Source organism: Citrobacter freundii complex sp. CFNIH9 (assembly GCF_002903305.1).
In the GTDB taxonomy this organism is placed as follows: domain Bacteria; phylum Pseudomonadota; class Gammaproteobacteria; order Enterobacterales; family Enterobacteriaceae; genus Citrobacter; species Citrobacter portucalensis.
The window spans coordinates 4474926-4532596 of record NZ_CP026238.1; the positions used below are offsets into that span (position 1 = coordinate 4474926).

57 protein-coding genes and 1 tRNA gene (2 of these 58 cut by a window edge) are annotated in these 57671 nt (G+C 50.8%); 26 read left to right on the forward strand and 32 right to left on the reverse strand.

Annotation, left to right across the window (positions count from 1 at the left end):
• The 3 genes from C2U43_RS22620 to C2U43_RS22630 form a co-directional block, all read right to left on the reverse strand.
• Positions 1–607 carry the 5' portion of a hypothetical protein gene (locus C2U43_RS22620; RefSeq protein WP_023326609.1) on the reverse strand. 71 nt of this gene lie to the left of the window's left edge, so 607 of the gene's 678 nt are visible here — the first part of the coding sequence; it begins with the start codon at positions 605–607; its stop codon lies off the left edge, out of view.
• Between the two features lie 284 nt (positions 608–891).
• Positions 892–1785 (reverse strand): GTPase family protein, encoded by an 894-nt coding sequence (locus C2U43_RS22625; protein WP_023326608.1) that lies wholly within the window; start codon positions 1783–1785, stop codon positions 892–894.
• A 98-nt stretch (positions 1786–1883) separates the two neighbouring features.
• Positions 1884–2981, reverse strand: coding sequence for a hypothetical protein (locus C2U43_RS22630; RefSeq protein WP_023326607.1), 1098 nt, complete (start codon positions 2979–2981; stop codon positions 1884–1886).
• A 452-nt stretch (positions 2982–3433) separates the two neighbouring features.
• On the opposite strand from C2U43_RS22630, the gene C2U43_RS22635 reads away from it, so the two are divergent.
• The 5 genes from C2U43_RS22635 (at position 3434) to C2U43_RS22655 (ending at position 5939) form a co-directional block, all read left to right on the forward strand.
• Positions 3434–3673 (forward strand): helix-turn-helix transcriptional regulator, encoded by a 240-nt coding sequence (locus C2U43_RS22635; protein WP_013878127.1) that lies wholly within the window; start codon positions 3434–3436, stop codon positions 3671–3673.
• A 278-nt stretch (positions 3674–3951) separates the two neighbouring features.
• Positions 3952–4530 carry a rolling circle replication-associated protein gene (locus tag C2U43_RS22640; protein WP_023326606.1) on the forward strand — a complete coding sequence of 193 codons (579 nt, stop codon included), beginning with the start codon at positions 3952–3954 and terminating at the stop codon, positions 4528–4530.
• A 203-nt stretch (positions 4531–4733) separates the two neighbouring features.
• Entirely contained in the window at positions 4734–5051 is a 318-nt protein-coding gene (locus tag C2U43_RS22645) for a hypothetical protein (protein WP_103285828.1), read from the forward strand.
• The gene (locus C2U43_RS30245; protein WP_437702775.1) at positions 5048–5269 is read left to right on the forward strand and encodes a DUF7828 domain-containing protein; all 222 of its coding nucleotides are present in this window, start codon (positions 5048–5050) and stop codon (positions 5267–5269) included. The genes C2U43_RS22645 and C2U43_RS30245 overlap by 4 nt, the downstream gene beginning before the upstream one ends.
• A gap of 97 nt (positions 5270–5366) precedes the next feature.
• Positions 5367–5939 carry an inovirus-type Gp2 protein gene (locus C2U43_RS22655; protein WP_023326605.1) on the forward strand — a complete coding sequence of 191 codons (573 nt, stop codon included), beginning with the start codon at positions 5367–5369 and terminating at the stop codon, positions 5937–5939.
• A gap of 593 nt (positions 5940–6532) precedes the next feature.
• Here the strand turns inward: C2U43_RS22655 and C2U43_RS22665 are convergent.
• The 3 genes from C2U43_RS22665 to C2U43_RS22675 form a co-directional block, all read right to left on the reverse strand.
• Positions 6533–7654 carry a helix-turn-helix domain-containing protein gene (locus C2U43_RS22665; RefSeq protein WP_032635512.1) on the reverse strand — a complete coding sequence of 374 codons (1122 nt, stop codon included), beginning with the start codon at positions 7652–7654 and terminating at the stop codon, positions 6533–6535.
• Positions 7641–8105 (reverse strand): hypothetical protein, encoded by a 465-nt coding sequence (locus tag C2U43_RS22670; RefSeq protein ID WP_158654564.1) that lies wholly within the window; start codon positions 8103–8105, stop codon positions 7641–7643. The genes C2U43_RS22665 and C2U43_RS22670 overlap by 14 nt, the downstream gene beginning before the upstream one ends.
• A gap of 20 nt (positions 8106–8125) precedes the next feature.
• Positions 8126–9333 (reverse strand): IS3 family transposase gene (locus C2U43_RS22675; protein ID WP_089617520.1). Its coding sequence is split into 2 segments (ribosomal slippage): positions 8126–9012 and positions 9012–9333, totalling 1209 coding nucleotides; the frame shifts between segments, so codons are not numbered across the junction.
• 1266 nt (positions 9334–10599) lie between these two features.
• On the opposite strand from C2U43_RS22675, the gene C2U43_RS22685 reads away from it, so the two are divergent.
• The 3 genes from C2U43_RS22685 (at position 10600) to C2U43_RS22695 (ending at position 15917) form a co-directional block, all read left to right on the forward strand.
• On the forward strand, positions 10600–12036 hold the full coding sequence (locus C2U43_RS22685) for a DNA cytosine methyltransferase (protein WP_032635511.1): 1437 nt from the start codon (positions 10600–10602) through the stop codon (positions 12034–12036).
• Positions 12037–12130: 94 nt separating this feature from the next.
• Complete coding sequence (locus C2U43_RS22690) at positions 12131–13366, forward strand: type II restriction endonuclease (protein WP_023326601.1); 1236 nt, start codon at positions 12131–12133, stop codon at positions 13364–13366.
• Positions 13367–13424: 58 nt separating this feature from the next.
• A complete protein-coding gene (locus C2U43_RS22695; protein WP_023326600.1) occupies positions 13425–15917 on the forward strand; it encodes a DEAD/DEAH box helicase in 2493 nt (830 codons plus the stop codon).
• A 172-nt stretch (positions 15918–16089) separates the two neighbouring features.
• Here C2U43_RS22695 and C2U43_RS22700 read toward each other — a convergent pair whose 3' ends face one another.
• Both C2U43_RS22700 and C2U43_RS22705 read right to left on the reverse strand, forming a co-directional pair.
• Positions 16090–17337, reverse strand: a complete 1248-nt coding sequence (locus C2U43_RS22700) for a tyrosine-type recombinase/integrase (protein WP_023326599.1) — start codon at positions 17335–17337, stop codon at positions 16090–16092.
• Between the two features lie 199 nt (positions 17338–17536).
• Positions 17537–17621, reverse strand: a tRNA-Leu gene (locus C2U43_RS22705).
• Between the two features lie 220 nt (positions 17622–17841).
• Between C2U43_RS22705 and ahr the strand changes: the two genes are divergently transcribed.
• Together ahr and C2U43_RS22715 are read left to right on the forward strand one after the other, a co-directional pair.
• Positions 17842–18861 carry an NADPH-dependent aldehyde reductase Ahr gene (gene ahr, locus C2U43_RS22710; protein ID WP_103285832.1) on the forward strand — a complete coding sequence of 340 codons (1020 nt, stop codon included), beginning with the start codon at positions 17842–17844 and terminating at the stop codon, positions 18859–18861.
• A gap of 147 nt (positions 18862–19008) precedes the next feature.
• A complete protein-coding gene (locus tag C2U43_RS22715) occupies positions 19009–20511 on the forward strand; it encodes a helicase HerA-like C-terminal domain-containing protein (RefSeq protein ID WP_103286020.1) in 1503 nt (500 codons plus the stop codon).
• A 103-nt stretch (positions 20512–20614) separates the two neighbouring features.
• Here C2U43_RS22715 and lptG read toward each other — a convergent pair whose 3' ends face one another.
• From lptG to C2U43_RS29855, 3 genes are all read right to left on the reverse strand, one after another.
• Positions 20615–21697 carry an LPS export ABC transporter permease LptG gene (gene lptG, locus C2U43_RS22720; RefSeq protein WP_008786067.1) on the reverse strand — a complete coding sequence of 361 codons (1083 nt, stop codon included), beginning with the start codon at positions 21695–21697 and terminating at the stop codon, positions 20615–20617.
• The gene (lptF, locus tag C2U43_RS22725) at positions 21697–22797 is read right to left on the reverse strand and encodes an LPS export ABC transporter permease LptF (protein WP_103285833.1); all 1101 of its coding nucleotides are present in this window, start codon (positions 22795–22797) and stop codon (positions 21697–21699) included. Before lptF ends, lptG begins: the two co-directional genes overlap by 1 nt.
• Positions 22798–22859: 62 nt before the next feature.
• Positions 22860–22910, reverse strand: coding sequence for a hypothetical protein (locus C2U43_RS29855; protein WP_212723231.1), 51 nt, complete (start codon positions 22908–22910; stop codon positions 22860–22862).
• Positions 22911–23063: 153 nt separating this feature from the next.
• On the opposite strand from C2U43_RS29855, the gene pepA reads away from it, so the two are divergent.
• From pepA to C2U43_RS22750, 4 genes are all read left to right on the forward strand, one after another.
• Positions 23064–24575: a leucyl aminopeptidase gene (pepA, locus tag C2U43_RS22735; RefSeq protein ID WP_003025870.1), complete on the forward strand. Its 1512-nt coding sequence runs from the start codon at positions 23064–23066 to the stop codon at positions 24573–24575.
• A gap of 119 nt (positions 24576–24694) precedes the next feature.
• Positions 24695–25138, forward strand: a complete 444-nt coding sequence (gene holC, locus C2U43_RS22740) for a DNA polymerase III subunit chi (RefSeq protein WP_003830256.1) — start codon at positions 24695–24697, stop codon at positions 25136–25138.
• Positions 25138–27993, forward strand: coding sequence for a valine--tRNA ligase (locus tag C2U43_RS22745; protein ID WP_008786064.1), 2856 nt, complete (start codon positions 25138–25140; stop codon positions 27991–27993). The genes holC and C2U43_RS22745 overlap by 1 nt, the downstream gene beginning before the upstream one ends.
• 206 nt (positions 27994–28199) lie before the next feature.
• Positions 28200–28703 carry a GNAT family N-acetyltransferase gene (locus C2U43_RS22750; RefSeq protein WP_003830259.1) on the forward strand — a complete coding sequence of 168 codons (504 nt, stop codon included), beginning with the start codon at positions 28200–28202 and terminating at the stop codon, positions 28701–28703.
• Between the two features lie 26 nt (positions 28704–28729).
• On the opposite strand, the gene C2U43_RS22755 is transcribed toward C2U43_RS22750, so the two are convergent.
• The 3 genes from C2U43_RS22755 to rraB form a co-directional block, all read right to left on the reverse strand.
• Positions 28730–29560 carry a topoisomerase II gene (locus tag C2U43_RS22755; RefSeq protein ID WP_103285834.1) on the reverse strand — a complete coding sequence of 277 codons (831 nt, stop codon included), beginning with the start codon at positions 29558–29560 and terminating at the stop codon, positions 28730–28732.
• 165 nt (positions 29561–29725) lie between these two features.
• Complete coding sequence (gene miaE / locus C2U43_RS22760; protein WP_008786061.1) at positions 29726–30484, reverse strand: tRNA isopentenyl-2-thiomethyl-A-37 hydroxylase MiaE; 759 nt, start codon at positions 30482–30484, stop codon at positions 29726–29728.
• A 51-nt stretch (positions 30485–30535) separates the two neighbouring features.
• Positions 30536–30961, reverse strand: coding sequence for a ribonuclease E inhibitor RraB (gene rraB, locus C2U43_RS22765; protein WP_003025845.1), 426 nt, complete (start codon positions 30959–30961; stop codon positions 30536–30538).
• Positions 30962–31059: 98 nt separating this feature from the next.
• Here rraB and argL point away from each other — a divergent pair, with 98 nt between their 5' ends.
• A complete protein-coding gene (gene argL / locus C2U43_RS30250) occupies positions 31060–31155 on the forward strand; it encodes a putative translational regulatory protein ArgL (RefSeq protein WP_370867251.1) in 96 nt (31 codons plus the stop codon).
• Positions 31125–32129: an ornithine carbamoyltransferase gene (gene argF / locus C2U43_RS22770; protein WP_048236254.1), complete on the forward strand. Its 1005-nt coding sequence runs from the start codon at positions 31125–31127 to the stop codon at positions 32127–32129. Before argL ends, argF begins: the two co-directional genes overlap by 31 nt.
• 106 nt (positions 32130–32235) lie before the next feature.
• On the opposite strand, the gene C2U43_RS22775 is transcribed toward argF, so the two are convergent.
• A complete protein-coding gene (locus C2U43_RS22775) occupies positions 32236–32688 on the reverse strand; it encodes a YhcH/YjgK/YiaL family protein (protein WP_048215052.1) in 453 nt (150 codons plus the stop codon).
• A gap of 238 nt (positions 32689–32926) precedes the next feature.
• Between C2U43_RS22775 and pyrL the strand changes: the two genes are divergently transcribed.
• The 5 genes from pyrL to C2U43_RS22800 all read left to right on the forward strand — a co-directional run bounded on the left by pyrL (position 32927) and on the right by C2U43_RS22800 (position 35463).
• On the forward strand, positions 32927–33028 hold the full coding sequence (gene pyrL / locus C2U43_RS22780; protein WP_003025819.1) for a pyr operon leader peptide: 102 nt from the start codon (positions 32927–32929) through the stop codon (positions 33026–33028).
• Positions 33029–33064: 36 nt separating this feature from the next.
• Positions 33065–34000: an aspartate carbamoyltransferase gene (gene pyrB / locus C2U43_RS22785; protein WP_003025818.1), complete on the forward strand. Its 936-nt coding sequence runs from the start codon at positions 33065–33067 to the stop codon at positions 33998–34000.
• A gap of 13 nt (positions 34001–34013) precedes the next feature.
• Entirely contained in the window at positions 34014–34475 is a 462-nt protein-coding gene (gene pyrI, locus C2U43_RS22790) for an aspartate carbamoyltransferase regulatory subunit (RefSeq protein WP_103285835.1), read from the forward strand.
• Between the two features lie 76 nt (positions 34476–34551).
• A complete protein-coding gene (gene ridA, locus C2U43_RS22795; protein ID WP_000047544.1) occupies positions 34552–34938 on the forward strand; it encodes a 2-iminobutanoate/2-iminopropanoate deaminase in 387 nt (128 codons plus the stop codon).
• Positions 34939–35010: 72 nt separating this feature from the next.
• On the forward strand, positions 35011–35463 hold the full coding sequence (locus C2U43_RS22800) for a transposase (RefSeq protein ID WP_008786057.1): 453 nt from the start codon (positions 35011–35013) through the stop codon (positions 35461–35463).
• A gap of 65 nt (positions 35464–35528) precedes the next feature.
• Here the strand turns inward: C2U43_RS22800 and C2U43_RS22805 are convergent, their stop codons facing one another.
• The 5 genes from C2U43_RS22805 to mgtL form a co-directional block, all read right to left on the reverse strand.
• Positions 35529–36815 (reverse strand): TRAP transporter large permease, encoded by a 1287-nt coding sequence (locus C2U43_RS22805; RefSeq protein WP_057066551.1) that lies wholly within the window; start codon positions 36813–36815, stop codon positions 35529–35531.
• A gap of 30 nt (positions 36816–36845) precedes the next feature.
• Positions 36846–37355: a TRAP transporter small permease gene (locus C2U43_RS22810; protein ID WP_020996255.1), complete on the reverse strand. Its 510-nt coding sequence runs from the start codon at positions 37353–37355 to the stop codon at positions 36846–36848.
• Positions 37356–37417: 62 nt separating this feature from the next.
• Positions 37418–38395 carry a TRAP transporter substrate-binding protein gene (locus C2U43_RS22815; RefSeq protein WP_048215053.1) on the reverse strand — a complete coding sequence of 326 codons (978 nt, stop codon included), beginning with the start codon at positions 38393–38395 and terminating at the stop codon, positions 37418–37420.
• Between the two features lie 375 nt (positions 38396–38770).
• On the reverse strand, positions 38771–41479 hold the full coding sequence (gene mgtA, locus C2U43_RS22820) for a magnesium-translocating P-type ATPase (RefSeq protein WP_032942195.1): 2709 nt from the start codon (positions 41477–41479) through the stop codon (positions 38771–38773).
• Between the two features lie 144 nt (positions 41480–41623).
• Positions 41624–41677, reverse strand: coding sequence for a mgtA regulatory leader peptide MgtL (gene mgtL, locus C2U43_RS30255; RefSeq protein ID WP_223240846.1), 54 nt, complete (start codon positions 41675–41677; stop codon positions 41624–41626).
• A 191-nt stretch (positions 41678–41868) separates the two neighbouring features.
• Here mgtL and treR point away from each other — a divergent pair, with 191 nt between their 5' ends.
• From treR to nrdG, 5 genes are all read left to right on the forward strand, one after another.
• The gene (gene treR / locus C2U43_RS22830) at positions 41869–42816 is read left to right on the forward strand and encodes a trehalose operon repressor TreR (RefSeq protein WP_032942194.1); all 948 of its coding nucleotides are present in this window, start codon (positions 41869–41871) and stop codon (positions 42814–42816) included.
• Positions 42817–42973: 157 nt separating this feature from the next.
• On the forward strand, positions 42974–44392 hold the full coding sequence (gene treB, locus C2U43_RS22835) for a PTS trehalose transporter subunit IIBC (protein WP_008786051.1): 1419 nt from the start codon (positions 42974–42976) through the stop codon (positions 44390–44392).
• A gap of 49 nt (positions 44393–44441) precedes the next feature.
• The gene (gene treC, locus C2U43_RS22840) at positions 44442–46094 is read left to right on the forward strand and encodes an alpha,alpha-phosphotrehalase (RefSeq protein WP_103285836.1); all 1653 of its coding nucleotides are present in this window, start codon (positions 44442–44444) and stop codon (positions 46092–46094) included.
• 409 nt (positions 46095–46503) lie between these two features.
• A complete protein-coding gene (nrdD, locus tag C2U43_RS22845; protein ID WP_003830363.1) occupies positions 46504–48642 on the forward strand; it encodes an anaerobic ribonucleoside-triphosphate reductase in 2139 nt (712 codons plus the stop codon).
• Positions 48643–48801: 159 nt separating this feature from the next.
• Positions 48802–49266 carry an anaerobic ribonucleoside-triphosphate reductase-activating protein gene (nrdG, locus tag C2U43_RS22850; protein WP_032942191.1) on the forward strand — a complete coding sequence of 155 codons (465 nt, stop codon included), beginning with the start codon at positions 48802–48804 and terminating at the stop codon, positions 49264–49266.
• A 3-nt stretch (positions 49267–49269) separates the two neighbouring features.
• Here the strand turns inward: nrdG and C2U43_RS22855 are convergent, their stop codons facing one another.
• The 12 genes from C2U43_RS22855 to cybC form a co-directional block, all read right to left on the reverse strand.
• A complete protein-coding gene (locus C2U43_RS22855; protein WP_048227188.1) occupies positions 49270–49554 on the reverse strand; it encodes a type II toxin-antitoxin system RelE family toxin in 285 nt (94 codons plus the stop codon).
• Positions 49544–49786 (reverse strand): type II toxin-antitoxin system RelB/DinJ family antitoxin, encoded by a 243-nt coding sequence (locus C2U43_RS22860; RefSeq protein ID WP_003830370.1) that lies wholly within the window; start codon positions 49784–49786, stop codon positions 49544–49546. Before C2U43_RS22860 ends, C2U43_RS22855 begins: the two co-directional genes overlap by 11 nt.
• 77 nt (positions 49787–49863) lie before the next feature.
• A complete protein-coding gene (locus C2U43_RS22865) occupies positions 49864–51777 on the reverse strand; it encodes a BglG family transcription antiterminator (protein ID WP_103285837.1) in 1914 nt (637 codons plus the stop codon).
• A gap of 21 nt (positions 51778–51798) precedes the next feature.
• Entirely contained in the window at positions 51799–52539 is a 741-nt protein-coding gene (gene dagF / locus C2U43_RS22870; RefSeq protein ID WP_103285838.1) for a 2-dehydro-3-deoxy-phosphogluconate aldolase, read from the reverse strand.
• A complete protein-coding gene (locus C2U43_RS22875) occupies positions 52536–53654 on the reverse strand; it encodes a DgaE family pyridoxal phosphate-dependent ammonia lyase (RefSeq protein ID WP_032942188.1) in 1119 nt (372 codons plus the stop codon). Before C2U43_RS22875 ends, dagF begins: the two co-directional genes overlap by 4 nt.
• Positions 53638–54771 carry an amidohydrolase/deacetylase family metallohydrolase gene (locus C2U43_RS22880; protein ID WP_103285839.1) on the reverse strand — a complete coding sequence of 378 codons (1134 nt, stop codon included), beginning with the start codon at positions 54769–54771 and terminating at the stop codon, positions 53638–53640. Before C2U43_RS22880 ends, C2U43_RS22875 begins: the two co-directional genes overlap by 17 nt.
• A 113-nt stretch (positions 54772–54884) precedes the next feature.
• Positions 54885–55529: a DUF4310 family protein gene (locus C2U43_RS22885; protein ID WP_003830379.1), complete on the reverse strand. Its 645-nt coding sequence runs from the start codon at positions 55527–55529 to the stop codon at positions 54885–54887.
• Between the two features lie 11 nt (positions 55530–55540).
• Positions 55541–56317, reverse strand: coding sequence for a DUF4311 domain-containing protein (locus C2U43_RS22890; protein WP_003025764.1), 777 nt, complete (start codon positions 56315–56317; stop codon positions 55541–55543).
• A gap of 23 nt (positions 56318–56340) precedes the next feature.
• A complete protein-coding gene (locus tag C2U43_RS22895; RefSeq protein WP_103285840.1) occupies positions 56341–56640 on the reverse strand; it encodes a DUF4312 family protein in 300 nt (99 codons plus the stop codon).
• Between the two features lie 2 nt (positions 56641–56642).
• A complete protein-coding gene (locus C2U43_RS22900; RefSeq protein WP_003830384.1) occupies positions 56643–57005 on the reverse strand; it encodes an SFCGS family glycine-rich protein in 363 nt (120 codons plus the stop codon).
• Positions 57006–57015: 10 nt separating this feature from the next.
• Complete coding sequence (locus C2U43_RS22905) at positions 57016–57324, reverse strand: glycine dehydrogenase (RefSeq protein ID WP_003025758.1); 309 nt, start codon at positions 57322–57324, stop codon at positions 57016–57018.
• 332 nt (positions 57325–57656) lie between these two features.
• A protein-coding gene (gene cybC / locus C2U43_RS22910) for a cytochrome b562 (RefSeq protein ID WP_003025756.1) crosses the window boundary here: on the reverse strand, positions 57657–57671 show its 3' end. 372 nt of this gene lie beyond the right edge of the window; 15 of the gene's 387 nt are visible here — the last part of the coding sequence; its start codon lies off the right edge, out of view; its stop codon occupies positions 57657–57659.

A 57671-nucleotide genomic window follows, 5' to 3' on the forward strand; every position in this document is an offset into this window, starting at 1 on the left:
CGTAGGTACGATATCCGGCATTGTAGACCTCATAAACCACAGTATTTCCCTCCACTTTGTAGCTGCCAAAATCAGCGGCCTCAGCCGTGTCACGGTCATACTCTTTCGTGTACGCTTCTTTGGCCGCTTTCATGACTGAGCCTTTGTTAATCTCCGGCGCTTGACTCCCGGCACTGGCTGCAAGGCCAGATACGTATTTCGGGCAGACCGTCATCATGTCCCCACGGGTGAATGTCAGTTGCGCACCAAAGACCTGAAGGGTCGATGTTTCCTGACCTGCAATCGAAGCAATTGCCTTTCTGGCGGCTGCAGGTGCCTGCCCACCTTCAACCTCAACAGCCTTAAATCCTGTTTGCTGGTTGCACAACTGAGATGTGGGTACCAGATTGCCGTTTACACTGATGCGACTCCCCATCAGCTCCTGCGGGCCATTGGGGCAGCCCTGCAACTGACCAAAAATGCCAATGGTGTTGTTTTTCAGCATCACCAGTGCCTGACCATTATCGGTCAGCGTCTGGCACCAGCCGTTTTTCACAGCCCAGTTACCCGCCTGAGCAGAAACCGAAATGGCTGACAAAACAAGTGCAATCACGGTCTGAATTTTCATATGTCACCTTATTAATGAATCAGAAGCGGCAACGGAGGACGCGGTACACAGAACCTGATGCATCTTTGTATCCGGACCATCACGTCAACGTCCCTGTTCGTCGTGCTCATGAACACTTTTGAGAAAGAAATATCCCTTTGCTTTGATAGGTAAAAGCGATCAATAGGGGGCTTATACATCGATATTTTAATAGACAAAAACGATCGATATTCTATTATCGATCGTTTTTACAGATCAATATACTGTTTTTTGAATGTGGTAATTGAGGGGTAAAGCGGTGGATTTCATCCAAATATTCGGTCCCATAATGCCGTGGCAAGTTGCACTAACTTTTGTCGGATACTCCTTAACAGAGCAGTCCAGACAGAAGGCAGGTGGTCAGGATTAATCACCGTGTCAAAAGCCTTACCCGCTGCCTCACCAAACTGCTGCCGTACAGCGGCGTCAGTGTCCGGGGTCTGATGCTCTGGTTTCAGCTGGCAATACACGGCACTGCTGGCCTGTACGGGCAAGGCATGCACAATCAACTCCACCAGGGCGGGCAGGTTATAGCCGGTATGTGCAGAGACAGCCATGACCGGGAAAGAGGACGGCAACTGACCGGCAACCTGCGCACTGACTGAAGCCAGTGAAAGGCATTGCTCAGAAGAAGGTGATGCCTGCCAGGGTTCACCATCCCTGAGGGGGGGAATGCGGTCGGCCTGAGTCAGTACAAACAGGAAACGTGAAGGGTCGGCACCGGCTTCCATCAGTGCCCTGTATGCCGTGATATCCGTTGCCCGGGCACGGTCATCGGCACGCAGTACCCAGATAATCAAATCCAGCTCTACCAGCAACGCCTTATAGAGCGCCAGATATTCCTCGTCGTATTCCGGTGTCTCGCCCACCCCAGGCAAATCCACCAGTGTCATGCTGCACTCACCAACGGTGAGTAACAGACGCTGGGGTTCCCGGGTGCAGCCTAGCAAATCACTGGTCAGACAGACGGGTTGCTGAAAAAGCGCGTTGCATAATGAACTCTTGCCCGCACCACTTTTGCCCATGATGCCTATCACGGGTTCATAGTTAATCGCCTCCTTGAGGCGGGACAGAATACGTTCAGTAGCTTGCCGGGGTAAGAGATTGAGACAGGTACGCACCGCATCACTGGTATCCTGCGGATCGGGGATTTGAGGCATGATTTACTCCTGTGAAAAAACTATGCCGGGAAATTTTTCTCCCGGCGACTCACATGAGTAATGTAGGCGTTATATTTTTTGGAGTTATCGTTGCCTGTCTAGGATGGATTTTTGTAATCAAAAAGCTTGCTTTTATATCTTAGATACTCATCATGAATAAGTTTTTCAATAACTTTAATCTCTTTTTTATTAAGTACCACTGCTAACTCAGATAATTCCTTGCTGGCTTTGGCAGAGATTGTCAAATCATGTTTTCCAGACCTTCTTTTTCGTTGTTTAAAAGAATCACTCATTTTTTTCAGAAGTGCGCTTTTATCATCCAGAAATTTTCTGTAATTTTCCACATCCAGTTTACTCGGGATGGCCCAGCAATCAATCGCGCCCATTACACCAATGTATCGCTCATTAAGGTCTGCGGGTTTAAACCAGGACAGAACATTTCTTTTTATCTCCTTTTTCTTTGATAAATACGACCATGCCCACTCAATGCCTTCATTATCATTTTTCTTTAACCATCTGGGGCTTTGAACCTGACTATTAAAAACAAGCCAGATACTACGAATATAATCGAATGTTTTCTTACTTTGATATGGACTGAGGGAATAAGAAAGTTTATTCATGAAGGAAATAATTACCCGACTTCTTTCAGCTGAACTCGTTGGATTACCAGGTAGTCTGAAAAAAGAGTATAAGCCTTCCTCTTTTCGATCCCATTCCGGAATTAACCCCGCAGTATTTTCAGGTAAACAAAGCTCCCGCGCAGAGGCTTTTCGTATATACGCCCAAAACCAAAAAATAGCACGTGAATTAACCGCCCCCTTCAACCACTTTAAATCGACGTCTTGTAGACATGAAGAATCTTCACCATGAAGACTTTTAGTTTTAACATTGCGTTTTTCCCCGGCCTGTATATTTTGCATCAAACGCTTAAAAGCTTCATCAGCCCCAGTGGCGTTTTTGCTGCTTTCAGATACCGGATTGCCTGAGGCCGCTTCTCCCGTCCTGTCTTCAATATCACAATCCTCGGCTGCCTGCGCAGACTCGTCTTCTGGCAAAGAGTCGATACTAAATTCGCTCTCAGGACTGGTAAAGCGGCTCCCTCCCTCATGGAGAGGTTCGTCTGGCCTTGCTAATTCTTCAGCGCCCAGTTTACCAATCCCTTTCAGATAATAATTCTCATTATCGCTATCACTCACCGTTACCTCCTGTAGTAAAATCCACCATAAACAGTATGTATAATGAATCGATTATGAAGTAAACAAGTTTTCATTTTGAATGAAAATAGCTCTAAAATTGTAAGTTTTTTGTAAGAGTAAAATCGACGCCAACCTCTAAAATAAAGGGGGTTCCGGCAATTTACCAGGTAAAAATGAACATTCATAAACTTGTACAGCATACATAAATTTGTGGCAGGCATTCACTATGTTTTACATTGTCACGCGCACCGCGAATGTAGCTCACGTCAGTTCTGTTCTTATTATCAGGGTACAGGGCTGGACACGTTGTGTCCTGACAGCACTACTAGCTGGTGAGAACTAGCTGATGTAATTTTCTACTTATCAGCTGATGGTATGAGAAGGATGCCCGTTACTCTATTGATGGCAACTGGCCCTCTCCCGAACTCACACTAAATCGCGGGAGCATTACCATGACAAACAAAACTCATCCGATATCATCCAGTACCCAAACAACCACATCTTTACTGAATGATCAGCTCGTTGATATGACATTCATCACTGGCTATACAAACATGACCGATAAATGGTTTTACCGATTAATTTCAGAAAATGCGTTCCCTGCACCAATTAAACTGGGGCGTAGCTCACGCTGGCTAAAAAGCGAAGTGGAAAAATGGATGCTGGAAAGAATACAAGCATCTCGAGGTTAGAACCTTTAGTGTTGGTGTTTTACACAGGAAGGTTACGTAATTTAATATAGGTTTTTTAATATAATTATACTCACTCTCATTTGTTCTTATATTCACCGCTTACTGTCAATGTCTCTTTTAAACACCCTCGCAAATACTATTGGAACAACCAGTCTCGTCTTTAAAGCAATAATTAATTTAAGTATCAGCTCAGCATTACCTTAAAGAAAAGTCTTGCATGAAACATCATTAACTTAGTGCTTGCACTGGCCTCTCTCATCATCAGCCGTGGAATAATTATGCTCAAAAATTCAGATAGAAATTTTAATGAAGACTGGTTCCTGGCTTCAGTTCTTAATGCACACATCGATGAAATGATAAACAGATACTCATGCCTTTTGGCATTACGTATGGATTTTTTCTACCAAAAGGAAAGTGCCAGGTATTCACACTTAAATCACCAAACACTTGAACATGACTTGCGTGAACTAATGGAGAAAATGACAAAAGAGAAAGGTGTGGTGGGCTATTTCTGGGTTGTCGAATGGACTGAACGACATAGATACCATGCACATGTCGTATTCTGGCTGGACAGACAAAAAACACAGCACTCTTATCCCTTTGCCCTTACAGCAAATACACTTTGGGAGGAAATAACGCACCGGGACGGCGTATCGCACCGATGTGAATATCGGCCGCAGTATTCTGGAAATATCAATATACCTGTTCGGTATAACGATCCGGAAAGCATTAACAATATCCGTCATGTTCTGAGCTATCTGGCTAAGGAAGAACAAAAAGAAGGTTTGTGTGCATACGGCTGTAATGACGTTCCTCCACGCTCAGCGGCAGGGCGTCCACGTAAGCCAGGCCCCTGATGCTACGGCTACGCAACTGGCTCTGCATCCTGTACAAACCCCGTTATTACGGCGACAAATAATGTCCTCGCAGTCGTGACTGAACCTGCCCCTGGAAGCCTGACGTTCCGACCTTTACTGAATCAACAATTCACAACTCCATTTATACCCGGCAGCTTACCTGTCGGGTATTTCTCATACCTGTCAAACAAGGGAAATCAAAAATGAAACAACCAGAGAACAAGATCGCGGTCAAGGTGGCGGAATACCGTTTATATATCACCCGGCTGCGGGTCTGCCGGGATAGCTTGTTTGGGTGTTGCAGTGATGCCGAGCGGCGTGGCTGGCGTTTTAGAGCCCTTGGGCAGTTAAGTAAAGCCTCACTGCTCTACTGCCGACGGGCAAGTTCTGCCGATACCTGCAAGTTTCAACAGGCCTGTGAAGGTCTCCAGCAACACATCAGCAGAGTTTTACCAGAAGGCCAGTGGTGCGGTGATTTGCCTGCATCCTCTGTCCAGACAAAATGTGAGGTATCGGTATAAAACAACAACCGGCTAAATGGGCTGTCGATGAATGGGGGAACCTGGTCAACGCGGAAGATTTTCGCTCTCCCTCATTCTGGAAACTGTACTGCTTCCACTGCAGCAGTCCGGTAGTGCTGGTTCTTGCCCCGGACGGGCAGGAATCTCATTTTATGCATGATAAAACCATTATGGCATCAGATGATTTCATGGCATGCCCGAACGTGGAATGTTCCTAACCGTAATAACCCGCATCAAAAGCAGAAAAAACCTATTTGGCCACAACTTCCCCGTTTAAACGCGCCCCCCTAATTTCCATTACTGAAAGAGAAACCGATGAACAATTGCAATGAAAATGAAGCGTTAAAGACGAACTCTGATGGTAACAATGTCATGCTTATTCGTAGAGTTTTGCAGCAGGCGACTGATCATTACCCACGACTGTCTGCGCTGGGGTTTACTTTACAGTATGCGAATTGCCACTCCTGCGACAACGAAAAACAAGGTAATGCCCAGTTGCTACGTTTTTACGCTGAAGCCTATTGCAGAATTGGCGAATATTCAAAGATACGTATTGAAGCGGGTAAACCGTCGCAGCCTACTCTTCTTCGCTGGTTGTGGGAGGCAGAAAGTACCTCGACATGTCGGATGATGATGCTATTCAATTTGGGTGTTTGTAGTCATCCCCGACATGACTCTTCAGCAATGGATGGAATTCAGGAGGTCATGTCGTTGCTGGTGGCTGCATGGTGTGAAGTAGAACCGAACGGGGAGTTAACGGAAATAAAGGTACATCGGGTAGAGAGAACGAATCCAGCAGCTTTCGATAAACGTTATGCAGAGTTACGAGATGCAGCATTGCAAATAGCCTCACCTGTTGCTTTTGCCCGGAGCTGTTTGACTATGTAATTAATATGCGTTCTTCGTTTCATGGCAACGTTCTCCTTCGATTAAGGCTAGCGTTGCATCGACCCGTTGAACTCACAATGCGTGGTGGACAGTGGCAGGAGCGGATGATAACGTTACCAGCATGTCATCTTTCATCATCAGCCGTTCAGATAAGAACGCTTTTACAGTGCCATTTAGCCGGTTGAAAGCCAGAATTGATAAAATGTTACCTCCCGTTACTACGGCCAGAACGAGTGTGATTTTCCCGCGAGCGTACTGGTTACCGTGATAATGTTGCATCTGCCCCCACGACCGCTTTTTGGTCTTTTCGGTAAAGCCATACTCCAAAATCAGCGAGCCAGCTAAAGACCTCCAAAATCAGTAGATGAATATTTCGACATACTACTGAAGCTGGGTTTTCCGATGACCGCATGACTACAACTTACTATAAATCAATTCTTTATGATATTCCCCATAAGGGCAATGGGAGGGGGATTCCGAATATCTAAATAAAACCCCGCATATTGGCGGGGCTTATATATTAAGTAGCTACGGAGGTGTTTAACTAGTTATTAGTCAAATCACAGCAGTGTTTGTTTGTATGATGACGAATATTAACCAAAATTTTTATACTTATAAATTGAAACCAAGTTGCCGCCCTGAGGAACTATCGGCCTGTTAATATCGAAGTTGTCACGTACAAATTCGGGCTTAATCATTGCATCTTCCAATACAGCTTCCCAAGAATAATCATCAAGCATACTGATAGCTTGTTGTATCATCCCTGGAGAGTCCCCAGTGATGCGATCGTCCCCTTTCTCTGTAGATACAAAACCTTTAGAGTTGAGATGAATAAACCCCGTCCTCATTTTTTCTGGTGTTATTAACCCTAACAAACAGGCGCGATACAGGGACATACGCAAGCTTATTTTCCAACGAACTTTGAAATCCTCCAGAGCGTTCCAATCCAAATGAGACCCTCGCATTTTGGGAAACTCATTGATAAATGAAACCCTTGGAATCATGAAAGCACTTGAAAAATGGTCAGCTTGGTTCTCGGTTACTTTATCGCCAGTAATTATCCCCTCATGCAGAACTAGGTGGCCTAACTCATGCCCAATATCTGACCGGTAACGACAAATGCTCTTTTTTGCGTTGTTACGAATTATGATTGGACGAACGTTGTTAACGGTAAAAGCATCAATTCTGTCATCAACATCTGAAACATGAGCAATTACAATACCTATGCTTTCGACGAAATTAGACATTGAGTTAATTGGGCCTAAGCCCAACCCCCAATAACGTCGACACTCCTCAGCGATACGTTCAATATCAGAAGGTGACTGCAACGGCAATTCTGAGACATCTGGTAAATCTAGAACCGGAAACTCAACTTCAATCTCTAACCTGCGAATAAATTCATCCAGTATCTCCGCCCTAGCCATGACAGTATTCGCCAATGTCTGAGTTCTTGAGCGTTTACTGCGAAAATGACAATGCTCCCCATCCAGAGGATGGGGGCGAGGCGTAAAGAAAAATGAATCATATACGCCCAAAACATTAGCAAGTTGCGACAACATGGCATCCGCAGGCGGATAGCCTCTTTCAAGTTTCGAAATAAATTGCTTGGTAACACCGAGGGCGTTAGCCACATCCTCTCCGGACATGCCCTTAGCTAACCTAGCTAATTTCACGCGGTCACCCCGGTACTGAGTTAGAGAGTCAAAGAGTCCCATTTTTACCACTTTGGTCTTTGTCGTCTTTTATGCTTCTACGTTTGAGTTTAGTAGGAGGTATTTCATTAGGCGCTGGAAGCTGATTAATTTGATCTGAATTTATATCTTCAGATGCAGAAGATATAGGCGTAATTACTTTAGATATATGCTCATAAAGACTGACCTTGCGGCCCGTTTCATCTAAGCCAACCATAGTAATTATCCATGTAGGAGGTGCATCTTTGTCCGTAACATCATCGATAAACCTTTCAGCATAAACGCGCCAAATTAAACTATTGCTGGTATCTTCCTCATCGAAAATGGATATCTGGCGCTGTTCTTTTTCATTGCGAAGAAGGCGGTGGAGCTTTCTAGGACGATCCAGTCTATCAGTGACAAACTGCAATGGAACCTCATTAAGCGAAAAGACAAAATCCATAGAAGTACTGACAACCTGATCTTGACCCTCCATCTCCGAACAGCTTTTGTATCTTAAGTTAACGATGTCCGCTGCCGCCGGTATTCCCTCGGGGAGTGATATCCCAGCGCGCTGTGCGGGTGGTTTTCATTGTAATGCGTGAACGCTACTGCAAGGTTTCGCAGTGCTGTTCTCACATCCGGTTTTGGCATGAACGCGATATAGTCTTCTTTCATCGTTTTCACGAACCGTTCGGCCATGCCATTACTCTGCGGGCTGCTCACCGCTGTTGTGCAGGGCTCCAGATTCAGCTCTCTCGCGAACCTCCGCGTTTCATACGCGGTATACGCTGAACCGTTATCCGTCAGCCACTGCACCGCTGTGTCGGGCAACCTGTCGCCGAAGCGCTTTTCCACCGACCTCAGCATCACATCCTGCACGGTCGAACTGTCATAGCCTCCCGTGCTTGCTGCCCAGTCTATGGCCTCACGGTCGCAGCAGTCCAGCGCGAACGTTACCCGCAGTTTTTCGCCGTTGTCGCAGCCGAACTCGAAGCCATCTGAACACCAGCGCATATCGCTTTCTGCCACCGCTATCTTGCCCTTATGTTCACGCTTCGGTCGCTCTGGTTTGTGATGCAACAACAACAGGTTATGCTCGCTCATTATCCTGTAAAGCCGTTTGGCATTCACAGGTGGCTGTCCCTCTGTGCGACGTTGCTTGCGCAGGATGCCCCACACGCGTCGATAACCATAACTCGGCATATCGCTGATAATGTTGAGGATAGCCGACAGTATTTCTGCGTCTGCTTCTTCATTACGCCGGTTACAGCGCCTGTCCTGCCAGTCGGCAGAACGGTTAATCCGCAGTGACAGTTGCGCACGCGACACGCCCATGGTCCGGCTGACCATGGCTATTCCCCGTCCTTTGGCAACAAGGGCGCGTGCGCTATCCATTTTCGCGACTGACCGTACTCCACGGCTTCTTTCAGGATCTCAACTTCCATCGTTTTCTTGCCCAGAAGGCGCTGAAGCTCCCGGACCTGCTTCAGAGCAGCAGTAAGCTCAGAAGCAGGAACGACTTCCTCTCCAGCCGCAACGGCGGTGAGGCTGCCTTCCTGATATTGCTTCTTCCACTTAAACAGCAGGCTGGGCTGGATACCATGCAGGCGGGCGACATGGGAGACATTCATACCCGGCTCCATCGTCTGCTGGATAATGGCGATCTTCTCCTGAGGAGTTTTACGTTTACGGACTTCTTGCCCTAACAGGATCCCGGTCATCTCAAAATTGGCGTTAGTGTTAGACATATATTCAAGCCTATCTCTTATCTGGAGATACAGCTACTGTCCGGTGTTTCAGGGGGCTACATCAGAAGTACTGACAACCTTAACCCCAGGTAAATTAAGGTGATTTTGTTCGATATACTCTTTTACCCAACCATACGCGCGGCAGCCTGTAATCCAATTCGAATCGAGCTTGTGCTTGTTGGCCCAAAGTTGCCCAAGTACATCAGCGATGTTCGACAGTAAGATATCAACAGATATTTGGTCTAAATTAGAGTTGATAGCAAAACAAGGCTTCAAATTTTTCGAATACGCTGACATAATCTTTTCGCCATATCGTGAATTAGTAAACCATATCTTTTCGTTTTTTTCTTGGTTTGTCAACTAGTCATTTTTGACTTGTCTACCGCGTAGAATCTTTCAGGATTAGCCTTAAAAGCTTTTCTCACAGGGAGATACAGCATCGAATATCAGCTGGTCGCCTCGTCAGATTGCCTCATACAAAACCTGCTCTCCTGCGACCGAAAGGTTTAAGTGCTCATAGCTATCTGAAATCTAACAGCAACGCCGACAGGCCTGAATGGATACTAACCAACGATTCAGCAAGCGCGCCCCCAAGACCAAATAGCCATTGCAGTCGGATATTTTTGTAGGTAACCCTAGACGGACTAAGCACTTCGCTGGTACCGGAATGGCTAACGGCAGCCAAACTGCCCGAGAGAAAACTTTAACGGGCTCTTCTAAACTGGAAGGGAAATCAGAAAGGTGGAGCCTACATCATTGTGCCACCGGGCAGGCCGATTCCGACGAAAACGCGCATTTTTTAGAGCATATTACCAGCCATATGCGGAGACAATACATATCTAACATCCTGAAAAAGAATGCTTATCAATACGCACCCACTAACCTATAAAAAATATTTTCCGACAGTTTACCTTAGATCGGTAAGTGCCGTGTCCTTGCTCAGATGACGGCCTCTTACTCTCTCGGTTAATATCCGCTTTTCGCCGTGAGTTCAATTGATAGATGCATCACACTTATTAAGCTGTTCTGTGGGAGCTGGTCAGCGCAATAAGGCAACATACAGTGCCGTCGTGACAATAGCGTGTAAAGTAGTATGAGTTCTTCTTCTGGTACACTTTTGATGCAATCTACTTTTTATAGAACGCACCAACAATAGTTATTTACAATAGATCATGTATGCATGTACAGGGTTTGTTTTTGTGATATCATGTCACTAATTTAACCCAGAAGATGAATAAAATGAAAGAATTGCAGCCAATCGTCAAACAGTTGATGGAAGAATCTCAGCAAGCCTCCCAGGCACGTATGGCAGAAGATTTCGCGCTTCTCAAGCAAGTTCTTGAAATCTATGATCAAAAAACTGTCGCAGAATGCTTACGCTCTGTCAGCGGTAATGATTGGACAAGGGAATCCATTAATCGATGGATAAATGGGAAAGTGGCTCCTAAGCAGCTCATTGAAGTTGAAATAAAAATGCTACGTAACCTGCTACCTCAGCCGCCCTCTTGTCATCCTAATTACCAATTTCGCTTTATTGATCTATTCGCTGGAATTGGAGGTATTCGTAGCGGATTTGAATCTATAGGAGGACAGTGTGTGTTCACCAGTGAATGGAATGAGCAAGCGGTCAGGACATACAAAGCGAACTGGTATAGTGACCCTCAGGAGCATACTTTCAACTCCGATATCCGCGAAATTACGCTGAGTGACAAGAGTGACATTCCAGAACAAGAAGCTTATGAGAATATTGATAAAAATATTCCTCAGCATGATGTGCTGCTTGCGGGGTTTCCTTGCCAACCATTTAGTCTCGCAGGCGTTAGTAAAAAAAATTCTTTAGGAAGGGCTCATGGATTCGAATGTGAGACTCAAGGTACGCTATTCTTCGATGTAGCTCGAATAATAGCAGTTAAAAAACCATCAATATTCGTCCTTGAAAATGTAAAAAATCTAAAAAGCCATGATAAAGGTAAGACCTTTAAAGTGATTCAAGAAACATTAGATGAACTGGGCTACGATATAGCCGATGTAGATTGTACCGGTTCTGCAGACCCTAAAATAATTGATGGTAAACATTTCCTTCCTCAACATCGTGAGCGAATTGTTCTAGTTGGTTTTCGAAGAGACCTTGAATTAGCTGAGAATTTCACTTTACAAAATATAAAAAGCTTCTATCCTCAAAATAGGCCAATGTTTAAGGAACTGCTTGATGATGATGTTGATAATAAGTACGTCCTGACAGTTAAACTCTGGGAATACCTTTATAATTACGCTAAAAAACATCAAGCGAAAGGAAATGGCTTTGGTTTCGGTTTAGTATCTCCAGAAGATGAACAGGCCGTAGCTAGAACGCTTTCTGCCCGATACCATAAAGATGGCTCAGAAATCCTCATTGATAGAGGATGGAATAAAGCTACAGGTGAACAAAACTTTCATGATAAAGATAACCTTGTTAAGAGACCACGCCGTTTAACACCACGCGAATGTGCTCGGTTAATGGGATTTGAAAAACCAGGTGAGTGCAAATTTCGTATCCCAGTATCTGATACACAAGCCTATCGCCAGTTTGGTAATTCAGTCGTAGTTCCTGTCTTTGAGGCTGTAGCTAAGTTACTGGAACCCTACATTCTAAAAGCGGTCAACAAAACCGATAAAGGTCTAAAAAAAGCTGGATAACATGCAATGTGCCTGCAAAATGCAGGCACATTGCATTTCATTTTTTTTTCTAAAAGGTTAGATTAGTATTTCTTCTGTTAGAGGATAAATCCTTATGGATCACAGGCTAAGAGATATTTTTCGAGTCGCTGCAGGCAAGCATTTAAGTGCTGTTGATGCTGATCTTTCTCGATCTCATCAACATGAGATAGGAGGGCTTGTAAAAGTCGGTTTTGGTGATGTGCTCGGCAGGCCAGGGAAAGAAGAAGCATTTAGATTTGCCTGTAAGATGGTTTACATCACTGATGAAATGGAAGAACCACTGATAGAAGACGATCATGTCACTTGGTATGATTCTCGACGTAAATCCCCCCACCGTTCTCCTGAATACAGGCTTTACTATCATGATAATTCTGTCACTGAACTAATACAAGAAGGAGACTTTTTCCTAATCGCTCAGCAAACAAATGGTAATTTCTTGATGTGTTTTGCCCCTGCTGACACAAGCATTGAAGCTCAGCTAAGAAATCTATTCGGACTTACTAAGCAGCTTAAAGAGAAATTTCAATCTTCTAAAATTAGCGACAAGCAACTTCTTCTTCCAGTACAGCTTTTACTGGAGCAGGTAGGTATAAACTTTGAACTAGAACATGAAGAAAATGAAGTTTTACTTGGAACTTTACTTGAGCTCTTTCCACAAGGTTTACCTAAATCACATGAATTTTCAGAACTGGCAAGGAGTCGTCGACCAGCAAGTCCATTAGCCCACCCCGATGAAGCATTAATGACCTGGTTAGCAGAAGAAGAACTTCTATTTAGGACTTATGAGCGGTATCTTGTTCGCAATCGATTACTCCAGGGATTTGGGCATGATGGGGGTGATGTTGATGCGTTCGTCGATTTCTCTTTAAGCGTTCAAAATCGAAGAAAATCACGAGTTGGTTTTGCCTTCGAAAATCATTTAAGCCATTTATTCAAATTACACGGCTTAACGTTTGAAAAAGGTTCATCAAAAAATACAACTGAAAACAAGTCAAAACCTGATTTCCTTTTTCCATCATTTAAGGCATACCATGATATATCTTATCCTCCTGAGAAACTTATTTTACTTGGTGCAAAAACAACATGTAAAGATAGATGGAGGCAAGTTTTAGCTGAAGGCGATCGAGTGCCCAATAAGCATCTTGTAACAATACAGCCAGGCATAAGTTACTCACAATTATCAGAAATGAAGAGTAAATCTCTTCAACTCGTTGTTCCATATCAATTATGGGAGTCCTACCCTGAAAGCGTAAGGGATGAACTAATTAGTTTAAAGCAATTCATAGCTTTAGTTTTAGCCAAAAATTAAGTACAGAATTGACTTAACAAAGCAAAGACTATTACAAACAAACTGCACTGGAGGCATAATGTTAAACTTTGATAAAATAGGTGTTGGCAATGTAGTAAACACATCATATTCACCACGTGAGATATTTCAAGCATTACCTAAAAAGGATAATGCAAATTTTCAATACCCAAGAGATGTTCAATCGGAAGTATGGACTAAATGGCAGGGCAGCAGGGATTCAACGAATACTATTATAAAAATGAATACAGGAGGTGGGAAAACAGTTGTAGGCCTAATAATCCTAAAAAGTTGCTTAAATGAAAAAAAAGGGCCTGCTGTCTATTTAGTTCCAGACAATTATCTAGTTCAACAAGTTATTAATGAAGCAAACAAGCTAGGAATATCAGTTACAACCGATGAGACATCTGTAGGCTTTTTAGCCGGAAATGATATTTTAGTAGCGAACATTTATAAGTTAGTAAATGGAAAAAGCAGGTTCGGAGTTGGTAGCGAAGGAATTAAGATCCCAATTGGTAGTATTATTATTGATGATGCGCATGCATGCCTCAACACTGTTGAATCTCAATTTACAGCCCGCATAATTAAAAGAGAGAAAGGTGATTTATATCACCAACTACTATCTATTTTCTCACATGACATGGCAAATCAAAATTATGTAAAATATAGGGAGATACTAAATGATGATTATGCTGCACTGCAGGAAATTTCATTTTGGGCTTGGCAACAAAAAATAGAGGAAGTCACCCAGTTATTAGTCCAGCATAATAAATGCGAAGACCTTTTATTTTCATTACCACTCATAAAAGAAAAACTTAGCCTTTGCAAATGTGTAATTAGTGCTAAAAGTATAGAAATCACTCCTCATATTGTACCTATTGATATTTTTCCTTCTCTAGAGAATGCCTACCGAAAAATATATATGACAGCAACACTCGCAGACGATAGTATCTTATCAACGCATTTCGGAGTGGAGCCTAATGAGGTAAAGAATTGTATAACTCCAGAAAGAGCAGGTGATATTGGTGAACGCCTCATCATCTTACCTCAAGTCCTCAACCCTAAAATATATGATAAAGATATTAAAGAAATATGTCAGAAAATTTCATCAAGGCATAATGTTGTCGTTATTTGCCCTTCTGAATATAGAGCAAAAGAGTGGGCTGATATTTCACACCAAATACTGAAAGGAGAAAATTTAAATGATGGAATCCATAAACTAAAAACTAGTCATGTTGGTTTAACCGTTTTAATAAATCGCTATGATGGGATTGATTTACCTAAAGATGCTTGCCGTTTACTTGTCGTCGATGGGTTACCTAATGATGGAAACAACATTGAAAAAATTAAAAATGGTATATTGTTAGGAAGCAAAGAAGGAAGTATTAGAACCATTCAGCGGATTGAGCAGGGTATGGGGAGAGGGGTTAGATCTAATGATGACTATTGTGTTGTGATGTTGTTAGGACCACAACTAGCTAATTTATTATATGTTAATGATGCTAAAAATTATTTTTCTCCTGCCACTAAATCTCAAATTGAATTATCTGAACAAATTGCACAGCAATTAACATCTCCTAGTCCAGATGAAATAATCCAAGTTATGGATTATTGTTTATCACGCAATGAACAATGGATAGCTGCAAGTAAAGGTGTCCTATCTAAATTAACATACCAACAGCCGCTAAACGAAAATAACTTTAATAACATGCTGTTTAAGGCTTTTTCCTTAGCTAGCAGAAATAGTTACCCAGCCGCATGCAGAATAATTGAAGACTATTGTAACTCTTGTTCAGATAAAAAACTAAAGGGATATGCCAAACAAATACTAGCTGAATATACTAATTTTTACGACCCAAGTGAATCACAAAAAATATTAAAGTCGGCTAATGAATTAAATCAAAGACTTCTTAAACCTATTCAAGGTATACAATTCAATAAAATCGATCAAGAATTACAAGTTCAAGCGTTGAAACTAAATAATTACGTACAAGAGCGATATAATTCAAGCAACAACCTTCTCATTCATTTAAATTCTATATTAGATGATCTTCAATTCAAACCTAGCTCATCAAATCGATTTGAAGCTGCTATTTATGAGATTGGAAAGCTAATCGGTTATGAAAGTGAAAGACCTGAAGAGAAATACAAGGAAGGCCCCGATAATCTTTGGGCAATTAATAAAGGAGAGTATCTGGTTATTGAATGTAAAAATGAAGCTACTAATGAAACCATTTCAAAGTATTATTGTAATCAACTGAATGGCTCAGGAATTTGGTTTAAAAATAATTATGATCATTTTAGTAAAATGACTCCAATATTAATCCATCCATCCATAAATATCGAGTCAGCCGCATCTTTGGAACCAAACTCTAGAATTATGGACGCTGAAAAACTGAGCTATTTCAAAAGCAACATCCAATCTTTCTTTAATGCTCTTGTAGCCAATAACGAACTCGGTAATATTGATGCAATAAGACAAAAACTGGCCTTCTTTAAATTGCAATCAACGGATCTTGTTGAACAATATACAAAACCATTCAATCAAAGATAGTAATACCCTCCCTCCTATTGTTTGGGAGGGAGGGTATTAAACTACATAAAGAAGCCTTGAGATACTAATTAAGGATTTAACCGCATTTCTAGAAATTTTTTGTCGTAATATTACGAAGCTTTTTCTTGATTAAATAACACCTATATTTTAACAATTAAAACAAATCAGTATCCTACTTTTCAAAACTAAATGGGCTAACTTCCTTTGTTCGGTTTGCATCTAAATAATCAGCCCACCATTGCAACATCAATCTTCGCTCATCTAAGTGCTCCGCCTTATGAATGTAAGCAGCCCGCACTGAGTTACGTTCCATATGGCTCATCTGCCGTTCAACTGCATCTCTCGACCAAAGCCCTGACTCAATCAGCGAGCTACAGGCCATTGTCCTGAATCCATGCCCACAAACCTCTACCTTAGTGTCATATCCCATAACGCGCAGTGCCTTATTGACCGTATTTTCACTCATGGGCTTACGAGGGTTATGATCGCCAACGAAAACAAAATCACGATTTCCACTGAGCTTATGAACCTGTTTGAGGATGTCCAGTGCTTGCCGAGATAACGGCACAAGATGAGGTGTACGCATTTTCGAACCACGCTGTGAATGCTTTACCCCTTCGATAACTTCTCGTTCAGCCGGTATCGTCCACATTGCTGTTTCAAAATCGATCTCAGACCATCTAGCAAAGCGCAGCTCACTGGACCGGATGAAAATTAGCAACGTAAGCTCAACGGCCAGACGAGTCATAGGTCGTCCTGTGTAACCGTCAATTCGGTGGAGTAATTCAGGTAGGCGTTTCAATTCAAGCGCTGGGCGATGGACACGATTACTGGAAGCAACTGCACCAGCCATTTCCTGGGCCGGGTTGTAATCAATCAAGCCACTTTGGACGGCATAACGCATGATGGCAGTTGTTCGTTGCTGAAGACGAGAAGCGACTTCAAAGCGACCTGTAGCCTCAACGACTTTAATGGGGGCAAGCAGGTCGCGAGTCTTTAGCTCTTCGATACTGCGCTTGCCAATTGCAGAGAACAGATTGTCTTCCAGACTCTTCAACACCCGTCGGCTATGTTCTTCTGACCATTTTTTATTTGCGGCATGCCACTCTCTGGCAACTGACTCAAAGGTAATATTTTCTTTCGCCTGTTCTTCTTTCACCGCACGTTTGTGTTCGCGAGGATCGATTCCAGCAGCAACAAGCCTTCTGGCCTCTTCCCTCTTTTGACGAGCATCAGCTAATGACGTTTCAGGATAAACTCCAAACGCCATTAGGTGCTGCTTACCACCAAAACGAAAGCGGAACCGCCAGTATTTTGAACCGTTAGGATGAATAAGCAAAAACATGCCATCCCCATCGACAAGGGTGTATTCCTTTTCCTGCGGTTTTGCAGAACGCACTTTGATATCTGTCAGAGCCATAAAAGTTCTCCTTCCATGTGCCGCTGTGAGTATACAACCATTATCGAACCAGCATATATACTCGGTTCTATACTCACAAGCGACTTGATGTGGGTTGACTCAGATTGACTTATGTTGAAAGGAAAATCGCGGAAAGCCTTGTGTGGCGCGGATTTCAGGCACAAAAAAAGACGTCCGTTGACGTCTATTGATGTTCCGATGGTGCCGAAGGCCGGACTCGAACCGGCACGTATTTCTACGGTTGATTTTGAATCAACTGCGTCTACCGATTTCGCCACTCCGGCACGGAAGGGATGCGGAAAACGTTGTGGATTATACCTGTCATGCGCCACCATGCAAGCGCCAGCGTGTGTCTGGCTCGCTAAGTGTTGAAAATTTCAGCATTACCTTTCTTAGCTGTAACCCTCATCACAGTTTGCCCCCTCCTTAATCCCCCCTTCTGCGAAGCGTCCCGTTTCCCCATGCTCTACACTTCCAGTTCAACACCACACTGAGGGAAACACGATGTCGATGATAAAAAGCTACGCCGCAAAAGCTGCGGGCAGCGAACTCGAACTCTATGAATATGATGCGGGCGAGCTTAAGCCGGAAGATGTCGAAGTCCAGGTCGATTACTGCGGTATCTGCCATTCCGATTTGTCGATGATAGACAACGAATGGGGATTCTCTCAGTATCCGCTGGTTGCCGGGCATGAGGTGATTGGTCGCGTGGCGGCGCTCGGCAGCGCGGCGCAGGATAAAGGTCTGAAGGTTGGTCAGCGCGTCGGCGTTGGCTGGACGGCGCGCAGTTGCGGGCACTGCGATGCCTGTATCAGCGGTAATCAGATCAACTGCCTTGAAGGGTCTGTTCCCACAATTCTTAATCGCGGTGGTTTTGCTGAGAAGCTGCGGGCCGACTGGCAGTGGGTGATCCCGCTTCCGGAGCGTATCGATCTGGCGGCAGCTGGCCCATTACTGTGCGGTGGCATCACGGTGTTCAAACCGCTGCTGATGCACCATATCACCGCCACCAGCCGCGTCGGGGTGATCGGCATCGGCGGCCTGGGGCATATCGCCATTAAGCTGTTACACGCGATGGGTTGCGAAGTGACCGCGTTCAGCTCCAATCCGGCGAAAGAGCAGGAAGTGCTGGCAATGGGAGCGGATAAGGTGGTCAACAGCCGCGATCCGGGTGCGCTACAAGCGCTGGCGGGCCAGTTCGATCTCATTATTAACACGGTTAACGTCGATCTCGACTGGCAGCCCTATTTTGAAGCGCTGGCCTACGGAGGTAACTTCCATACCGTCGGTGCGGTGCTGAAGCCGCTGCCGGTTCCGGCGTTCACCTTAATAGCCGGCGATCGCAGCATCTCCGGTTCGGCAACAGGTACGCCGTTCGAACTGCGCAAACTGATGAAGTTTGCCGGGCGCAGCAAGGTGTCGCCCACCACCGAACTGTACCCGATGTCGCAAATTAACGAAGCAATCCAACATGTACGTGACGGCAAAGCCCGCTACCGCGTAGTGCTTAAAGCAGACTTCTGATCGTCTTTGCCGGGTGGCGTAAGCTTCCCGGCTATTCTCCCCGCTATTCCAGACAGGTTAAATTCTCCTCACAATCTCCGCAATTTAGCGGTGAAGAGTGCGTCACGGTTGCCTATACTCCAGGCAGGATAAATGGAGGAAATCTCAATGAGCGCACCCCTGCTAATTGCCCGCACGCCGGACACCGAACTGTTTTTATTGCCAGGCATGGCCAACCGTCACGGGCTGATTACCGGCGCGACCGGGACCGGTAAAACCGTCACGCTACAGAAGCTGGCCGAATCGCTTTCCGAGATTGGCGTTCCGGTATTTATGGCCGATGTGAAAGGTGACTTGACCGGCGTAGCCGAGGAAGGACAAGCCTCTGACAAGCTGCTCGCCCGCCTGAAAAATATCGGTATTACTGACTGGCAACCGCATGCTAATCCGGTCACGGTGTGGGATATCTTCGGCGAAAAAGGTCATCCCGTGCGGGCCACGGTATCTGACCTCGGTCCGCTGCTGCTGGCCCGTCTGCTGAACCTCAACGACGTGCAGTCCGGCGTGCTGGATATTATCTTCCGTATTGCCGATGACCAGGGTCTGTTGCTGCTCGATTTCAAAGACCTGCGGGCTATCACCCAGTACATTGGCGATAACGCTAAATCCTTCCAGAATCAGTACGGCAATATCAGTAGCGCCTCGGTCGGGGCGATCCAGCGCGGGCTGCTGTCGCTGGAGCAACAGGGCGCTGCGCACTTCTTTGGCGAACCGATGCTGGACATCAAAGACTGGATGCGTACTGACGCCAGCGGCAAAGGGATGATTAATATCCTCAGCGCCGAGAAGCTCTACCAGATGCCCAAACTGTACGCCGCCAGCCTGCTGTGGATGCTCTCCGAACTGTACGAACAGTTGCCGGAAGCGGGTGATCTGGAGAAGCCAAAACTGGTGTTCTTCTTCGATGAAGCGCACCTGCTGTTCAACGATGCTCCGCAGGTGCTGCTGGATAAAATCGAACAGGTGATCCGCCTGATCCGCTCGAAAGGGGTCGGCGTGTGGTTCGTCTCGCAAAACCCGTCGGATATTCCGGACAACGTGCTTGGTCAGTTGGGGAACCGCGTGCAGCACGCCTTGCGCGCGTTCACGCCGAAAGACCAGAAAGCGGTGAAAAGCGCGGCGCAAACCATGCGCGCCAACCCGGCATTTGATACCGAAAAAGCCATTCAGGAGCTGGGTACCGGTGAGGCGCTGGTGTCGTTTCTGGACGCCAAAGGCAGCCCGTCCGTGGTTGAACGGGCGATGGTGATTGCGCCATGCTCACGGATGGGACCGGTGACGGACGACGAGCGCAACGGGCTGATTAATCACTCTTCGTTGTACGGTAAATATGAAGAAGAGATCGACCGCGAGTCCGCCTATGAACGTTTACAGCAAGGCGTGCAGGCCAGTACCGAGCAGCAAAATACGCCTCCCGCCAACGGTAAAGCTGTCGATGTGGATGGCGGTATTCTCGGTGGGTTGAAGGATATTCTGTTTGGCAGCACCGGACCGCGCGGCGGTAAACGCGATGGCGTAGTGCAGAGCGTGGCGAAAAGCGCGGCGCGACAGGTTACCAATCAGATAATTCGCGGCATGTTGGGGAGTTTGATGGGCGGGAGAAAACGCTAGCCCCGTGTTACGTTGCCGGATGGCGGCGGAAACGCCTTATCCGGCCTACGGGTCCGGAGTAGGCCTGAAAAGCACAACGCTATCAGGCCTACGATTACTGTGATTACGACTTACGTAGCATTAGCCACAGGCTTATCAGGAAGAAGCTGGCGCTTGGCAGAAGCGCACCGATAATCGGCGGAATGCCGTACACCAGCGTCAGCGGGCCAAAGATTTGGTCCAGCACATAGAACACAAAGCCAAAGCTAATCCCTGTCACCACGCGCACGCCCATCGGGACGCTACGCAGCGGACCAAAGATAAACGACAGCGCCATCAGCATCATGACCGCTACAGACAGCGGCTGGAAGACTTTGCTCCACATATTGAGCTGGTAGCGTCCGGCATCCTGGCCGCTCGACTTCAGGTACTTCACGTAGTTATGCAGACCGCTAATCGACAGCGCATCAGGATCCAACGCCACAACGCCGAGCTTGTCGGGTGTCAGGTTGGTTTTCCAGGTGCCGCTCACCGTTTGCGAGCCGGTGATTTGCTTCGGATCGGTCAGGTTGGATTCATCCACCTGCGACAAACGCCAGACCTTCTGCTCCGGGTCAAACGTTGCGCTCGCAGCGTAGCGTACAGACTGCAGACGGCGCTTGTCGTTAAACGAGTAGATGCTAATCCCGCCTAACTCGGCGTCGCCTTTCACCCGCTCGATGTAGACAAAGCTGTCACCGTCTTTCGCCCACAACCCCTGCTGGGTAGAGAGCAGCGAGCCGCCGTACATCTGCTGCGCACGGTAGTTACGCGCCATCTGTTCGCCTTGTGGCGCGACCCATTCGCCGATAGCCATCGTCAGCAGCACCAGCGGAATCGCGGTTTTCATCACCGACAACGCCACCTGCATACGGGTAAAGCCGGAAGCCTGCATCACCACCAGTTCACTGCGCTGGGCCAGCATGCCCAGCCCCAGCAATGCCCCCAGCAGCGCCGCCATCGGGAAGAAGATCTGGATATCTTTCGGCGCACTGAGCAGGGTATACAGCCCGGCGCCCATCGCATCGTAGCTCCCCTGCCCGGCTTTTTTCAGCTGGTCAACGAACTTGATGATCCCGGAGAGCGACACCAGCATGAACAGCGTCATCATGATGGTGGTGAAAATGGTTTTACCGATATAGCGGTCAAGTACACCAAAAGGCTGCATTATACCGCTCCTTTACGCATAAAACGGGCACGCAAGCGGCGCATCGGCACCGTATCCCAGAGGTTAAGCACAATCGCCAGCGCCAGATATGCCATGTTAACCGTCCACATCCAGAACACTGGATCCAGCTTACCTTTACCGCCGTTCGACTTCAGCGACGTCTGAACCAGGAAGAACAGCAAATAGAGCAGCATTGCTGGCAGCATCGACAGCACGCGCCCCTGACGCGGGTTCACCACGCTCAGCGGTACAACCATCAGCGCCATCATAAATACGGTGAATACTAACGTGATACGCCAGGTCAGCTCCGCGCGGGCACGATCGGTGTCGGTCGTCCACAGCGTACGCATGTTCATCTGGTCGGTATCGTTTGGATCCAGTGCCACGGCCTGATGACCGATAATCGCCTGATAATCCTGGAAGTCGGTAATGCGGAAATCGCGCAGCAGCGCGGTACCTTCAAAGCGCGTCCCCTGGTTTAGCGTCACGACCTGAGAGCCATCACGCATCTGGGTAAGATGTCCGGAATCGGCTACGACGACCGAAGGACGAGCGTTGCCTTTCGGGCGGATTTGCGCGAGGAACACGTCTTTGAAGTTGCTGCCGTCAACACTTTCGATAAACAGCACCGAACTGCCGTTGGTAGCCTGCTGGAATTGCCCCTGAGCAAGCGCCGCCATACCGGGGTTCGCTTTCGCCTCCGCCAGGACTTCGTCCTGATGTCTGGAGGACCACGGCCCGGCCCACATCACGTTGACTGCCGCAATAATACTGGTAAACAGCGCCAGCACCATCGCCGCTTTCACGAGCACTGCCTTGCTCAGCCCGCAGGCGTGCATGACCGTAATTTCACTTTCGGTATACAGTTTGCCCAGCGTCATCAACAGCCCGAGGAACAGGCTTAAGGGCAAGATAAGTTGCGCCATTTCTGGCACGCCCAGCCCCAGCAGCGAGAGCACCAGATTTGCCGGGATATCACCGTCAACCGCCGCACCAAGGATCCTGACCAACTTTTGACAAAAGAAGATCAAAAGCAGGATGAATAGGATCGCGAGTTGGCTTTTGAGCGTTTCCCGAACCAGATATCTTATGATTATCACTTTAAATACGCCCGTAAAAACCCGTCTTTTGCCGGAATTTAGCTTGTTTCATGGCTTAAACGTCATTTATTCTCTTGAGTCGTCGAAATCGTCGCTAAGATCATTATACTCAACGGATCCACCTCTCAGAAATTGTTCTGACGTGCCAATGCCGTAATAACGTTAAGATTAACACGAAGTCACCGCAACAGCGGGTATGAGTTACGAAAGCTTGCAATTCTATCCGTAGCCACCGCCGTTGTCTTTAAGATTCAGGAGCGTAGTGCATGGAGTTCAGTGTAAAAAGCGGTAGCCCGGAGAAACAGCGGAGTGCGTGCATCGTCGTGGGTGTCTTTGAACCACGCCGCCTCTCTCCGATTGCAGAGCAGCTCGACAAGATCAGCGACGGGTACATCAGCGCACTGCTGCGTCGCGGCGAACTGGAAGGCAAACCGGGTCAAACCCTGTTGCTGCACCATGTTCCTAACGTTCTGTCTGAGCGAATTCTCCTTATTGGGTGTGGCAAAGAGCGCGAACTTGATGAGCGCCAGTACAAGCAGGTCATTCAGAAAACCATCAATACCCTGAATGATACAGGCTCAATGGAAGCCGTCTGCTTTCTGACTGAGCTGCACGTCAAAGGGCGCAATAACTACTGGAAAGTGCGCCAGGCCGTTGAGACGGCACAGGAAACGCTGTACAGCTTTGATCAACTGAAGACCAACAAAAGCGAGCCACGTCGCCCGCTGCGTAAAATGGTCTTTAACGTGCCGACCCGCCGCGAACTGACCAGCGGTGAGCGTGCGATCCAACACGGTCTGGCGATCGCCGCCGGCATTAAAGCGGCAAAAGATCTTGGCAACATGCCACCGAACATCTGTAACGCCGCCTACCTGGCCTCTCAGGCGCGCCAGCTGGCAGACAGCTACAGCAAAAATGTTGTGACCCGAGTGATCGGCGAGCAGCAAATGAAAGAGCTGGGCATGCACTCTTATCTGGCCGTCGGTCACGGCTCGCAGAACGAGTCGCTGATGTCGGTCATCGAGTACAAAGGCAATCCGTCCGAAGACGCGCGTCCGATCGTGCTGGTCGGTAAAGGGTTAACCTTTGACTCCGGCGGTATCTCCATCAAACCTGCCGAAGGCATGGATGAGATGAAATACGACATGTGCGGCGCGGCAGCGGTATACGGCGTGATGCGCATGGTGGCCGAGCTTCAGCTCCCCATCAACGTTGTCGGCGTGCTGGCAGGCTGTGAAAACATGCCGGGTGGCCGCGCGTATCGCCCAGGCGACGTGCTGACCACGATGTCTGGACAGACTGTTGAGGTGCTCAATACGGATGCCGAAGGCCGTCTGGTGCTGTGCGACGTGTTAACCTACGTCGAGCGCTTTGAGCCAGAAGCAGTGATTGACGTCGCGACCCTGACCGGCGCGTGCGTGATTGCGCTGGGCCATCACATCACCGGCCTGATGTCGAACCACAACCCGCTGGCGCATGAGCTGATCGGTGCGTCCGAGCAGGCTGGTGACCGCGCGTGGCGTTTGCCGCTGGGTGATGAATACCAGGAGCAGTTAGAGTCCAACTTTGCGGATATGGCGAACATCGGCGGACGTCCTGGCGGTGCCATTACCGCGGGCTGCTTCCTGTCACGCTTTACCCGTAAGTACAACTGGGCGCACCTGGATATCGCTGGTACCGCATGGCGTTCAGGGAAAGCCAAAGGCGCAACCGGTCGTCCGGTCGCGCTGCTGTCGCAGTTCCTGCTCAATCGTGCCGGTTTTAACGGCGAAGAGTGATGTAAAACGCCGGGTGGCGGCTTCGCCTTACCCGGCCTACTACGTCACTCAACCGTAGGCCGGGTAAGCGTAGCGCCACCCGGCTTTGCATTTAAATCCACAACAAGAAGCCCCATATCATGAGAAACGCAACGTTCTATATTCTGGACAATGACAACACCGTCGATGGCTTAAGCGCCGTTGAACAACTGGTGTGTGAAATTGCCGCAGAACGTTGGCGTGCTGGCAAGCGCGTGCTGATCGCCTGTGAAAACGAAAAGCAGGCTCTTCGACTGGATGAAGCTCTGTGGGCGAGACCGGCAGAAAGTTTTGTTCCGCATAATCTGGCGGGAGAAGGCCCCAGAGGCGGCGCGCCGGTAGAGATTGCCTGGCCGGAGAAACGCAATAGCAGCCCGCGCGACCTGCTCATCAGTTTGCGCGTTGGCTTTGCAGATTTTGCCACCGCTTTCACAGAAGTGATAGACTTCGTTCCTTACGAAGATTCTTTGAAACAATCGGCACGCGATCGCTACAAAGCTTACCGCGTGGCTGGTTTTAACCTGAATACGGCAACCTGGAAATAATGGAAAAGACATACAACCCACAAGATATCGAACAGCCGCTTTACGAGCACTGGGAAAAGCAGGGCTATTTCAAACCTAACGGCGATGAAAGCAAAGAGTCCTTCTGCATCATGATCCCGCCGCCGAACGTCACCGGCAGTTTGCATATGGGTCATGCTTTCCAGCAAACCATCATGGATACCATGATTCGCTACCAGCGCATGCAGGGTAAAAACACCCTATGGCAGGCCGGTACCGACCACGCGGGTATCGCTACCCAGATGGTGGTTGAGCGTAAGATTGCCGCTGAAGAAGGTAAAACCCGTCACGACTACGGTCGCGAAGCGTTTATCGACAAAATTTGGCAGTGGAAAGCGGAATCCGGCGGCACCATTACCCGTCAGATGCGCCGTCTCGGCAACTCCGTTGACTGGGAGCGCGAGCGCTTCACTATGGACGAAGGTCTTTCCAATGCCGTGAAAGAAGTCTTTGTTCGCCTGTACAAAGAAGATCTGATCTACCGTGGCAAGCGTCTGGTCAACTGGGACCCGAAACTGCGCACCGCTATTTCTGATCTGGAAGTGGAAAACCGCGAGTCTAAAGGCTCCATGTGGCACATCCGCTATCCGCTGGCTGACGGCGCGAAAACCGCAGACGGTAAAGATTACCTGGTCGTCGCCACCACCCGTCCGGAAACCGTACTGGGTGATACCGGCGTAGCCGTTAACCCGGAAGATCCGCGCTACAAAGATCTGATCGGCAAATTCGTTGTCCTGCCGCTGGTTAACCGCCGCATTCCGATCGTCGGTGATGAACACGCCGACATGGAAAAAGGCACCGGCTGCGTGAAGATCACCCCGGCGCACGACTTTAACGACTACGAAGTCGGGAAACGTCACGGCCTGCCGATGATCAACATTCTGACCTTTGACGGCGACATCCGCGAAACCGCGGAAGTTTACGACACCAAAGGCGAAGAGTCCGACGTTTACTCCAATGAAATCCCGGCTGAGTTCCAGAAGCTGGAACGTTTTGCTGCGCGTAAAGCGGTGGTTGCCGCCGTTGATGCCCTGGGGCTGCTGGAAGAAATTAAACCGCACGACCTGACCGTACCTTACGGCGACCGTGGCGGCGTGGTTATCGAACCGATGCTGACCGACCAGTGGTACGTCCGTGCCGACGTGCTGGCAAAACCGGCGGTTGAAGCGGTTGAGAACGGCGACATCCAGTTCGTACCGAAGCAGTACGAAAACATGTACTTCTCCTGGATGCGCGATATTCAGGACTGGTGTATTTCCCGTCAGCTGTGGTGGGGTCACCGTATCCCGGCATGGTATGACAACGACGGCAATGTCTACGTTGGCCGTACCGAAGACGAAGTGCGTCAGGAAAACAACCTCGGCGCCGACGTTGCGCTGCGTCAGGACGAAGACGTTCTCGATACCTGGTTCTCTTCTGCACTGTGGACCTTCTCTACGCTGGGCTGGCCGGAAAATACCGACGCGCTGCGTCAGTTCCACCCAACCAGCGTGATGGTTTCCGGCTTCGACATTATCTTCTTCTGGATTGCCCGCATGATCATGATGACCATGCACTTCATCAAAGATGAAAACGGCAAGCCACAGGTTCCGTTCAAGACCGTCTACATGACCGGTCTGATTCGTGACGACGAAGGCCAGAAGATGTCCAAATCCAAGGGTAACGTGATTGACCCGCTGGATATGGTCGACGGAATCTCTCTGGCAGAACTGCTGGAGAAACGTACCGGCAACATGATGCAGCCGCAGTTGGCTGAGAAAATTGCCAAACGTACCGAGAAGCAGTTCCCGGACGGCATCGAGCCGCACGGCACCGACGCCCTGCGTTTCACCCTGGCAGCGCTGGCCTCTACCGGTCGCGATATCAACTGGGACATGAAGCGTCTGGAAGGTTACCGTAACTTCTGTAACAAGCTGTGGAACGCCAGCCGCTTCGTGCTGATGAACACCGAAGATCAGGATTGCGGCTTCAACGGTGGCGAAATGACCCTGTCGCTGGCGGATCGCTGGATCCTCGCTGAATTCAACCAGACCATCAAAGCGTACCGCGAAGCGCTGGATAACTTCCGCTTCGATATCGCCGCGGGCATTCTGTACGAATTCACATGGAACCAGTTCTGCGACTGGTATCTGGAGCTGACCAAGCCGGTCATGAACGGTGGTTCCGAATCTGAACTGCGCGGCACTCGCAATACGCTGGTTACCGTGCTGGAAGGTCTGCTGCGCCTGGCGCACCCAATCATTCCGTTCATCACCGAAACCATCTGGCAGCGCGTGAAAGTGATTTGTGGCAACACTGCAGATACCATCATGCTGCAGCCGTTCCCGGAATATAACGCCGCACAGGTTGATGAAGCGGCGCTGGCCGATACCGAATGGCTGAAGCAGGCGATCGTCGCCGTACGTAACATCCGTGCAGAAATGAACATCGCCCCGGGCAAACCGCTGGAGCTGCTGCTGCGTGGTTGCAGCGCTGATGCGATGCGTCGTGTGAACGACAACCGCAGCTTCCTGCTGAACCTGGCACGTCTGGAAAGCATTACCGTGCTGCCAGCCGATGACAAAGGTCCGGTCTCCGTGACCAAAATCATCGACGGCGCCGAACTGCTGATCCCGATGGCTGGCCTCATCAACAAAGAAGATGAGCTGGCACGTCTGGCGAAAGAAGTGGCGAAAATCGAAGGCGAGATTGCCCGTATCGAAGGCAAACTTTCCAACGAAGGTTTCGTTGCCCGCGCACCGGAAGCAGTTATCGCCAAAGAGCGTGAGAAGCTGGACGGTTACGCAGAAGCCAAAGCGAAGCTGATTGAACAGCAGGCGGTCATCGCCGCGCTGTAATTGCCTATGCCGGATAGCGCTGCGCTTATCCGGCAAACGGGCACCGTCATCGTAGGTCGGATAAGCGTAGCGCATCCGACACCACAGACGATAAAGCCTCTGACGCATATGCTCAGAGGCTTTTTATTGAATTATCCTCGCTTGCGCTTCCCCTCGCCGCAGTGGTATTAACTGCATATGTCTCACTTTTATGTCATGAGTTCGCTATGAGTGCCATTACCTCCGTCGCGGCAACGCTGCGCCGAATTTCTGCCGATGATAACGCCGCCATTGCCCGCGTTATCCGCAAAGTTTCCGCTGAATACGGGCTTACCGCCGACAAAGGCTATACCGTTGCCGACCCTAATCTGGACGAACTGTTCCAGGTTTACAGCCAGCCGGGCGCAGCCTACTGGGTGGTTGAGCAAAACGGTGAAGTCGTGGGCGGCGGCGGCGTTGCGCCGTTAGGATGTAGTGAACCAGGCATTTGCGAGCTGCAAAAGATGTACTTCCTGTCGAGCGCGCGCGGTCAGGGGCTGGCGAAAAAGCTGGCATTGATGGCGCTCGAACATGCCCGCGAGCAGGGTTTTAAACAGTGCTATCTGGAGACCACAGCGTTTCTGACTGAGGCAATCCGCCTGTATGAACATTTAGGCTTTGAGCATATCAGCGAAGCGCTGGGCTGTACCGGGCACGTAGATTGTGAAGTGCGGATGTTAAAGCCCCTCTGACCTTACGCCGAGAGGCTTTAGCCACGTTACTGCATCTCGGCTGAGAGCATCAGTCGAATAACGCCAGCCGCGCGGGCGGTTGGCAGCTTCAGCACCTGTGACCAGAGATCCTGCACTATCTCACAGGCAATCTTCTCTTTGCCGATCGCTTTAGTCGGATCGGCCATGATCTGAATATCCGGCCCATAGCGCTGTACTAGTCCAGGACTTATTGCTTGCAGATCCTGCAACGCCAGCTGTTTCTCTTCTGCCGTGACCGTATGTTTGTTCGGACCATAGGCAGCACGCATCATACTCATATCACTCGCCATACGACGGTTCATGATCTCACGCGGAACCAGACGTGCCGGGTTAATCCCCCCTTTCACTGCCGGAAACAGAAAGCGGAAGCATTCGTCATCACCGATTTTGGCCACAGCAGCGATCTGCTCAAGGTTAATTTTCATATATTCAATGACATTGGCATCTGGCGCCTGCTGCAATCTTGCCATTTGCAACTGAAGAATTTGCGGCTGTATCGCGTCGATAACCTGCTGTTCGCTACTCCCTGCTTTCTTCATCTGCGCAGCCTGGCTGATAATTTTTTGTGTCAGCTCAGGTTCCTGCTCCTTAATCACCTGAAACGCCGGATTGGAGAGCATCGCCTTTTCAAACTGCTGCTCATCGGTCAGACCATAATCCGGGCTTTCGCGTGGGATCAGGTAGTGCACATCAAACAGATTCCACGCGATAATCGCCACCACAAAAACCACCGCGCCGGAGATCTTGCCCAGCCAGCCTTTTTTGCGAAACATGCCGACGACGATAGCAATCACCGCCCCGATATAACCTGCCAACAAAACGTGTGCCCAGTTCATTAACCATCCTTATGCCAAATCATCTCTGTTACGGGGATATATTTCCCCTTCGTGTGTTTTGATTATTACGGCAGCAGCGAGCGATTTCCAGCCACCAGATTTTGCTAACAGAAACAGGAAGGATTAATCCGCGCGGCGATGGACACCGCGCGTCAAAGAAAGGAATTAAGCTGGCACACCGCTGTGGAAGCGGAATTCATCATCAGGAGAGGTGATCAACGCGGCTTCGACTTCGCCAAAGAACCGCACCCGGCTACTGATATCATCGGCTGAAACCTGCTGCGCCAGCGCCAGGTAATCCTGATAGTGTCGGGCCTCGGATCGCAATAGCGACAGATAAAACGCCTGCAGATCATCATCCAGATACGGTGCCAGCGCGGCGAACCTTTCGCAGGAACGTGCCTCAATGTAAGCCCCGCAAATCAGTTTATCGATTAACGTCAGCGGCTCGTGGGTGCGTACCTCTTTGAGCATGCCTTTAGCGTAACGGCTGGCGGTAATCTTAATATAGGGAATGTTGCGGCTCATCATCGCCTCACGCACCTGCCAGAAGTGATGCAGCTCTTCTTTGATCAGCAAAACCATGCTGTCGATAAGCTTGCGTCCCCACGGGTCGTCGGTTTGCGGCATCACGCTTTTGCTTATCTGTTTATTCAGCGCGATAAAATCCGGCTCATCCCCTTCTCTGAAAGCAAACGCTTCATAGGGTTTCAGCCAGTCCAACAGCGCCTGCGATCCCTGTTTATCCGCGACATACTTACGCACCAGCAGCATCGCCGTTTGCGCCGCTTTCAGCTCACAGACGAGGTGATCGGTCAATAACAGTGGGAGATTCGCCGGGTCTCGCGCTTTATCAAGCCAGGCCTGGGGCGTTTTACAGTGCAGGAAGTTGTGGATCGGGGAGAGTATTTGCAGGTAATCCATACATTGTCCTTGGCCTGCGGCAGCCTGGGCTACCGCAGGTCAGTTGATGACTTAGTGACGCACGCCGTCATCATCTTCGTCGACGAGGTCTTCATCGTCGCCGTCTTCACCTTCTTCGCCGTTCGGGTCTTCAAAATAGGTGCCCCAACCGTCGTATTCCACATCATATTTTTCAGCCAGGTTCATCAGCTGCTCAACCTGAGCATCGATCAACTCCGCATTCAGTGCACATTCGCTCAGAATGTCACAGCAAATAACCGTGTCGCCTTCTTCCACTTCCAGCTCTTCCGGCTCAGTCACTTCATAACCCAGCTTGAAGGCTTCTACTGCCGCTTTTTCCAGGGTTTCGAAGTCATCCGCGGAAAGGTGATGCTCGATGGTGTACAGCGCGTCTGGATCGCTGCCATCTTCGAGTAACTCTTCAATAATCAAGCGTGTTTCTTCACGCTGTTCTTCCAGTAGTTCCGGGTTTGCCATGGCTCGTTCCTCATAATGTCCTGCCGATACTCTTATTGTCACATACCGCTGTCATTGCCTCCACCTTTCCAGGAAAGATTTGTTAAACAAGGTTGCAAATGAATAAACATCCATATAAATTGAATTTTAATTCAATAAATGGCCTAAGCCATGTGAGGGAACCATGTCTGCGTTTTATCAGAAACATTTTTTGAAACTGCTTGATTTCACCTCTGCTGAACTCACGTCACTGCTTCAGCTCGCCGCACAGCTGAAGGCGGATAAGAAAAACGGCACTGAAGTCGCAAAGCTCACCGGTAAAAACATCGCGCTCATCTTCGAAAAAGACTCAACCCGTACCCGTTGCTCTTTCGAAGTTGCCGCATACGATCAGGGCGCGCGCGTGACATACCTCGGGCCAAGCGGCAGCCAGATTGGCCATAAAGAGTCGATCAAAGACACCGCCCGCGTGCTCGGCCGCATGTACGACGGTATTCAGTATCGGGGCCACGGTCAGGAGATTGTCGAGACGCTGGCGGAATATGCCGGAGTTCCGGTGTGGAACGGATTAACCAACGAGTTTCATCCCACCCAGCTGCTGGCGGATCTGTTAACTATGCATGAACACCTGCCGGGTAAAGCGTTTAATGAGATGACGCTGGTCTACACCGGTGATGCCCGCAACAATATGGGCAATTCCATGCTGGAAGCCGCCGCGTTAACCGGGCTGGATCTGCGTCTGGTCGCACCGCAAGCCTGCTGGCCGGAAGAAAGTCTGGTTGCGGAGTGCAAAGCGCTGGCACAGAAAAACGGCGGCAATATTACGCTGACCGAAGATGTCGCCACGGGCGTGAAAGGCGCGGACTTCATCTATACCGACGTCTGGGTATCAATGGGCGAGGCAAAAGAGAAGTGGGCCGAACGTATTGCGCTGCTGCGTAAGTACCAGGTTAATAGCGCGATGATGGCGTTGACCGGCAATCCGCAGGTGAAATTCCTGCACTGCCTGCCCGCGTTTCATGACGATCAAACCACGCTTGGCAAACAAATGGCACAGGAATATGGTCTGCACGGTGGAATGGAAGTGACCGATGAAGTCTTTGAATCCCCCGCCAGTATCGTATTTGATCAGGCAGAAAACCGGATGCACACCATCAAAGCGGTGATGGTGGCGACGCTGGCGAAGTAAGAGCATGGATGAAAAGAATGCCGGATGGCGATGCTAAGCATCTTATCCGGCCTACAACCGCGCTCCCGTAGGCCGGGTAAGGCGAAGCCGCCCCCGGCAAATACGCTTATGCCACCCGCATTTTCACCACGGCTTTGCGTACCAGCGCTGGTGCACCGACCGCGCACAGCGGTTTATGCACTTCGCCCGGATAGAACACCACGAAATCACCTTCGTTCAGCACCACCGTTTTTTCCTGTACCCCTTCCGGTAGGAAGGCGATATCTTTATCCGCCAGCCAGTCAGTTTCCGGCGCGCCCGCAGGCTGCGTGCTGAAGGTCATGCCTTCCTGACCTTTGAGCAGGATCTGAATATCCAGATAGCGCGCGTGATACTCGGCGCGGCGCTGTGCAAACGGCTCCGTCATATCTTCAGCAATCAGATAAAACAGACGATCGCCGTCGATGTCGTGCTTACCTTTTTCCGTCTCATCCGTCACATGCGCTTTAATGTGTTCAATCGCCTGACGCAGCTCTTCCGGCAGCCAGGCATCCAGGTTGTGAATATTGCCGACAATCATCTCAAACCCCTTAATTAAAACATCGTTTCATTTTAGTTGTTATACGAAAAAACGGTCTGCCATACTACTGCTATTTGCCGATATTTTGCGTCAACGCATGTTTATCTCATTGTTGCTGTTTGGCATTCAGGGTGAATGAATATTCATGAGAATCGTTTGCGATGAATAATTTGTGCATTTTTCGCTTGATCCCATAACGGAGCTGAGTATAATCGCGGACAATTTGCCGGGAGGATGTATGGTTCAGTGTGTACGACATTTTGTCTTACCGCGTCTGAAAAAGGACGCTGGCCTGCCGTTTTTCTTTCCGTTGATCACCCATTCCGAGCCCCTCAATTGAGGGGCTTTTTTTTTGCCCAGGCGTCAGGAGATAAACATGGCTAACCCGCTCTATCAAAAACACATCATTTCCATAAACGACCTCAGCCGCGATGACCTCAATCTGGTCCTCGCGACGGCGGCGAAATTAAAAGCTAACCCACAGCCGGAGCTGTTAAAGCATAAGGTTATCGCCAGCTGCTTCTTTGAAGCCTCAACCCGCACCCGTTTATCCTTTGAAACCTCCATGCACCGCCTGGGCGCCAGCGTGGTGGGTTTCTCTGACAGCAGCAACACCTCTCTGGGCAAAAAAGGTGAAACGCTGGCCGATACCATTTCCGTCATCAGCACCTATGTCGACGCCATCGTAATGCGCCATCCGCAGGAAGGCGCCGCGCGTCTGGCTACGGAGTTCTCCGGTAACGTTCCGGTACTGAACGCAGGCGACGGCTCCAACCAACATCCTACCCAAACGCTGCTGGATCTGTTCACCATTCAGGAAACTCAGGGTCGCCTGGACAATCTGCACATCGCCATGGTGGGTGACCTGAAATATGGCCGCACCGTCCATTCCCTGACCCAGGCGCTGGCGAAGTTCGAAGGTAACCGTTTCTACTTCATCGCCCCGGACGCGTTGGCGATGCCGCAATACATTCTGGATATGTTGAATGAAAAAGGTATCGCCTGGAGCCTGCACGGCACTATTGAAGAGGTGATGGCGGAGGTCGATATCCTCTATATGACCCGCGTACAAAAAGAGCGTCTGGACCCGTCCGAATACGCCAACGTGAAAGCGCAGTTTGTTCTGCGCGCCAGCGATCTGAACGGCGCCAGAGCAAACATGAAGGTACTGCATCCGCTGCCGCGTATCGATGAGATCACCACCGACGTCGACAAGACGCCGCACGCCTGGTATTTCCAGCAGGCTGGCAACGGCATCTTCGCCCGCCAGGCGTTACTGGCACTGGTACTGAATAGCGAACTGGCACTGTAAGGGAGAAAAAGAGATGACACACGATAACAAACTGCAGGTTGAAGCCATCAAACGTGGCACCGTGATTGACCATATTCCCGCACAGGTTGGTTTTAAGCTGCTGACGCTGTTCAAACTGACGGAAACCGACCAGCGTATCACCATCGGTCTGAACCTGCCGTCAGGCGAGATGGGCCGTAAGGACCTGATTAAAATTGAAAACACGTTCCTGACCGATGAGCAGGTAAACCAGCTCTCCCTGTACGCCCCGCAGGCAACGGTAAACCGCATTGACGATTACGACGTGGTGGGTAAATCTCGTCCGAGCCTGCCTGAGCGTATCGACAATGTACTGGTTTGCCCGAACAGCAACTGTATCAGCCATGCTGAGCCGGTTTCCTCCAGTTTTGCAGTGAAAAAGCGTACTGATGACATCGCACTCAAATGCAAATACTGTGAAAAAGAGTTTTCGCATTATGTGGTGCTGGCCAACTAATTGGGGTTGGTTATGAGATCCCGGCTCCCTATAATGAGCGGGAACATTCTACTACCGCTGTAATTCAGGAGAAATCATGAGCAAGACTATCGCGACGGAAAATGCACCAGCAGCAATCGGCCCATACGTTCAGGGCGTTGACCTGGGTAGCATGGTAATCACTTCCGGTCAGATCCCGGTCGATCCGAAAACCGGTGCCGTAGCGGAAGACGTGTCCGCTCAGGCACGTCAGTCGCTGGAAAACGTAAAAGCTATCGTTGAAGCAGCAGGCCTGAAAGTGGGCGACATCGTAAAAACGACCGTCTTCGTAAAAGACCTGAACGATTTCGCAACTGTAAACGCGACCTACGAAGCGTTCTTCACCGAACACAACGCGACCTTCCCTGCGCGTTCTTGCGTAGAAGTTGCCCGTCTGCCGAAAGACGTGAAAATCGAGATTGAAGCGATCGCCGTTCGTCGCTGATTTCTAGCGTAAAGATAATCCAGGCGACGTTCTGGATTATCTCAAGGTTGACCGCGCCATGGAGGGCCGGTAATGACAAAAGCTCGTTTTACCGCAGAACAAATCGCCGATTTTCTTCAGCAGTCTAAAAACGGCGTATCCAATAAGGTATTATGTGAAAAATACGAATTTAGCGTCAGCACGCTCCGTCGCTGGCAGGAGCAGCACGCCGAAGGCATCCGCCGTGAGTTAAAACAATTAGAATCGACGGGCGCAATCGTATTCTTGTTCTTTTTCATTTCGGCCACATTACTCGCCATTATGTTCTCTAAATCCCTCTCCGCATGTGTGATGTTCTTTTTCCTCGCGTACTGCGTTGGCTACATCCGTCAATTTCGCAAGATATCTGCAAAACACATCCAAGAAGAAAATATCTTTCTCGCCCGCTCCGGACGTGGAGCGAGAAATGCGTTTTATCATTTCAGTTGGGCCTACATTGCTCTTTTTGTCTTTGCCGTTGGGTATATAATTGTGCGCATGGTCTGAAAGATTATCGGCCTGGCGAAGCATAGTTTGTAGGCCCGGTAAGCGTAAGCGCCACCGGGCATTTATCACATCACACCAAACAGTTTCGGCAGGAACAGCGAAATCGCCGGAATGTACGTCACTAATAACAGCACCAGGAATAGCACGAGGTAGAACGGCAGCATCGCCTTCACCACCTGCTCTATTTTCTGTTTACTCACCGCACTGGCCACAAACAGCACCGAACCTACCGGCGGCGTAATCAGGCCGATCCCTAAGTTCACCAGCATGATCATGCCAAAATGGACCGGATCAATGCCGAGCGCGTTGGTCACCGGCAGCAGAACCGGCGTCAGAATAAGGATCAGCGGTGCCATATCCATCAGCGTACCGATCAACAGCAGCATGATGTTAATACACATCAGGATGACGTATTTGTTGTCCGAGATGCTGGTGAAGGCTTCAGTGATACGCATCGGCAACTGCATATAAGTCATGACGGCACCGAACGCAGCAGCAAAACCTATCAGGATCATAACGATAGTGACCGTTTTCACCGTGCGGAACATCAGCTTCGGCAGCTCAGACCATTTATAGTCACGATAGATAAACATGGTGACAAAGAAGGCCCACAGGCAGGCAATTGCCGCAGACTCCGTTGCGGTAAAGATACCTGACAGGATACCGCCCATGATGATCACAACGGTCATCAGGCCCCACAGCGTATCAACGAAAATCTTCAGTGCCTGGCGAAACGGTACACGTTCTCCTTTTGGATAACCGCGCTTGTGCGCGAACGCCACACACATCACCATCAGGCTGAGGCTTAACAGCAGCCCCGGCAGGATCCCGGCGATGAACAGCGCGGCAATCGACACCGTGCCACCGGTTGCCAGCGAGTAGATAACCGAGTTATGGCTGGGCGGCGTAAGAATCGCCTGTACCGAACCGCTGGCCGTTACCGCTGCGGCAAAGTCACGCGGATAACCTTTTTTATCCATCTCCGGGATCATTACCGAACCGATGGACGCGGTATCAGCCACGGACGATCCGGAAATAGCACCAAAAAAGGTTGATGCCACAATATTTACCAGCGACAGTCCGCCGCGGATAAAACCAACAAAAATATAGGCAAAGTTCACCAGTCGCCGCGCAATTCCCCCTTCGGCCATAATAGCCCCGGCCAGAATAAAGAATGGGATCGCTAACAGAGAGAACTTGTTCACCCCGCTGGTCAGTTGGATCATTACCGCTTCCAGTGGAATATCTATGTACCAGGCCCCAATGATGGCGCTAATGCCAACTGCGTACGCTACCGGTACCCCAATCGCCAGCATAATGCCGAGCGTAAAGACGAGAATAAATGCATCCATCTGCTTTCCTTTCTGAAATGGGGGCGGTAACTAGCTGGTCGATCCCAGCATGACAACGGGACGTTGGTACTGCGGACCACGGAAAATCTTTTCAGCGATAAACAGCAGCGTTATGGCAGAGCCTATCGGCAACGGAAGATAGTTTTGCCCGGCGCTTAAAAGCGGGAATTCCGCCACAGGCTGGTCCCACAGTTCAAGACAGAGATTGGTTCCGTACCACAGAATGAACAGACTTATCGCCACCAACATAACGTCAGCGATTACCGAGCAATAACGGCGGGAAGCATCCCCCAGACGGTCAATCACCATGCTCACCGCGATATGCGAGCCTGCACGATAGCTCACCGCCGCGCCAATAAAGGTGAATGTCACCATACAGAGAATAGCGACGGGTTCAGGCCATGACAGGGCGTTATTCAGAACATAACGCGCGAATATGCCAATGGGGATAATGGCGACCATGACCAATAATGCGATACCGGCAATCCACATTGACACCCGATAAAGAAAATCCATTACCGATGAATAGCATTCACCCATAATTATCACCTCGAATTAATCAAAAGATTCAGGCGGAGGGTTGATATCCTCCACCTGATGAATTACTTCACATCCTGAATACGTTTGATCAAATCCTGGTGGTCTTTACCATAATTATCCCGCACTGACTGCGTGGCTTTATAGAAATAATCCGTATCAATATCGTGGAACTGAACGCCGTTGGCTTTCATGGTCTCCAGTGATTTCGCATTATAATCCTGCCAAAGTTTTCGTTGCTCTATCTGTGCTTCCTTGGCGAGTTTAATAATGAGATCCTGATCTTCTTTTTTCAACTTATCCCATTTAGCTTTCGAAAACAGAAAAAGCTCAGGAATAATAAAGTGTTTGCTCCAGGTATAGTTTTTCACGACCGGCAAATAGTTATGCGCAACAAACGTTGGCGGGTTATTTTCCGTGCCATCAATAACGCCGGTCTGCATGCCGCTAAATACTTCACTGACGCCCATGACAACGGAGTTAGCGCCCATCGCTTTCAGGGTATCCAGCGCTATCGGACTTCCTTGAACGCGGATTTTCATACCGTGTAAATCTTCCGGTTTCACCACCGGATTTTTGGTGATCAGGTTACGCGTGCCGGCATCCATCCAGCCGAGAAACACCAGCCGCGATTTGGTATTAGCCGTCAGACGGTCGCCAATTTCCTGCCCGATCATGCCGTCGAGAACCTTATGCAGATGGTCCTCATCGCGGAAAATATATGGCAGGGTAAACACGTTAATTTCAGGGAGAATGGCGGCAACAGGCGTCATTGAGACACGAATAATATCGATAGCGCCTAATTGCGCCTGTTCAATCATCTGTTTTTCATCGCCTAACACGCCACCAGGAAATGTTTTAATCTCCAGACGCCCGTCGGTCGCAGCGCTAAGTTTTTCCCCCATATGTTTCACTGCAACAACGTTCGGGTAATCAGCCGGATGCACATCTGCGGCGCGAAAAGTTTGTGCCAGCGTTGCATGACTCGCCAGGAATACAGACGCGCCAATACACAGACTTAACAGGTTTTTTGTCAGTTTCATTTGTCCTTCTCCAGAAGTTCATAATATCCATTAACAGGAATAGCTTGCAGAGCAAATGACTGCCGGAATTAAAAATGGGCAGCGAGAAACTTTCTTAACGACGTTACCTGCGCAGACTAACTGGTGTAACAATTTATTTCGATGACTGCGTTCACAAAAAATCGTAGATACTTAAAATTTTTAGCACACTGTTTCATTTTTGCAATGCAGATCGTTTTATTGATAAAAAAACAACGCAAGGAAGGCGATTTGATACTAATAACACCCGTTAGCATTTCAATAAAAATAAAACACTAATGTTGTGAGGTAATATCTTCGAATGAAAATGAGGAATGCAGGATGGTATTAACACCATCCTGCTGAGGCGTTTGATGTTTACTGCCAGCCGTAGCGACGGCTATAAAAACCTTTCACTAATTGAGTCAATGTCATGTAACCCGCCAGAATCGCAATCAGCCACGGGAAGTAGCTCAGCGGTAATGCCTGCAATTGCAGATAGCTGGCCAGCGGCGAGAAGGGTAATGCAATGCCGACGACCATCACCACCAGCGTCATCAGCATCAGCGGCCACGCGGCGCGGCTCTGGATGAACGGCACGCGACGGGTACGAATCATATGCACAATCAACGTTTGCGACAGCAGGCCCACCACGAACCAGCCAGACTGGAACAACGTCTGATGTTCAGGCGTATTGGCATGGAAGACGAACCACATCAGGCAAAAGGTCAGAATGTCGAAGATCGAGCTGATCGGTCCAAAGAAGATCATAAAGCGGCCCAATTCGCTGGGATTCCAGCGCTGCGGCTTTTTGATCTGCTCTTCGTCGACGTTATCAAACGGAATCGCCACCTGGGATACATCGTACAGCAGGTTCTGAATCAGTAAGTGCAGCGGTAACATCGGCAGGAACGGTAAGAAGGCGCTCGCCACCAGCACGCTAAATACGTTACCAAAGTTTGAACTGGCCGTCATTTTGATGTACTTCAGCATGTTAGAGAAGGTACGGCGTCCTTCAATCACCCCTTCTTCCAGCACCATCAGGCTCTTTTCCAGCAGGATGATATCCGCCGCTTCACGTGCAATATCAACCGCGCCGTCAACGGAGATACCAATGTCCGCCGCGCGCAGCGCCGGGGCATCGTTTATACCATCGCCCATAAAGCCGACCACATGGCCTTCGCGCTTGAGCAGCGTGACAATGCGCTCTTTGTGCATTGGCGTCAGACGGGCAAACAGTGTGGTGCGCTGAGCAAGCCGAGCCAGCTCATCATCGCTTAATCCTTCAATGCTGCTACCGATAACCACATCGCCCGCATCCAGCCCCACTTCATGACACACTTTCGCCGCCACCAGTTCACTATCGCCAGTGAGGATTTTCACCGTAATGCCGCTGGCTTTCAGCGCTTTAAGCGCAGGTGCGGTGGTCTCTTTCGGCGGATCGAGGAACGCAATATAGCCTTCGAGGATCAGATCTGATTCATCAATACGCTGGTAATCACCTTCACGCGCTGGCAGGTATTTCGTCGCCACCGCCACCACGCGCAGCCCCTGGCGGTTCAGCGTGTCCGTAACGCGTTTCACCCGACGCAGCATGTTGTCATCTAACGGGACTATCTCACCGTTGTGACGCACCTGGGTACATACGCTGAGGATCTCCTGTAGCGCCCCTTTACAGACCAGCTGATGCACATCGGTTTCTTCTGCCACCACTACCGACATGCGGCGACGTTCAAAATCAAACGGGATCTCATCGATTTTCTGCCAGCGAGTCGAGAGCTGGCGGGCTGATTCTTCGTCCACACCTTCCAGCACCGCCGTATCCAGCAGATTCTTCAGCCCGGTCTGATAATGGCTGTTCAGCCACGCAGAATGCAGGACATGTTCGCTGGGCTTTCCAGAGATATCCGTATGATTCTCAAGTACAATTTTATCCTGAGTCAGGGTGCCGGTTTTATCGGTGCACAGGATATCCATCGCGCCAAAGTTCTGGATAGCGTCGAGGTGTTTAACGATAACCTTTTGTTTTGACAGCTTCACCGCCCCACGCGCCAGCGTTGAGGTGACGATCATCGGCAGCATTTCTGGAGTCAGTCCCACCGCCACAGACAGGGCAAACAGCGCCGCTTCCCACCAGTCACCTTTGGTGTAACCGTTGATAATAAGCACGATGGGCGCCATCACCAGCATAAAGCGGATCAGCAGCATGCTGACGCGGCTGATCCCTTTCTGGAAGGCATTCTGCTCGCTTTCCTGCTCGCTGACGCGACCCGCCAGTTGCCCGAACCAGGTATTGGCGCCGGTTGAAATCACGATGGCCTGCGCCGTGCCGCTCACCACGTTGGTGCCCATAAAGCACAGGGTATCGCATTCCAGCGGGTTGCTTTGCTGCGGATCGCGGCTGGTTGCCACTTTCTCCACCGGCAGCGATTCACCGGTCAGCGAAGCCTGGGCGACGAACAGGTCACGAGCCTGCACCACGCGCAGATCGGCTGGGATCATATCCCCTGCCGCCAGCTTGATGACATCGCCGGGAACCAACTGGTCGATCGGCAGTTCAACCCAGCCGTTCTCCCCTTTCTCGTTGATAACGCGCAGCACCGTGGCGGTGTTGCTGACCATCGCTTTCAGCGCATCAGCCGCTTTGGTGGAGCGCGCCTCCTGCACAAAATTCAGCAGCGTAGAGATGACGACCATCAGGGCGATGACGCCAGCGGCAAACAGATCTTCGGTGGCATAGGAAATCGCCCCGAGAATGGTCAGCAGTATATTAAACGGGTTGCGATAGCAGACCCACAGATGCACCCACCAGGGTGACGGCTTCTGTGCCGGCAACTGGTTCTCGCCATGTATTTCGCGGGCGTTCTCGACTTCTGCGGCGTTTAAGCCTTCCGGATGAGCGCCGAACGTTTTCCACAGCGCGTCTTCGTCCATCAGCGCCATTTTCAGGCAATGTTCGCTCAGCGATGGCGGGATCGGTGTGCTGGCAACGGTCTGAGCATTCGGCAACGGATCGCGATGCACCAGACGATGTGGTAAATGGCGGCTTAGCCGGGCAAACAGCTGGCGAGTCATATTTTTGAACATAGGCAGTCCCTCTGCACCAGTATAAACAGGCGCAGTAAATCCTTCAGGCGTGGCAAAGCCTTGCCTGGTGGCAATATTAAAATCACAACAGGGACGTCAGAACGTCACTGTCTTACTGTTCCGGTAAGACAGTGAAAGACAGGCTTACCGGAAAGGGTTGTTTCTCCATCTCGGGAGAGGGGTGGGATCGGGATCCATATAGCCTCCGGTAAGTGAATGATTTGCGCCGCGGATTATACGCAGAAAACCATAAGGTTTGTGGCAATTATGGCGGTATGATAAACCATGGAAACTAAACCAAACGTATACCAGACTTTGCCCATTGCGCCGCGCTTGAGTAAAGTTATTCTCTATTTGGCATAACTTCACACGCAACACGGGAAAACAGGATGCAAAATCGGCTGACCATTAAAGACATCGCCCGCTTAAGCGGTGTGGGAAAATCAACCGTTTCCCGTGTGCTCAACAATGAAAGCGGCGTGAGTGAACGCACCCGCGAACGCGTTGAGGCGGTGATGAATCAGCACGGTTTTTCCCCTTCCCGCTCCGCACGCGCCATGCGCGGACAAAGCGACAAGGTGGTGGCGATTATCGTCACGCGTCTGGACTCGCTTTCGGAAAATCTCGCCGTGCAGACCATGCTGCCCGCCTTTTATGAACAGGGCTACGATCCGATCATGATGGAAAGCCAGTTCTCGCCCGAGCTGGTTGAAGAACATCTCGGCATGCTCAGACGCCGCAACATTGATGGCGTGGTGCTGTTTGGTTTTACCGGCATTACTGAAGCCATGCTCGCCTCCTGGCAAGATTCTCTGGTGCTGCTGGCAAGAGATGCAAAAGGCTTTGCCTCCGTCTGCTATGACGATGAGGGTGCCATTCGTACCCTGATGCAGCGTTTATACGAACGCGAGCATCGCCATATTAGCTTTCTTGGTGTTCCGCATAGCGATGTGACCACTGGTAAACGCCGCCATGAGGCTTACCTGGCATTCTGTAAAAAACATAAACTGCATCCTGTGGCCGCGTTGCCGGGTCTGGCCATGAAGCAGGGCTATGAGCAGGCCGCCAACGTTATCACCCCGGAAACCACCGCCTTAGTCTGTGCGACGGATACCCTTGCCCTTGGCGTCAGCAAATACTTGCAGGAGCAGCGAATAGAGAACCTGCAGTTGGCAAGCGTGGGCAGCACGCCGCTGATGAAATTCCTCCATCCGGAAATTATCACCGTCGACCCAGGATACGCCGAAGCCGGGCGACAAGCGGCCTCGCAGTTGATCGAACAGATCAACGGCCGTAGCGAACCACGACAAATCGTTATTCCTTCCACCCTCTCCTGATCGCTTTCTGAGCATTAATTTGTGATCTTCGCTGCGTTTCGGGAACGTTCCCATTTTTAAATATTCATCGAAGATATACTCTGGCGCCAACAACGAGAGAGTTGCCGAATGACGACGCAACAGCGTCTTTTCCGGTCTACGGGGAACACACACCATCATGAGCAAAATAAAACAAGCAGACATCGACCGGCTGATTGAGCTGGTTGGCGGGCGCGACAATATCGCTACGGTGAGTCACTGCATTACTCGCCTGCGTTTTGTGCTGAATCAGCCTGCAAACGCCAGACCGAAAGAGATCGAATTGTTGCCAATGGTCAAAGGCTGCTTCACCAACGCCGGGCAGTTTCAGGTGGTAATTGGCACCGAGGTGGGCGATTACTACAAAGCGCTGTTGGCGACCACCGGACAAGCCAGTGCCGACAAAGAGCAGGCAAAGAAAGCGGCGCGGCAGAATATGAAATGGCACGAGCAGTTGATTTCTCACTTCGCGGAGATCTTCTTCCCGCTGCTGCCAGCGCTGATTAGCGGCGGCCTGATCTTAGGTTTCCGTAACGTGATCGGCGATCTGCCCATGAGTAACGGGCAGACGCTGGCGCAGATGCATCCTTCGCTGAAAACCCTCTATGACTTCCTGTGGCTGATTGGCGAAGCGATCTTCTTCTATTTGCCGGTCGGGATTTGTTGGTCGGCGGTGAAGAAAATGGGCGGTACGCCGATCCTCGGTATTGTGCTGGGCGTGACCCTGGTTTCTCCGCAACTGATGAACGCCTATTTGCTCGGTCAGCAGGTGCCGGACGTGTGGAACTTCGGCCTGTTCAGTATTGAGAAAGTGGGCTACCAGGCGCAGGTCATACCGGCACTGTTGGCCGGGCTGGCGCTCGGGTTTATTGAAACACGCATGAAGCGCATCGTCCCGGATTACCTGTATCTGGTGATCGTCCCGGTGTGCTCGCTGATCCTTGCGGTATTCCTTGCGCACGCCTTTATCGGTCCATTTGGCCGCATGATCGGCGACGGTGTCGCGTTTGCGGTCCGTCATCTGCTGACCGGCAGTTTTGCTCCGATTGGCGCGGCGCTGTTCGGCTTCCTGTATGCCCCGCTGGTGATCACCGGTGTGCATCAGACCACGCTGGCTATCGACATGCAGATGATTCAGAGCATGGGCGGTACGCCGGTATGGCCACTGATCGCACTGTCGAATATCGCTCAGGCCTCTGCGGTGGTCGGGATCATTATCTCCAGTCGCAAACACAACGAACGTGAAATTTCCGTTCCTGCCGCGATCTCCGCCTATCTCGGGGTAACCGAACCAGCAATGTACGGGATCAACCTGAAATACCGCTTCCCAATGCTGTGCGCGATGATCGGCTCCGGTCTCGCCGGACTGCTGTGCGGCCTGAACGGTGTGCTGGCGAACGGGATTGGCGTCGGCGGTTTGCCGGGCATCCTCTCCATCCAGCCGACTTACTGGCAGGTCTTTGGTATGGCGATGGTCATTGCGATTGTCATCCCAATGATACTGACCTCATTCGTTTACCAGCGTAAACACCGTCTGGGCACATTACAGATTGTCTAACTTTTCTTCGGGGCGCAGTTGCGCCCCAGCGTATTTCCAGGAAACAACCATGAATATTCCCCACTGGTGGCAAAACGGCGTTATCTATCAGGTTTACCCCAAGAGTTTTCAGGACACCACCGGCAGCGGCACCGGAGATTTACGCGGCGTGACGCAGCGCCTCGACTATCTGCAAAAGCTGGGCGTTGATGCCATCTGGCTGACGCCGTTCTATACTTCGCCGCAGGTTGATAACGGTTACGACGTCGCAGACTACACATCTGTCGATCCGGCCTACGGCACGCTGGAAGACTTTGACGAACTGGTGGCGCAGGCGAAAGCGCGCGGCATCCGTATTATTCTCGACATGGTGTTTAACCACACCTCAACCCAGCACGCCTGGTTTCGTGAAGCGCTGGATAAAGACAGCCCGTATCGTCAGTTTTATTTCTGGCGCGACGGCACGCCAGACTGCCCGCCAAATAACTGGCGCTCCAAGTTTGGCGGCAACGCCTGGGGCTGGCACGCCGAAAGCGAGCAGTACTATCTGCACCTCTTTGCTCCGGAGCAAGCCGACCTGAACTGGGAAAACCCGGTGGTACGCGCCGAGCTAAAGAAAGTGTGCGAGTTCTGGGCCGATCGCGGCGTGGACGGACTGCGCCTCGACGTGGTGAATCTTATCTCTAAAGATCAGGACTTCCCGAACGATCCCGACGGCGATGGACGCCGTTTTTATACCGACGGCCCGCGCGCGCATGAATTTTTGCGTGAGATGAACCGCGATGTTTTTACCCCACGCAACCTGATGACGGTCGGCGAAATGTCTTCCACTACGCTGGAACATTGCCAGCAGTACGCCGCACAAGATGGTAGTGAACTGTCGATGACCTTTAACTTCCACCACCTGAAAGTGGATTACCCCAACGGTGAGAAGTGGACGTTAGCAAAACCCGATTATGTGGCGCTAAAAACCCTGTTCCGCCACTGGCAACAGGGCATGCACAATCAGGCCTGGAACGCGCTGTTCTGGTGTAACCACGATCAGCCGCGCATCGTGTCGCGTTTTGGCGATGAAGGTAAATACCGCGTTCCGTCGGCCAAAATGCTGGCGATGGTGCTGCATGGCATGCAGGGCACCCCCTACATCTACCAGGGTGAAGAGATTGGCATGACCAACCCGCATTTCCGCCAGATTACCGATTATCGCGATGTGGAAAGCCATAACATGTTTGCCGAGTTGAACGGCCAGGGACGCGATGCGCAAGAACTGCTGGCGATCCTCGCCAGTAAATCACGCGATAACAGCCGCACGCCGATGCAATGGGATAGCAGCAAACACGCGGGCTTCACCCCTGGCGAGCCGTGGATCAATCTGTGTGACAACGCAGCAGACATTAACGTGACGGCAGCACTGAACGATACCGACTCGGTGTTCTACACCTATAAGAAGCTGATCGCCTTGCGCAAAGCGGAGCCGGTTATCACCTGGGGCGACTACCAGGATCTGCTACCGGACAGCCCGCATCTGTGGTGCTATCAACGAGAGTGGCAAGGGCAGCGGCTGCTGGTCATTGCCAATCTGAGCGGTACCTTTCAGAGCTGGCAGCCAGCCCAGACCGACGGAAACTGGCAGGTGCTGATGCACAATTATGCCGAGGTTGCCAGCCAACCAGGGGACATGACACTGCGTCCTTTTGAGGCCGTCTGGTGGTTGCAAAAATAGCTTGCAATTATGTTCAGGCCCGGTACGCATAGCGCTACCGGGCGTTGCTACATACGCTTAGCTTACCCTTCTGTTTTTGCTGAATAATTAATCAGAATTTTCTGCCTACAATTTACAATCGGCTGTACTGCCCGTCATCTGTACGCTCCGATTTTTACTTTGCGCTACATCAAATAAATCGTAAACATCCTTGATGCAAATCACTACATATAGAACTTAAAATGCACGCCGACCCAATATGTTGTATTAATCGACTACAATTGCTACAACTACAGTGCACCGTTTAACGGTGGAATTGTGGATAAAGTGGGTCAGGATTGCGGGAAGTCATTGGCAATAGAGATGAATAAAGCCATGACCGCTTCCCCAACCTCTGTGGATAACCTGTTCTTATAAATATGGAGTGATCATGACACCGCATGTGATGAAACGAGATGGCTGTAAAGTGCCGTTTAAATCAGAGCGCATCAAAGAAGCCATTCTGCGTGCAGCTAAAGCAGCGGGAGTCGATGACGCAGATTACTGTGCCACCGTCGCAGAAGTCGTTAGTAGCCAGATGAATGAGCGCAGCCAGGTCGATATCAACGAGATCCAGACAGCGGTTGAAAACCAGCTGATGTCTGGTCCGTACAAACAACTCGCCCGTGCGTACATCGAATATCGCCACGACCGTGATATACAGCGTGAAAAACGTGGCCGTCTGAACCAGGAAATTCGTGGTCTGGTTGAGCAAACCAACTCTGCTCTGCTGAACGAAAACGCCAACAAAGACAGCAAAGTGATCCCGACCCAGCGCGACCTGCTGGCCGGTATCGTCGCCAAACACTATGCGCGTCAACACCTGTTGCCGCGTGATGTCGTCCAGGCGCACGAGCGTGGTGATATTCACTATCACGATCTCGACTACTCTCCGTTCTTCCCAATGTTTAACTGCATGCTGATCGACCTGAAAGGTATGCTGACGCAGGGCTTTAAGATGGGTAACGCGGAGATTGAGCCGCCAAAATCCATCTCCACCGCGACGGCCGTCACCGCGCAAATTATCGCGCAGGTTGCCAGCCATATTTATGGCGGTACCACCATTAACCGTATTGACGAAGTTCTCGCACCGTTCGTGACCGAGAGCTTTAATAAGCATCGCAAAACCGCTGAAGAGTGGCAGATCCCAGATGCCGACGGTTATGCGCATTCCCGTACCGAGAAAGAGTGCTACGACGCATTCCAGTCCCTTGAGTATGAAGTGAATACCCTGCATACCGCCAACGGTCAGACGCCGTTCGTCACCTTCGGTTTCGGCCTGGGAACCAGCTGGGAATCGCGTTTGATCCAGCAGTCCATTCTGCGTAACCGCATTGCCGGCCTGGGTAAAAATCGTAAAACCGCCGTGTTCCCGAAACTGGTGTTTGCGATTCGTGACGGTCTGAACCACAAGTTTGGCGATCCGAACTATGACATCAAGCAGCTGGCGCTGGAGTGCGCGAGCAAGCGTATGTATCCGGACATCCTGAACTACGATCAGGTGGTTAAAGTGACCGGCTCGTTCAAAACGCCAATGGGCTGCCGCAGCTTCCTGGGCGTATGGGAAAACGAGAACGGCGAACAGGTTCACGATGGCCGTAACAACCTCGGCGTTATCAGCCTTAACCTGCCGCGTATCGCGCTGGAAGCTCATGGCGATGAAGCCACCTTCTGGAAACTGCTCGACGACCGTCTGATCCTGGCGCGTAAAGCGCTGATGACCCGCATTGCGCGTCTGGAAGGCGTGAAGGCCCGCGTTGCACCGATCCTGTATATGGAAGGGGCCTGCGGCGTACGTCTGAAAGCAGATGATGACGTGTCTGAAATCTTTAAAAACGGCCGCGCGTCGATTTCTCTGGGTTACATTGGCATTCACGAAACCATCAACGCGCTGTTTGGCGACAAACACTTGTACGACAGCGAGCAGCTTCGCGCTAAAGCTATCGCCATTGTGGAACGTCTGCGTCAGGCAGTCGATCAGTGGAAAGACGAAACCGGCTACGGCTTTAGCCTGTACAGTACACCAAGTGAAAACCTGTGCGATCGTTTCTGCCGTCTGGATACCGCCGAGTTTGGCGTGGTGCCGGGTGTTACCGACAAAGGTTACTACACCAACAGTTTCCACCTCGACGTGGAGAAAAAGGTTAACCCGTACGACAAGATCGATTTTGAAGCGCCGTACCCGCCGCTGGCGAATGGAGGTTTCATTTGCTACGGCGAGTACCCGAACATTCAGCACAACCTGAAAGCACTGGAAGACGTCTGGGATTACAGCTATCAGCACGTGCCGTATTACGGGACCAACACGCCAATCGATGAATGCTACGAGTGCGGCTTTACCGGTGAGTTCGAGTGCACCAGCAAAGGCTTTACCTGCCCGAAATGTGGTAACCACGACGCCGCGCGCGTGTCGGTCACCCGCCGCGTATGCGGTTATTTAGGCAGCCCGGACGCTCGTCCGTTTAACGCCGGTAAGCAGGAAGAAGTGAAGCGCCGCGTTAAGCATTTAGGTAATGGGCAGATCGGTTAATTTCGACAGTATTATTGCCTGGCGATGTGACGCTTTTCGCAAAGCAATTGGCGCCAGGACAAGGCGGCAAGCAAGCGAATCCCGGGGAGCTTACATAAGTAAGTGACCCGGGTGAGCGAGCGCAGACAACGCAGTAATGGCGTCAATTGAGAAGCGAAAATGCGATACCATCAATACTATCCTGTCGATATCGTCAACGGCCCAGGAACTCGCTGCACCCTGTTTGTGTCGGGATGCGTGCATGAATGCCCTGGCTGCTATAACAAAAGCACCTGGCGACTCAATTCCGGCCAGCCGTTTACCAAAGAGATGGAAGACAAGATCATTGCCGATCTGAACGACACGCGAATCCCTCGCCAGGGTATTTCGCTGTCCGGCGGCGATCCGCTGCATCCGCAAAACGTGCCGGATATCCTGCAACTGGTACAGCGTATTCACGCTGAGTGTCCGGGGAAAGATATCTGGGTGTGGACCGGCTACAAGCTTAATGAACTCAATGCCGCACAAATGCAGGTGGTGGATCTCATCAACGTGCTGGTCGATGGTAAATTTGTGCAGGATCTTAAAGACCCGGCGCTGATCTGGCGCGGTAGCAGCAACCAGGTTGTACATCATTTGCGTTAATCGCTAAAGCCGTTTGTTTGCATCGTGATAAACGGCTGAATGTTCTCGCTTACCTACCGCGACAACAAACACGACCACAACCTCATCCCGAACCTGGTACACCAGACGGTACCCGGACGATTTAAGCTTAATTTTATAGCAGTCAGGAAGACCATTTAAACGGGCAGAGTCAATTCTGGGGTTCAACAACACGTCGGCCAACTTCTTCTTAAACTGAGTCTTCACCGTATCACCCAGTTTATGCCACTCTTTTAAGGCTCTCGGGTCGAATTCCAGTTCATAAGTCATCCAGACTAACCTTGATTCCCTTTTGCGGGCTGGCAAGCCTTTCCCGGACTGTCTGAATGAGTGCATCTTCACTGTCGCTAAGGGTGACGGTTTTCACCGGCATGCGCCCCGTTTCCGCGACGTACTGAAACAGTAATCGCACAGCTTCCGTTGGAGTAATATTCAGTTTTTCCAGCACGGCATAAGCCTCATTTTTGAGTTTGTCATCCAGACGGACGTTCAGCGTGGCCATTATGCCTCCAGTAAAATCGAATGTGTAATGCAGTTTAGCATTACATTCGCATTACATCGAATTCTGGATAACGCCTCTCAAAAACGGCTCACGCACTCCATCGCAACAGCTTTGAACTCGGTGAAATTGCGACACGCGCAGAGTCGCGTCATCGCGCGTTCGCGCAGGAAGGTGACGAAGATATCGTAGATAGCCATCGCCTCTTCGTATTCACTCTTGCTGATGGCGAGCAAGAAGATCACGTGGGCCGTTTCATCGCCCCAGGCGATACCCTGTGGGGCGAGGATGGTGTAGACCACCGTTTTCTTTGCCAGCAGACCAAGGGCGTGCGGCAAGGCAATGCTGTCACCCAGCATGGTGCTGACGATGGCCTCACGCTCAACCACCGAATCAAGAAACTCCGCATCGACAAAACCTTCATCCTGCAACTGACGGCATAAGGTTTTGAACAACGTTTGTTGATCCATTGACTCGTCAATCACACGAAAATGGGCGGCATCGAAGAATTTGTTCAACATCCACGGACGGGTTCTGTCGACCAGCACCAGTTTGCCAATCTGCTCCAGCTGATAATCGGTAGGGAATGGCGCAATCATCACCACCGGCTTATCTTTTTCACCAATCCGCGCGGTTGAGATGACAAAATCTTCGCTGATGCTTTCCCGCTGTTCGTAGTCACGAAGCGTTACGGTATCGACGATCTCTATCTGCGGATACTTACGCGCCAGTACCGCTTCAATCATCCGCGCCATCGCATTTCCGGCATCGCATACCAGCAGAACCTTCGGCTGCCTCTGGTAACCGATGTTGTAACTACGCTCCAGCCCGACGCCAATATGCAGCACGAGGAAGCCAATCTCATTTTCACTGATGGTGTACGGCGTATATTTTCCCCATCCCGAGACGGCGGCCAGCGTCATGTCCCACGCCATGGGGTAGTGCTGTTTAATATTTTCCAACAACGGATTGGGGATCATTATCTGGTAACGCACCCGGGTGATCATCGTCTTAATATGCGTCAGCAGGTCAGCATGCAACTGTTTATCATTCAACAGGTTGTAGTTGTACTGGGTGTTGATAAAACGCAGGATGTAATTGACCAACGCTTCGTCATCATCCGCATTGATAGCACTGGGCGCGATCTCCTGAACCTGGCGGGCAGCAATATGCACCTGTAGCCAGTTTTCTTCGGAAACGGAAAGCGGTTTGTCTGCCAGGCGGTGCAGTACCGCCGCGATTTCCCGCGTGGCCAGGCACACCGATTGATCGGCTTCTTCTGCGGCAAAATCCGGGAGTGGATATCCTTCGCTAATCCGCCGTACCGCCACCGCGCAGTACAAGCGTAAAAACAGCTCGCCCTCATCGGTCAGACGAATATGGAAACGGGCAAAAATGTCCTGCAAAACACTTTGCAACTGTTCAGGGAGCCCCGCATTCAGCGCTTCTTGCGTCACTAACGGGTGCTGCGGATCCTGCTGCGCCAGCGTCCACAGCAGATCGGTCAAACAGGCGCGGATCGCCATTTCGCTGCCGAACAGCTTCATGCCGTGACGGGGACGCGTTTCCAGCGTCAGATGATAACGTTGCAGATGCTCGCGCACCTCAGCCATATCGTTTTGCAGCGTCGCTCGGCTGATAAACCATTCATCAGCTAAATCTTCCAGCTTCAGCGAGAAAGCCGACGTCAGAAAACGCACCACCAGCCAGTATATCCGTTCCTGGCTGGTGCGTGGGATGCGCAGCAACGTATTGGGCTGCTGCGTTTGCAGGGTGTGAAAGCTTGCCGGGTCGTCAATTTTGAGCTGATAACCATTACCCCGGCTGAGGACAAACTGTGCGCCGTACTGGGTGAGCAGCGTGTTTAGCGCGGTGATATCCGCCCGTACGGTGCGTGTGGAAACCGACAACCGCTGCGCCAGCTCGTCCTGTGGAAGCGCTTCGTTTTGCAACATGTCAAACAGCTGTGCTAAACGTTGGTTGGGGAATCGCACGTCAGTTTCCTCATCAGTCAGTTAGCCTACGCAGGCCCGGGTCATCGCCATCAGCTGGCGTACGTCGTCCGGACGAGTGTTACCACTCACCTTATCAATAATCGAACTATAGATGTGAGGAATGATTTTACTCACTCCGGCATCGAGGGCAATTTGCAGGATTTCAGTGAAATTATCCAGATCGATACCGCCGGTTGGCTCCAGCCAGAAGTCATGACGGGCGCAGGCCTGCGCGACCGCAATGTACTCGTCACGGCATTTCAGGCCGCCCATCGGGAAGTATTTAATTGAGCTACCGCCCATGTCTTTGAGCAGCGCAATCGCGGTTTCTACCGACACAATACCTTCCGGCGACTGGCTGCTTAGCGGACCAGTGGAGATTTTCACCCTGCCCGGCGTGCCGGTTGGCGAGACCAGACCATTGACCACTGTCTCCTGCTGGCCCAGCAGCGCGCGACTGGTGGCCACGCCGGTAAAGACCTGATTGACATGCTGTGGCTGCACCTGACGAGAGATTTCACTGACCATCGCCGACTGGTTAGGATCGCCCGCCCCCAGCCCCACGGAGAGCGCATTGTCGATAAGGGCCGCGTATTCACGCATATCCGCTACCGCGCTTGCGACATCCGGGTAATTTTTTGACAACACGCCAACCAGCACGTGTCCTTCCGCCGCCGCATAAATATCCCGGGCATTTTCTTTGGAGCCTGCCAGTACGTTCAGGCAGACGCGGTCGCGATAAAAGTTAGGGGTCAGTTTCATGCGTTTTTCTCCTGCGAAATCACTTCACCAATTCGACGGGCCACAATCTCCAGCTGCGCGCGATCGACGCTGCGCACATCGGCTTCGATAATGCCTTCATTGGCTTTGTAACCACGGAAGTAAATCGCGTACTCCCCCTGTTTCAGCGCGTCGACCAGTTCCCCCGTGGCGATCCCGGTTACCGCTTCATCAAACTTAATTTCCGTGCGTGCGATGTCGCGCCCTGCACTATCCCACACCACGCGGGCGCTCACGCCGTTAAGCTGGTTCAACGCATTAATGAACGGCGTCATTTTCTCGACCATCTCCGCGCCGCTCTCTTTCTGCGCGTTCAGATACAGTTCGATGGCGCAGGTCAGTCCAAGAATTCCCTCTTTGCCCACCTTCATCGCCCGGCCAATCCCCGCCGTCTGGCGCTTCACCCACTCAACATATTGGGTTTTACCAATCACCAGACCGCTGGTTGGTCCTTCTATCGCCTTGGCGCCGCTATAAATCACCAGATCTGCACCAACCCGGTAGTAGCACTGCAAATCCTCTTCTGCCGCCGCATCCACGATCAGCGGCAGATTATGCGTACGCGCCACCACCGCGGCCTGCTCCACGCTGAGCATACTTTTCTGGACGCAGTGGTGAGATTTGATATACAGAATGGCCGCCGTACGCGGTGTAATGGCCGCCGCCAGCTGTGCCGCGGAACATTCGTTGGCATAACCGGCTTCCACTAACTTGCCGCCGCCAAGCGCTACCATGGTGCCCACCGGTGCGCCAAAGTTGACGTTGTGACCTCTGGGCAGCACGATTTCGTTGTTCTCGATGGGCGTGACGTGCAGGTTCTCCAGCAGCCAGTCGCTGTCTTTAACCAATACGCCAGCCACCGACAGGGCGATCCCGGCCGAGGCGCAAGAGACAACCGTTGCCCCCTCCACTTCCAGTAATTTCGCGATGTAGTCGCCGGTTTTATTGACCAGGTCTTTCATCTCGAAATATTGGTTCATCCCCGCCATCGCGGCTTCAACCACTTCTGGTCGCGGCGTGGAAACGCCGAGCGCCGTCATGCGGCCGGAGGTATTAATCACCTGTTTTAAATCGTATTTCTCAAAAATCGAAGGCATGTTCCGCGCTCCCTTGTTCGGTCATATAGCCCTTGCCCGCACGTATTGCGGCAAGCGGCACCAGCAGTTGTTCAGCCTGCAGGCTGTCGTTTTCTGCATCTACCAGCACGGTTGGCTGGCGCTTAAGCGTAAAGAGGGTTAAATCGGCATCCAGACCGACTTGCAGCCGCCCCTTCTGTTTCAGGCGCAGACCATCGGCGGCATTGGCGGTAACGCATTCAATGACCTGCGGCAGCGACATCCCAATGGCGAGGAATTTCGACATCACATTCGCCAGGGAATGCACCGGGCCGCTGATACGGTTACGACAGTAAATATCGGAGCTGATGGTGTGCGGCAAAATACCCAGTTCGATAGCGCGTTTTGCCACCGCAAAGCTCAGGCTGGCGGTGCCATGCCCAACGTCCAGACGCACGCCGCGTGAAATCGCCCGCGTCACTGACGCCCGCAGCTCGCCTTGCGGCGTCAGAATGCGATTCGGCTTACCGTTGTAACAGTGGGTAATGATGTCACCCGCGCTCAGGCGTTCGGCGATCTCATCCAGGTCCGGCGGGTTGTTGCCGATGTGCACCATCAGCGGCAGGTCACCGTTCTGCGCTTGCATCGCTTTGGCGCGATCCAGCGGCGTGATGCCATTTTCACCGACTACGCTGCTGCTCATACGTGCCTTCAGACCGACGATAAAATCAGGGTGGCGTTTCACCGCCTCTCGCACCGCATCAGCGTCAATATTGACCATGTTGGCCAGCTCGTTCTGGGCAATAAGCCCAACGCGGGAGATATTCAGCAACGCGTACACTTCGGTGGCAGCTTCCCGAGTCAGGGTGTAAAAATCGTCGATGTCATCCGCCCCGGTACTGCCCGCATCCACTACGGTAGTGACGCCGGTCGCAATACCAACGCTATCCGGCTGGTCGTGATAAATCGGGGATTTCGGGTAGCAATGAACGTGGGAGTCAATCCAGCCTGCGCTGACGTAGCACTCACCGCCCAGCTCGATGGTTTTCAGCGCCGGACCATCAACGTCACCCAACGCCGCGATCTTGCCGTCTTTGAGCGCAATATCGCTCACCGTATCGTCAACGAGGCGCGCACGGCGCAGGAGTAAATCAAACATGTCTCTCTCCTGTTGAAATGGGGGCGGTCGTGTAGGCCTGATAAGGCGCAGCCGCCATCAGGCGTCATTGCCGGATGGCGGCTGCGCCTTATCAGGCCTACAACGACACACCATCAACTAATGGCAATCGGGAAGATGGACCCGAGGATCATTGCGCCGAGGATCGCCCCGCCGGTAATCGGCTTTTGCCACAGGTAAAACAGCAGCGCGCCTGCCAGAGAACCGATTCCGATAGGAATAGAAGCCGTCATCGCGCTGAGGATAATCAACGGTCCGAGGAAGCGTCCGGAGGCGTTACCGGCCCCCATCATGACGTCCGCACCGTAGGTCGAGTCGCTCTGGTTGATGGTGAACTTACGCGCCAGAATGATGATGTAGCCAATCGCCAGACCAATCACCAGACCGGTGACCAGCGAGGCGGCGAAGTTGGCGACCGGGAAGATAATGCCCGCACCCAGCAGCAGCGCCGGAACACCTAACCCAACACCGGTTTGAATCGCCCCGCCGATATCCAAAATCCCCACCAGCGAACCTTCAATGATGCGGGCAAACAGGAAGCTTGCGCCAAATGCCGCCACCGCTCCGTAGGAGCCGGTATCCATTCCCGCCTTCAGCATCGCCACAAAAGCCACTTCGTTAAATGCGCCAATACCGTACAGGTAGTACATGTGTGTTCCGGCAAACACGCCAGAGGAGAGCAGGCCCACAAAGATCGGGAATGACCAGTCAGCGAACCAAAAACCTTTATTCTGTTCCATGATGACCTCCGTTATTTGCCGCTGAGCGAGTTGTGGATAAGTTCGAGCCAGTTAGGCACGGTCAGATGGAAGGATTCGATCATCTTCATGTCGAAGCCACGGAAGAAGCCGCTCAGGACAAACAGCGCGACGATAGCCACCATCATCACTTTAGTGACGTGGTTCCAGCCGCTCTCTTCAACACCTTTGCCGATCAGAATGCCGAGAACCAGACCCGGAACGGCGTTACCCATGATCAGCTGCGCCGCGCCGCCAAAAACGGTGGCCCAGAAGCCAGATTTCTTACCGGCATCGATCGCCGCCAGCCAGAAGATTACTGGCATCACGGTGTTAACCAGCAGGTTAGCCGCGGGCACCAGCACCTTGACGGCGGTAACCTGCAACGCTTCCGGTACGGATGATGCGGTGAGGTTCAGGAAGGTCACCACGATCATCCCGATAACGCCGCAGGCAATTGCCATGCGTTTGGGGTCGTGCAGCGTTTCACCGACGTTGCGATTTTTAATCATCAGCGCGGCGGCGCCCCAGTTGGGGATGATGCGATGGTCGACATCCTGCGTGAACGCCCCCGCCGCAACAGAGGAAGCCCAGGCGTTAAAGAAGAAACCCAGGCCGAACGAGAAGTGAGAAGCCGGATCCCCTTCGCAGGAATTCAGTTCTCCCAGAGTACGAAACGCGCCCATCCCTTGAGTGGTAGGCGCATGAAACATGCGTGCAGCCCCAGCGCCGACACCAACGCCAACCAACGCGCCGATGATGAGCGATTTTATTAATATTATCAGGAACATAATTATGCCTTTTAATAGAAAAATCAGCGTTGCGTAACGAAATCCACCTTGTCGAGATTGATGGCAGTCACGTTGACGGTCACGTCCAGCTCCACGCTGAAAGTGCGTCTTTCCCGGCGCAAAAAGAGGAATAAAAACGCCTCTTTACGCACCGAATCACGCGCTTGAACAACCTGCACATCCTGTGGCTCAATACGCAGTAAGATATGCGGCGACGCTTTCATCACCGCAGCCTGAACGTGGTTCAGGGCATCGGCAAAGGCGCGAGCTTTGGTCTCGCCCTTACCCGTGACTCTCACCGTGGTGGTGAATTGCTCTTTCATGCTTAAGCGCCGTGTTTCTTTTGCCACGCCTGCACCAGGCGCTCGCCGAGCTCTTCTTTGTCCATAAAGCCGAATCCCAGTACGTTGCACCCTTCGTTGATGGCGGTTACCCCTTCATCGACCGAGCGCATGCCGTATTTCGCCTTGTAGCCGTATTTGGTCTGCGCGGTAATCGCACCCGCACCACCGCTGCCGCAAAACGAGATACCAAAGGTGGCGTTTTCCGCTTTCATCACGTCACCCAGCTTCATATCTGCTGCAACGCCCGGCACCACAACGGCACGGCCACCCGCTTTCTCTACGCCTGCCGCCACTTTCTGGCCTTTACCCAGACGATCGCCAATCACTACGGTAATCTGTTCCATCTTTTGCTCCTTAAAGGTTGTCTTTCGCGACTTCGAAGTGCACCGACAGCAGCCAGGCCTCTTCCTCAGGAAGATTGCCAAACTCGGCGACCACGTCGCGGGCAAGCGCCATTGATTCGGCAGATATTTCATCAAACAAGCTGGCATCGACCTCTGGTAAGGGTTCACCCGTTACCGAGCGGTGCGCCATGGCGCGAACATGCGACGTCAGCATCTGTTCCTGTACGGCGTTGGGAATAATGTTGCGTTCACGCAGCAAGGCATACACCTGCGCCAGCATGCGGTCGGCCAGTTCCACCGATTCCCCCATGTCATTCATTACAGCTCCGTTATTCACTCGTCTTACCCCGTTAATGTCTCTGAGGGTAAATTAGCGACGGAGGTTATGAGTTTGTAGCGAGTTGTTTTCCACTTCGAAGTGGAAAGGTGTGCAGCGATAGTGATCTGTGCCGCAAAAAGAGCTGGAACCACGATTTATCACTGGAAGAATGTGATTGAGATCGCAAGAGCGAGCAGAAAAATGGAAGGAAGTGCGAACAATGAATGGGCGATAAAAATGAAAAAATGTGATGGGGATAGCGTTTACTTATGGGACGTGCAGTAGCGGGGTGTTGTATCCGACCTACGGGTATGCAGGCCGGATAGCGCAGATTAGCGGAACTTCTT

Excerpts from the sequence above, each read along its gene's own strand:
- C2U43_RS22625 (WP_023326608.1), bottom strand. The coding sequence starts at position 1,785 with ATGCCTCAAATCCCCGATCCGCAGGATACCAGTGATGCGGTGCGTACC.
- C2U43_RS22635 (WP_013878127.1), top strand. The coding sequence starts at position 3,434 with ATGACAAACAAAACTCATCCGATATCATCCAGTACCCAAACAACCACA.
- C2U43_RS22640 (WP_023326606.1), top strand. The coding sequence starts at position 3,952 with ATGCTCAAAAATTCAGATAGAAATTTTAATGAAGACTGGTTCCTGGCT.
- C2U43_RS22645 (WP_103285828.1), top strand. The coding sequence starts at position 4,734 with ATGAAACAACCAGAGAACAAGATCGCGGTCAAGGTGGCGGAATACCGT.
- C2U43_RS22655 (WP_023326605.1), top strand. The coding sequence starts at position 5,367 with ATGAACAATTGCAATGAAAATGAAGCGTTAAAGACGAACTCTGATGGT.
- C2U43_RS22665 (WP_032635512.1), bottom strand. The coding sequence starts at position 7,654 with ATGGGACTCTTTGACTCTCTAACTCAGTACCGGGGTGACCGCGTGAAA.
- C2U43_RS22670 (WP_158654564.1), bottom strand. The coding sequence starts at position 8,105 with ATGGAGGGTCAAGATCAGGTTGTCAGTACTTCTATGGATTTTGTCTTT.
- C2U43_RS22685 (WP_032635511.1), top strand. The coding sequence starts at position 10,600 with ATGAAAGAATTGCAGCCAATCGTCAAACAGTTGATGGAAGAATCTCAG.
- C2U43_RS22690 (WP_023326601.1), top strand. The coding sequence starts at position 12,131 with ATGGATCACAGGCTAAGAGATATTTTTCGAGTCGCTGCAGGCAAGCAT.
- C2U43_RS22695 (WP_023326600.1), top strand. The coding sequence starts at position 13,425 with ATGTTAAACTTTGATAAAATAGGTGTTGGCAATGTAGTAAACACATCA.
- C2U43_RS22700 (WP_023326599.1), bottom strand. The coding sequence starts at position 17,337 with ATGGCTCTGACAGATATCAAAGTGCGTTCTGCAAAACCGCAGGAAAAG.
- ahr (WP_103285832.1), top strand. The coding sequence starts at position 17,842 with ATGTCGATGATAAAAAGCTACGCCGCAAAAGCTGCGGGCAGCGAACTC.
- C2U43_RS22715 (WP_103286020.1), top strand. The coding sequence starts at position 19,009 with ATGAGCGCACCCCTGCTAATTGCCCGCACGCCGGACACCGAACTGTTT.
- lptG (WP_008786067.1), bottom strand. The coding sequence starts at position 21,697 with ATGCAGCCTTTTGGTGTACTTGACCGCTATATCGGTAAAACCATTTTC.
- pepA (WP_003025870.1), top strand. The coding sequence starts at position 23,064 with ATGGAGTTCAGTGTAAAAAGCGGTAGCCCGGAGAAACAGCGGAGTGCG.
- holC (WP_003830256.1), top strand. The coding sequence starts at position 24,695 with ATGAGAAACGCAACGTTCTATATTCTGGACAATGACAACACCGTCGAT.
- C2U43_RS22745 (WP_008786064.1), top strand. The coding sequence starts at position 25,138 with ATGGAAAAGACATACAACCCACAAGATATCGAACAGCCGCTTTACGAG.
- C2U43_RS22750 (WP_003830259.1), top strand. The coding sequence starts at position 28,200 with ATGAGTGCCATTACCTCCGTCGCGGCAACGCTGCGCCGAATTTCTGCC.
- C2U43_RS22755 (WP_103285834.1), bottom strand. The coding sequence starts at position 29,560 with ATGAACTGGGCACACGTTTTGTTGGCAGGTTATATCGGGGCGGTGATT.
- miaE (WP_008786061.1), bottom strand. The coding sequence starts at position 30,484 with ATGGATTACCTGCAAATACTCTCCCCGATCCACAACTTCCTGCACTGT.
- rraB (WP_003025845.1), bottom strand. The coding sequence starts at position 30,961 with ATGGCAAACCCGGAACTACTGGAAGAACAGCGTGAAGAAACACGCTTG.
- argL (WP_370867251.1), top strand. The coding sequence starts at position 31,060 with ATGAATAAACATCCATATAAATTGAATTTTAATTCAATAAATGGCCTA.
- argF (WP_048236254.1), top strand. The coding sequence starts at position 31,125 with ATGTCTGCGTTTTATCAGAAACATTTTTTGAAACTGCTTGATTTCACC.
- C2U43_RS22775 (WP_048215052.1), bottom strand. The coding sequence starts at position 32,688 with ATGATTGTCGGCAATATTCACAACCTGGATGCCTGGCTGCCGGAAGAG.
- pyrL (WP_003025819.1), top strand. The coding sequence starts at position 32,927 with ATGGTTCAGTGTGTACGACATTTTGTCTTACCGCGTCTGAAAAAGGAC.
- pyrB (WP_003025818.1), top strand. The coding sequence starts at position 33,065 with ATGGCTAACCCGCTCTATCAAAAACACATCATTTCCATAAACGACCTC.
- pyrI (WP_103285835.1), top strand. The coding sequence starts at position 34,014 with ATGACACACGATAACAAACTGCAGGTTGAAGCCATCAAACGTGGCACC.
- ridA (WP_000047544.1), top strand. The coding sequence starts at position 34,552 with ATGAGCAAGACTATCGCGACGGAAAATGCACCAGCAGCAATCGGCCCA.
- C2U43_RS22800 (WP_008786057.1), top strand. The coding sequence starts at position 35,011 with ATGACAAAAGCTCGTTTTACCGCAGAACAAATCGCCGATTTTCTTCAG.
- C2U43_RS22805 (WP_057066551.1), bottom strand. The coding sequence starts at position 36,815 with ATGGATGCATTTATTCTCGTCTTTACGCTCGGCATTATGCTGGCGATT.
- C2U43_RS22810 (WP_020996255.1), bottom strand. The coding sequence starts at position 37,355 with ATGGGTGAATGCTATTCATCGGTAATGGATTTTCTTTATCGGGTGTCA.
- C2U43_RS22815 (WP_048215053.1), bottom strand. The coding sequence starts at position 38,395 with ATGAAACTGACAAAAAACCTGTTAAGTCTGTGTATTGGCGCGTCTGTA.
- mgtA (WP_032942195.1), bottom strand. The coding sequence starts at position 41,479 with ATGTTCAAAAATATGACTCGCCAGCTGTTTGCCCGGCTAAGCCGCCAT.
- treR (WP_032942194.1), top strand. The coding sequence starts at position 41,869 with ATGCAAAATCGGCTGACCATTAAAGACATCGCCCGCTTAAGCGGTGTG.
- treB (WP_008786051.1), top strand. The coding sequence starts at position 42,974 with ATGAGCAAAATAAAACAAGCAGACATCGACCGGCTGATTGAGCTGGTT.
- treC (WP_103285836.1), top strand. The coding sequence starts at position 44,442 with ATGAATATTCCCCACTGGTGGCAAAACGGCGTTATCTATCAGGTTTAC.
- nrdD (WP_003830363.1), top strand. The coding sequence starts at position 46,504 with ATGACACCGCATGTGATGAAACGAGATGGCTGTAAAGTGCCGTTTAAA.
- nrdG (WP_032942191.1), top strand. The coding sequence starts at position 48,802 with ATGCGATACCATCAATACTATCCTGTCGATATCGTCAACGGCCCAGGA.
- C2U43_RS22855 (WP_048227188.1), bottom strand. The coding sequence starts at position 49,554 with ATGACTTATGAACTGGAATTCGACCCGAGAGCCTTAAAAGAGTGGCAT.
- C2U43_RS22860 (WP_003830370.1), bottom strand. The coding sequence starts at position 49,786 with ATGGCCACGCTGAACGTCCGTCTGGATGACAAACTCAAAAATGAGGCT.
- dagF (WP_103285838.1), bottom strand. The coding sequence starts at position 52,539 with ATGAAACTGACCCCTAACTTTTATCGCGACCGCGTCTGCCTGAACGTA.
- C2U43_RS22875 (WP_032942188.1), bottom strand. The coding sequence starts at position 53,654 with ATGCCTTCGATTTTTGAGAAATACGATTTAAAACAGGTGATTAATACC.
- C2U43_RS22880 (WP_103285839.1), bottom strand. The coding sequence starts at position 54,771 with ATGTTTGATTTACTCCTGCGCCGTGCGCGCCTCGTTGACGATACGGTG.
- C2U43_RS22885 (WP_003830379.1), bottom strand. The coding sequence starts at position 55,529 with ATGGAACAGAATAAAGGTTTTTGGTTCGCTGACTGGTCATTCCCGATC.
- C2U43_RS22890 (WP_003025764.1), bottom strand. The coding sequence starts at position 56,317 with ATGTTCCTGATAATATTAATAAAATCGCTCATCATCGGCGCGTTGGTT.
- C2U43_RS22895 (WP_103285840.1), bottom strand. The coding sequence starts at position 56,640 with ATGAAAGAGCAATTCACCACCACGGTGAGAGTCACGGGTAAGGGCGAG.
- C2U43_RS22900 (WP_003830384.1), bottom strand. The coding sequence starts at position 57,005 with ATGGAACAGATTACCGTAGTGATTGGCGATCGTCTGGGTAAAGGCCAG.
- C2U43_RS22905 (WP_003025758.1), bottom strand. The coding sequence starts at position 57,324 with ATGAATGACATGGGGGAATCGGTGGAACTGGCCGACCGCATGCTGGCG.